Origin of the sequence: Synechococcus sp. R65.1 (genome assembly GCF_047461755.1) — a bacterium.
Lineage (GTDB): Bacteria > Cyanobacteriota > Cyanobacteriia > Thermostichales > Thermostichaceae > Thermostichus.
On record NZ_JANSHU010000004.1, the window covers coordinates 53,185 to 108,973 of the forward strand.

Here is a 55,789-nt window from a genome sequence, read left to right on the forward strand (position 1 = left end):
TCAGCTCAGCCATTGGCTGCCGAGGAGCCGGCTAGCTCGTTCATGCGTTGTGCCAAGGCAAAGTCCAGCTCCGTAATGCCCCCGGCGTCGTGGGTGGTGAGATCCACCCGCACACGGTTGTACACATTGGTCCATTCGGGATGGTGGCCCATGCTCTCAGCCACCAAGGCCACACTGCTCATCCAGCCAAAGGCTTCGACAAAGGAGCGAAACTGAAATTGGCGGTGCAGCTTTCCCTCCCGCAAGGACCAGCCCGGCAGGCTTTCCAGCTTGGCTTGGATCTCTGCTTCGCTCAGCTTGACAGGTCTGGACATGGGCGTTCCCCCCAATCGTTGCCACCGCTTTCATCAAAAAGAGAGCTGAGAACAAGGCCTGGCTTACTTACAAAACTTCATAACCTTCTGGATCAGCTGTGCTGGCGCCGCCGAGGGGCTTATACAGCCAGTAGCCTTGCACGCTAAAGTGGGCCTGCTTGTAAAAGTTGAGGGCAGCCTGGTTGTGGCGATAAACCTGCAGGGTGATGGCTGCCAACTGCTGCTGGGATCCCCAGCGTTCCACCTGTTGCATCAAGGCCCTGCCCAGCCCTCGCCGGCGGTGAGCAGGATCCACCCAGAGCAAGAAGACGTAGGCTACCCGCCGATAGGTGGCTTGATCGGTAGAGATGCCGGCCCAAACACCGCCCACTGGCTCCCCTGTCTCTTCTTTCAAGATCCACCAGCAGGGGGTACGCGGGGGGTCAAAGAGGCGATCTAGCGTCTTCTCCAGGTGATCCCAGTGCTTCTGCTCGGGGAAAGATTCCTGCAAAGTGGCCTGCAGTCCCCGCCGCACCCAGGGTCGATCCCAGGCAGAGCCAATGCGCCAACGGTAGCCGGCAGGCAAAGGGATCCCAGTTTCAGACATAGGCAGGCGTCCAGCAACCAGAAAGAGCTACAGGAGGGGCTTCCTCTATCGGTGCAGGCTGGGCCATATCTTGGGGTAGAAACGAGCGGATGCTCACCACCACCAGAGTAAACAGGAATACCAGTAGGATCAGGGCGGGAAGGACGTACTGCCGCAAGAGATCCATAGGCTGAGGGTGCTAGACTACAGACTATTTTGCAGCGCCTGGCCCCTGTCTTTCAGGACCCGATCCCCCCAGCCTACTTTGCAAGACTGGCGCGCCTGCAGAAGAAGCGATCCCCTATCCTCGCACCTGCAACAGCTCGCGGCGATGGCTGGGTAGTCGCCAGCACATCTCCAGCCAGCTCTTCAGCTCCTCCGGTTGGCTGGCAAGGCTCATTTCCACCAACAAAATGGCAGCTCGATCGCTAGCTCCTCTGGCTCCCAGCTGAATAAGGGCGGACAGGCTGTCTTCCCGCCAGTAGACGGATACCCCCTGCCGGATTAGAGCCTGGGCTGCCAGCGCGATACGGGAGGTTGGCACCTGGATCTCTCGCCGCTCGTAATCGAGAGGAGGCAGCATGAACGGCAACCCAAATCTTTATCATGTTTTAATCTTCTTCTCTTTTCGCCGGCTTATCCTGAGTCTTTGCAAACTGTGAAGTGAACTTTTGCGAACTTTTCGAGATTCAGGGACGTCAGCGCTCCTGCTTTCTCGTCCTTCTGCAACTTGCCCGAGGCTAGGAAAGCCGGGCAGAAAGCTTAAAAGATGGCGAAGGCTCCTGCCTCCCTCTGAAGGCGGGGGCAACAATACTGGCAAGGGCAGGAGGGAGGCAGCTGCTAATGGAAAGGTGGCCAAGGCAGGTAAGCCGCTGGCTGCCCCAGCTTACTCTGGCGGGAGTGGCGTTGATCCTGGTGGCAGCGGGGAGGCCGCTGCGCTTGGTGGGCAACGGCGAGAACATGGTGCTGTTTACCTGGGGAGGGGGGGTGAGCCCGACGCCCCTACAGCCAGGCCTGCACTGGGTACCGCCCTTTGTCTCGCGCACGGTTACCTTCGATGTGAAAACCCAAGCTCTGACCTGGAAGGACGAGGATCCCGACGCCTACGCGCCGCGGCTGCTGGCCCTTTCTCAGGATGGACAGCTGATTGCCGCTGAGGCAACACTGCAATTTCGCATTGTGGACGCCCCCAAGGTCTATACGCAACTGGGGGAGAACTACCTGGATCGCATCGCTCCCATTGTCCGCTCGGTCATCCTCAACGAGACCAGCGGCTTTTCCGCCCAGGCTCTGTATTCCACCGAGCGCCCAGGGCTCCAGGGGCAAATCCGGGAACGGGTGGCCCTTTTGCTCAAGGAATATGGCATCGAGGTTTTGGACTTTCTGCTGCGAGACATAAACTTCGACCCCGATTTTGTAGCGGCTATCGAAGCAAAGACCATCGCCGAAAACGAACTGGTGAAAAAACAATTTGAGATCGAGCAGGCGCGTCAGGAGGCCCGCGCCATCATTTCTCAAGCCGAGGCAGAAGCCGGTCAACTGCAAGCCAAAGCCGAGGCCCTCACCCGAAATCCCCAGTACCTGGAGGTAGTGAAGGCTGCCGTGCTGGGATCCCGCCTAGAGACGCTGGTTACCAAGTAGCCGTGCCGTCAGCCCCAATCTGGGAACAGGAGCAACTGCCGTGTATCCGACAGAGGAAGTGCCCCCGCGCCAGAGGCGTTGGTTAGCTGGAGCAGCAGTCGCTCTCCTAGCGGCCCTGGGAATGGTTCGCGCCTGCCTGTACGTCACCCCGCCTGGCCACGCCACCGTGGTGTTCAATACCTTTTCCGGGCTGCAAAAGGGGCGGGTAGAATTGCCGGGGGTCATCTTCCGGATCCCAGGGATCGAGACGCCGATCACCTACACCGTACTCACCCGCGTTTGGGAGTTTACCAACGACCCCAACTCCCCCAACGCCATCAGCAACGCCATTGCGGTTAACACTGCCGATGGGCAAGCCTTTACCGTCGACGTGGCTATTGCCCTCCGGCCCAACATCGCCACCCTGGACGAGTTGCACGCCACCATCGGCGAGAACTATCTTTCAACAGTGGTGGTGCCGTTGGTGCGCTCCAAAATCCGCGATATCTCCGCCTCTTTCGAGTCCAAGGATTTTTACCGCAAAAGCCAGCGCATGGCCATCGAGCAGCAGGCCCTGGACTTGATCCGCCAAGAGATGCCCACCGTCAACCGCAACGGCCAGACCTTGCCCTTGATAGAGGTAGAAGGCCTCTTCCTGGGGCATGCCGATTTCCCCCAGGCCCTGCGGGACTCCATTGAGCGCAAACAGGTGGCCTCGATTACTGCGCAGACGGCAGCGGTGCGGGCGCAGATCCAAGAAAAAGAAACGGAGCGGTTGTTGATCTTGGCGGCGGCAAACCAGCGGGCCATTGAGCTGAAAGGGAAGGCGGCAGCGAAAAACGCCCAACTGGCGGATCTGCTGTTTTACGAGAAGCTGCAAGAGCGCATCCAAAACCCGACCGACTCCCTTCCCCCCTTGCGCATCATCCGCGTTGAGGGAGATGCCACCGTGTTTCTCAATGTGGATCCTCACCAGGCAGCTCTGCAACAGGCGCAGTAGTCAAGCCTGGCCCTCCCATCAGAGCTGCCAGGGCAGGTTGAGGCAAACGGCAGCTTGCTGTGCCTTGGCCACCACGATCACCCCCGCCACAGGGATCCCGGCAGCAGCCAAAGCCTGGTGCGCTGCCTCTACCGTAGAGCCGGTGGTGTAGATGTCATCCAGCAGCAACACCGGCGTAGCCGGAGGGCACTTGAGGGCAAAGGCTCCAGCTAGATTTTGCCGACGCTGCTGGGGGTTAAGCTCGTGTTGGGGCGCCGTGGCCCGCACCCGCACCAGGGCAGTGGGCAGGTGGCGAAGACCCGTGCGCTCGCAGAAAGCCTGGCTGATCAAGGCTGCCTGATTGTAGCCCCGCTGTTGCAGCCGCTCCGCATGGAGCGGAATGGGCACCACTGTATAGTCCTGACGAAGCAGGTCAGAACGCCGCTGCCGGCTCTCCAGCCAGCGGGATCCCAGCCATTCCCCCAAGACCGCGCCAATCCGCCGCTGTCCCTGGTATTTCAGGGAATAGAGGGCTCTCCGCAGCGCTCCCCGGTGGATCCCCCAAGCATAAAGCGGCCAGGGCGAGGTGGTGACCGGCCAGGAGTCGAGCCGCTCCGCCTGCAATTGCCTCTGGCAGTCTTGACAAAACACTCCCCTAGCTGGCCGCTGGCAGAGCGGGCAAGGAAGTGCAATCCACCAATCCAGCCAGCCCATGGCTGCTGCAAGGTGCTCCTGTCGGTTTCAGTCTAGAAGAGGAGCTGGAGACCCGACGGTTGACGGCGGGATCCCTGCTTGCTAGGATTAGGTACTGCCAAATAAAGACTAGCCGTCCTGGCCAACCCATGCCCACCATTCAACAGCTAATTCGCAAAGAGCGAAGCATTGCTGTCCGCAAGAGCAAGTCACCCGCTCTGAAAGGGTGTCCGCAGCGGCGGGGAGTTTGCACGCGAGTGTACACAACAACGCCCAAAAAGCCCAACTCAGCCCTGCGGAAGGTGGCACGGGTTCGGCTGACCTCTGGCTTTGAGATTACAGCTTACATTCCCGGCATTGGCCATAATCTGCAAGAGCACTCAGTGGTTCTAGTGCGCGGCGGACGGGTAAAAGACTTACCTGGCGTGCGCTACCACATCATTCGCGGCACCCTTGACGCTGCAGGAGTCAAAGACCGCAAGCAAGGCCGCTCCAAGTATGGCGCAAAACGACCCAAGCCTGGTCAAGCGCCAGCCGCTACAGGCAAGAAGAAATAGTCTTCTTCCGAGACCAGTTTCCTATCCTGCATTACCCCTCTCTAGACAGTCCCACTATGTCTCGCCGTAGCCGTGCCCCTCGTCGTGAAGTGCCCCCCGATCCCAAATACGGGAGCCGTTTGGTGACCATGCTCATGCGCAAGATAATGATGAGGGGCAAGGCGTCTCTAGCTGCCAGGATTCTCTACGAGGCTCTTGACCTTGTAAGGGAGCGCACTGGCCAGGAGCCGCTGGCCGTTCTGGAAAATGCCGTGCGCAACGTCACCCCTCTGGTGGAGGTCAAAGCGCGGCGTGTGGGTGGGGCCACCTATCAAGTACCCGTGGAGGTGAGGCCAGAGCGAGGTACCTCGCTGGCGCTGCGTTGGCTAGTCACCTTTGCCCGCACTCGCTCAGGCCGTACTATGTCAGCCAAGTTGGCCAACGAGATCATCGATGCAGCTAACGAAACCGGCGGTGCCATCCGTCGGCGAGAGGAAGTCCATCGTATGGCTGAGGCCAACAAAGCATTTGCTCACTACCGCTACTGAGCTTGTCTGGCCAAGTAAGGAGGCAGTGGTTGCTATCCCTCTCCATAGCCTAGGAGAGGCGTAGGATCTGGAGAAAAGTCGGCAAAAGAGATTAAAATTGTAAAGGTTTTTTAGTTTGCCTAGGTCGCAGGGCGACGAGGATTGGGAGGTTAACGTGGCGCGCACAGTTCCCCTAGAGCGAGTCCGCAATATCGGCATCGCAGCTCACATCGATGCCGGCAAGACCACGACGACGGAGCGGATTCTTTTTTATTCGGGCCTGGTGCATAAGATGGGCGAGGTTCACGAGGGAACCACGGTAACCGACTGGATGGAACAGGAACGGGAACGGGGTATCACCATCACGGCTGCAGCCATCACCACCCGCTGGACAAAGCGGGATCCGGAAAACCCCTCCCAGCCTCTTGCCGGTGCGCCAGAGTACACCATCAACATCATCGATACACCCGGCCACGTGGACTTCACCATTGAGGTGGAGCGCTCCATGCGGGTGCTGGACGGCGTGATTGCTGTCTTTGACTCCGTAGCAGGCGTGCAGCCGCAGTCAGAGACGGTCTGGCGCCAAGCTAATCGCTACAACGTGCCCCGCATTGCTTTTGTTAACAAAATGGATCGCATGGGGGCCAATTTCCTCAAGGTTTGCAACCAGATCCGGGAGCGCCTTAAAGCCAATGCCGTTCCCATTCAATTGCCTGTTGGGGCAGAGGAGGAATTCCGCGGCATCGTTGATCTGGTGCGCAGGCGGGCCTACATCTACATGGATGAGCTTGGCAAGGACATTCGCTCCGAGCCGATCCCAGAGGAAATGAAGGATCTGGCAGCAGAGTACCGGGCCAAGCTGGTGGAAGCGGTGGCTGAAGTCGATGAAACCCTGATGGAAAAGTATTTTGCCGAGGAGGACTTGAGCGAAGCAGATTTAATACTAGGTCTGCGCAAGGGCACCATCAGCGGTCAAATTGTGCCGATGCTCTGTGGCTCTGCCTTTAAGAACAAGGGCATCCAGATGCTTCTGGATGCAGTGGTGGATTACCTCCCCTCTCCCATCGACATTCCAGCCATCAAGGGCATACTGCCGGATGGCACAGAGGTGTCACGCAAGGCCAGTGACGAGGAGCCTTTCTCCGCCCTTGCCTTTAAGCTGATGAGCGACAAGTATGGAGATCTCACCTTTATTCGCGTCTACTCCGGCGTTCTGACCAAGGGCACTTACGTGCTCAACTCTACCAAAAACAAGAAAGAGCGCATCTCGCGACTGGTGGTGCTCAAGGCAGATGAGCGTCTGGATGTAGATGAGCTGCGGGCAGGGGATCTGGGAGCGGTGCTGGGCCTGAAGGACACCACCACCGGCGACACCCTCTGCGACGAAAATGCTCCGGTGATCCTAGAATCCCTCTACATCCCCGAGCCGGTCATCTCCGTGGCCATTGAGCCCAAAACCAAGGCGGATGTTGACAAGCTCTCGAGGGCGCTGCAGGCCCTGGCCAAGGAAGATCCCACCTTCCGCGTCTCGGTGGATCCAGAAACCAACCAAACCATTATCTCCGGCATGGGCGAGCTCCACCTGGAGATTCTGGTAGACCGAATGCTGCGGGAGTTCAACGTGGAGGCCAACGTCGGCAACCCGCAGGTGGCCTACCGCGAAACCATCCGCAAGGCCGTCAGCCGTGTGGAAGGGAAGTTTATCCGCCAAACCGGTGGCCGCGGCCAGTACGGCCACGTGGTGATTGATTTGGAGCCGGCAGAGCCAGGTACAGGCTTCGAGTTTATCTCAAAAATTGTGGGTGGGGTCATTCCTAAGGAATACATTCCACCGGCTGAGCAAGGGATCCGCGAAGCCTGCGAGTCTGGCGTACTGGCTGGCTATCCGCTGATCGATATCCGCGTCACCCTGGTGGACGGCTCCTTCCACGAGGTGGACTCTAGCGAGATGGCCTTTAAGATTGCCGGTTCACTGGCTCTCAAGGAAGCCGCTCGCAGAGCCAACCCCGTACTCTTGGAGCCCGTGATGAAGGTGGAGGTGGAAGTGCCCGAAGCCTTTGTCGGGGATGTCATTGGGGATATCAACGCCCGCCGCGGCCAGCTGGAGGGGATGACTACCGAAGGTGGCACTTCCAAGGTCACCGCCAAGGTTCCCTTGGCAGAGATGTTTGGCTATGCCACCGACATCCGCTCCAGGACGCAAGGGCGGGGTATCTTTACGATGGAGTTTAGCCACTACGAGGAAGTTCCTCGCAATATCGCGGAAGCCATCATTGCCAAAAGCAAAGGAAACGTAGCTAACTGAAAAAGGAAGTGAGGATTCATGGCACGCCCTAAGTTCGAACGCACCAAACCCCACGTTAATGTTGGCACCATTGGCCACGTGGACCATGGTAAGACGACGTTGACCGCCGCCATTACCATGGCCTTGGCTGCCCTCGGCCAAGCGACGCCCAAGCGCTACGACGAGATTGACGCAGCGCCCGAGGAGAGAGCCCGCGGTATCACCATCAACACGGCCCACGTGGAGTACCAGACAGAGAAGCGTCACTACGCCCACGTGGACTGCCCTGGCCACGCTGACTACGTAAAAAACATGATCACAGGGGCAGCCCAGATGGACGGGGCCATCCTGGTGGTGTCGGCGGCAGATGGACCCATGCCGCAGACGCGGGAGCACATCCTGCTGGCCCGCCAGGTAGGAGTGCCCAACATCGTCGTCTTCCTCAACAAGGTAGATATGGTGGACGACGAGGAGCTGCTGGAGCTGGTAGAGCTGGAGGTGCGGGAGCTCCTGTCCAAGTACGATTTCCCCGGCGACGAAATCCCAATTGTCAGGGGATCGGCTCTTAAGGCTTTGGAGAAGATGCAAGCCAACCCCAAAACCCAGCGGGGTGAGGATCCGTGGGTGGACAAGATCCATGAGTTGATGGATGCGGTCGACTCCTACATCCCGACGCCAGTGCGGGAGGTGGACAAGCCCTTCCTGATGGCGGTAGAGGATGTCTTCTCGATTACAGGTCGTGGCACGGTAGCAACCGGCCGAATTGAGCGCGGCCGCATCAAGGTGGGGGATACGGTAGAGATCGTGGGGCTGCGCGAGACCCGCTCCACCACGGTGACGGGTCTGGAGATGTTCCAGAAGACGCTGGACGAGGGGATTGCAGGCGACAACGTCGGCGTTTTGCTGCGGGGTATTCAGAAAAACGAAGTGGAGCGGGGCATGGTCCTAGCCCAGCCCAAAACCATCACCCCCCACACCCAGTTCGAGTCGGAGGTTTATGTCCTCACCAAAGAAGAGGGGGGCCGCCACACACCCTTCTTTGCGGGCTATCGTCCCCAGTTCTACGTGCGTACCACTGACGTCACGGGCACCATTTCCTCCTTTACGGCTGACGATGGCTCGAAGCCGGAGATGGTGATGCCGGGCGACCGCGTTAGGATGACGGTGGAGCTCATCCGACCCATTGCCATTGAGCAGGGGATGCGCTTTGCCATCCGCGAAGGCGGTCGGACGGTTGGAGCTGGGGTAGTCTCCAAGATCCTGAAGTAAGCTACTGGCTCGCAGCAGGGATTGGGCGCTGGTTACTCCAGAGGACTCGATCCCTGTTGCCTTTTAAGTACACCCTACTCTCTCTTCAAGTATGGCTACTTTAACCCAACAAAAAATTCGCATCCGCTTGCAGGCCTACGACCATCGGCTGCTGGATACTTCCTGCGCCAAAATTGTGGATACAGCCCGCCGAACAGAGGCAGTGCCAGTGGGGCCAATTCCGCTGCCGACGCGGCGGCGCCTCTACTGTGTGCTGCGTTCTCCTCACATAGACAAGGACTCCCGGGAACATTTTGAAATCCGCACCCACCGGCGCATTATCGATATCTATTCCCCCTCCTCCAAGACTATCGATGCTTTGATGAAGCTAGATCTGCCGGCAGGGGTAGACATTGAGGTGAAGTTGTGATGGCCTGGGCGGGGATCTCTAGCGCTTCAAGGTAAGGGGGCAGGCGGTGGCGACGGCAGTCGAGCAAGAAGGACAAAATTCTGAGCCCATCCCCGTCTTAGTGGTAGGAGCCCTGGGCAGGATGGGGAGGGAGGTGGTGCGAGCAGTGGCCCAAACCCCCGACATGAGGTTGGTGGGAGCAGTGGCTCGTTCGCACCTAGGCGCAGATATTGGCGAGGTGTTAGGGCTAGGAGCGTTGGGAGTGGCCATTAGCGACGACCTGGCAGGGCAGCTGCTGCGGCTGTCGCAGCAAAGTACCCGAGGCGTCATGGTGGACTTCACCCATCCTAGCTCTGTGTACGAAAACGTCCGCTCGGCAATTGCCTTTGGGGTGCGGCCAGTGGTGGGGACAACCGGCCTAACGCCGGAGCAACTGGAGCGGCTGCGGGATCTGGCGGACAAGGCTGGCGTGGGCTGCCTCATTGCGCCTAACTTTGCCATCGGCATGATCCTGCTGCAGCAGATGGCGCTGCAGGCGGCTCAATATTTCGATCACGTGGAGATCGTCGAGCTGCACCACAACCGCAAGGCCGATGCCCCCAGTGGCACAGCTCTGCAGACGGCCCAGCGGCTGGGACAACTGGGCAAGGCGTTCAACCCCCCCGAGGTGGAAGAAAGGGAGCTGATCCCCGGCTCGCGGGGTGGGATCCCTGGCCCCAACATCCCCATCCACAGCGTTCGCCTGCCGGGGTTGGTCGCCCACCAGGAAGTGATCTTCGGCGGCATGGGGCAGACGCTCACCCTAAGACACGACATCACCGACCGCGTGGCCTTTATGCCGGGGGTGATCCTGGGCATTCGCAAGGTGTTGCAGCTCAAGGGATTGGTCTACGGGCTGGAGCAGGTGTTGAGCTAGTTGCTAAGAGGTGGGATCCCGGCCTCGTCAAGGATGCGGGGGATGAGATGTTCGGTCTTGACGGCCATCAGGTGCACGCCGTTGCAGATCTGGCGGGCCTGGCGCACTTGTTCGGCGGCAATGCGAATCCCTTCTTCCAGGGGGTCGGGAGCCTTGGCCAGCCGCTGGATGATGGCCTCCGGAATCTGCACCCCCGGCAAGTTGCGGTTGATGAACAGGGCGTTTTTGGCAGACTTGAGCAGAAAGATACCGGCCAGGATGGGCTTGCCGGCAGGGCGCCCCAGCTTGTCCATGAAGCGCTCCAGTTGGTCGAAGTCGGTCACCATCTGGCTCTGGAAAAACTGGGCCCCGTGCTCCAGCTTGCGGTAGAAGCGCCGCTCCAGGCCCGAAAAGCTAGGGGATTGTGGCTCTACCGCTGCCCCCGGAAACAGGCAGGTGCCGCCGTCAGGAAGGGGTTTGCCGTTGCAGTCAAGGCCGCTGTTGAGGCGCTGGATAAGCTGCAGCAAGCGCACCGACTCCAGGTCAAAGACGGCTCGAGCATCGGGGCAATCCCCGACGTGGATGGGATCCCCCGTCAGGGCTAGAACATTGCGCAGGCCAAGAGCCGAAGCTCCTAGCAGATCCCCCTGGAGAGCCACGCGGTTGCGATCCCGGCAGGCCAGTTGCAGGATGGGCTCAATGCCCGCTTGATGCAGCAGCAGCGAGGCGGCCAAGGGGCTCATGCGGGCAACAGCCCGGTTGGAGTCAGTTATGTTGATGGCGTGCACCCGCTGTTTGAGCTGCTGGGCCAAAGCCAGCATGGCAGTGGTGTCGGATCCCTTGGGTGGGGTGATCTCGGCGGTGAGCAGAAACTCTCCCCGCTGAATGGCTTGAGCAAAGCGCGATGGCGGTGAGCAAGTCAAGGCCACAGTTTTAAGAAGAGAAAGCAGTGCGCTGGCCTATTATCGATCGTTTGAGAGAGTTTTTCTAGCTAAGGCATTGCTTTTTCTCAGAGCAGGGGTAAAAGCTGGGGGCTGTAAGGACTCCGTCCCGCTGGCGCGAACATAGCCCTGCAGTTGGCAAGCCACCCGCGAGCCTCTAGCGGGCTGGTTTACAGCAGCCCCCAAAAGCGCAGTCTCATTTCTTCCCAGCCACAATGCCCGCACCCTAACCTCTTCCTGCGCTGCTGGATAGGCAGATCCTTGGAGCAGGCTTGACTAGTGTATCTGGGATTCACCAGCACTACGCCAACCTCTTCTTGGGATGGCTCAGGCGTGATTTGAACACGCGACCCAGGGCTTATGAGTCCCCTGCTCTACCGCTGAGCTACTGAGCCGGGAAGATGCTTAACTAGGATAGCATCTTTGTGCAGGAAGTTGCTCTCGTCGGCTGGCAATGTCGCCTCCTTTTCTTAAGGGATCCCTGTTTTGGCTGGCCCTGGTGCTGCAGGTGGGCCTGGTTGGGCTGGTGCCAGCTCGGAAGGCGCTTACCCTTGCCACTGGCTCCCCGATCTACTTGCAGATTGCTCCTGTGGATCTCTATGACCCCTTGCGGGGCCGCTACGTAGCTTTGAGCTACACCGTTGCCCAGCTTTCCACCCTAGAGAAACTGCCCGGCTGGTCCCCTGAGCTCGCTAAGCCAGGGATCCTCTACCTGCGCTTGGCCCCTCCCAATGGGGATCCCGCTCAACCCTGGCAGGCCATCGGCATCAGCCGCGACCGACCCAGGGAGCTGCAACCTAAAGAGGTTGTCCTACAAGGGTGGTTTGATGGTGGGCAGCTTAGGTTTGGGATCGAAGAGTTTTTCATTTCGGAAGCGCTGGGAGATGTTCTGGAACTAGAGATCCGCCGCAACCCAGAAACACTGCGAGCAGAGGTGAAGGTGGATCCCTGGGGCCAAGCAGCGCTGGTGGGCCTTTGGGTAGGAGAACAGCGGTACTAAGAGAAGAGTAAAGCTGGTCTTGCTCTGCCGCCCTTCTAGCCCTCTTTCTTTTTCCGAGAGCGAGTTGCGCTTGTTTTCTTGGCCCTGGCAGATGCTGTGGATTTTTTAGACGACTTCTTCTGGCTAGGAGGTGGCGCTGTAGGAGCTAGAAAAAATACTTCTTTCAGGGCCTCCAACTTTTTGCCTCGTGTAATTTTGCACCCCAGCTTGGTTATGGGGGTTAAGTCCTGCCACCAGCTCCTATCTGCCTCCGCAATTCGCGCGGCTGCAATGGTTATATCAACTCCCTTAAGGGGGGTGCCGGGCTGCTCGGCCAGGTATCTCAACGCGGCCAAGATGGTTTCTCTAGAGGCCTCCGTCAGATTTACCTTCGGAACCACTTCTCTGGCGAGAATTTGGGCTTGCTCTACCTGTTCCGGAGCTGGGTCGACAATGATACACCAAAGCCTCTCCAGCCCTGCCTCTCGAGCAACTGCATAGACAAAATGGTTACCAACGGCCTTGTACTGGTAGTCGCCAGCCTCGACCACCAGCAGAGGAACCCAGTTGTGTCCTCCTGTCGCCCTTAGCTGATCTGCGGCTGCGGCAACAAGGAAGGAGGGAGCAGAAAACCCATCAGCGGGCGTAATGCTCTCAAGGGGTAAGTTAACCAACCTACCTAGATCTGAAAACTCACTCATCGATAAAGTACTCACGGGCAAGACTCTGGTAGTATTCTAAAACTTTCCTGTGACTAAAGACGGCAGGCCTTCGATCAAAGCTTGCAGAGGATATCACTGCATAGTCAGGTATCCCAAAAATGCTTTTGTTTTCATTACCTCTCTTAAAATGCGGCCAGAAATATGGAAGTAGGTTCATGCTTCTCTCTTGGCTGACAATTTTTTCTATCTCATCATTTGCTCGTTTAATAGCGTTTTCGCTTCTTTCGCTTCCTGAGGGGACGCCATTGAAAAAGATAGGCAAAGTCCTGGGGCCACCATCCTGTCGTGACCTAGCAGTTTCTGGAACAAATCTGGTGATTACTCTAGCAGCATTATTCAGGGAAGACAGATCGTCGGGGCGGGTAGGTATCAAAATAACGTCGGCAGCAAAAACACCACTCTGGCTAAAGTAAAGCCATTGAGTTGGGCAGTCAATTAGGATGTAGTCATACTCATTGCGAAGAAGGGCAATCAGATCGCGAAGGCGCCGAGTTCCCTTCTGGATATATGCTACCGCCTGGCTATCAGTTAACGTTTCCAGTTCAGGGTCTCTTGGGATGATGTCAAAGATGGAAACTATACTCTGTTTGCCTTGTCTAACTGTCTTGAGTCTGTATGTTTGGACAACGGAATGAACATCTATTTTGGGATCCTTTAAGCACTGCGTCAGTGTAATTTTTCCAGGAGTAACTCCCAAGTTTCTTGTCAGATCTCCTTGGGAATCAAAGTCAACAACTAAGACTTTCTTTCTCTTTGTTGCTAGTGCTGCTGCAAGGTTAATAACTGTTGTTGTTTTGCCTACGCCTCCTTTATTGTTATACACGCAGATAGTCAAAGCCCGCTCGTAGTTTTCTATCTTGTCTCGCAAGTTGCGAACTATGCCCTCAATGTTATTTGAGCTAATATCAAGGTTTGCTGTAGCAGGGTGAACAACTTTTCCGTGCCTCCTCCAGAGCTGGATGTTGTTTGCATTGGTGATAATCCCCCATTTTGCAGATTTGCAGTTCTCGCCGAGCAGGTAGCTTTCTATTTGACAAACTGCATCCCTATAGCAAGATCCTTCTTTGAGGTTGACTACTCTGGATTTTGCCTCCAAAAGCAAGTAGGGATTCTTCGGGGATCTAAAGAAAATATCTTCAGGATCTCCGTTCTTTCTTGCTGCGAGATCGACCTGGCCGCAACCTGTCTCGAATTCATATCTAATTTCCAAGTCGTGAAAGCCAAGCGCATGCAGGAGGGGAACAGCAAAGTGTTGGACAATAACTCGCTCTACACTTTCGGTGGGAGATATCCTCTCAAGCTTCTCTCGGAGATAGCTAGCCTCAGTCATAGGAAAAAATAAGGTGGACAATGCTAACCAAGCTAAAAGCTCGCCCTCAGCATAGCAGTTGCTTGGCTCGTTCTGCTAGTGCCTGAGCTGTCAGGCCGTTGTAGTCCATGAGTTCCGTAGGGGTGGCGGTGGTTTCGCCACGTTTCCAGGCAAAGATGTCGCGCGGGCCAGTGTAGCGCAGCAACAGGGGCTCCAACATCAGGCTGGATCCGCCGGTTACGCCAATGAGGGCCTCGCCGGCAAACCAGGCAGCAAACTCCTGGTCAGACATGAACTCCCCATCAGCTTGGGCACAGGTGGACCAGGCCACGTCGACGGGGCGATAGAGGCGGCGGGGGTTGACCACAGAGACAATTTTGCTGCCGATCCCCTGGGCCTTGAGCTGTTCAGCGGCGGCAAAGACGGGCAGGAGGATCATATCTCCCACCACGGCAAAGACCACGGTGCGGGAGCCAGGCAGTTCCTGCAGCACAGTGCAACCCTGCTCCACTGCTTGGCGGGCTTGTTCTAGGGTGGTGCGGATGGGCAAGGGGGTTTTGCTGGCAAAGATCGGGATCCCTTTGTTGAAGGTCGATAAGGCCCACTCGTAGGCAGCTTGGGCGCAGTTGGCGTCGGGGGGAAAGAGGGGGAAGATGTTGCCGTTGCGCATCATGGCCGCTAGGTAGGCCTCAATTTCCGGCCGCTGGTGGGTCCAGCCGTTGCGTCCCTGTTCCAACGCTCCAGCCGTGAAGAGGGCAACAGCGGAAGGGGTGGGGCGGCGCAGCTCCGCCATTGCCTGGGTTACCGTCTGCCAGATGGGCAAGCCGTTGACGGCAAAGGCTTCGTAGGAGCACCAGAGGGAGCGCCCGCCAAAGAGCGCCAGGCCCCCTGTCAAGCCAGCGCAGGCATCTTCGCTCAGGGGTTCGTAGACCCGCCCTTGGGGCTGTTGGTTGTAGAGAGGATCCACCGTGGGGTGGATGACTTTCAGGCCCTGGTTGACATTGGCAAGACCAGAGGCCTCGTTGCCATCGGCATTGGCCACCAGAAAGTCAGGGTCTTTCTGCCCCACCTGCACCACCAAGGCGCCGATGGCAGTGGTGGAGACTTGCTTATCGCCGAGGGGGAACTCGGTTAAGTTCAGGGATCCCAAAGGCGGCAAGGGCCGGACGGACTCCGTGACAGCTACCTTGGCGGCTGGTCCACCGGCTGCCCGCTCGCAGTTTTGGCGCACCAGAGCCCAAGCGGCTGGGTGCAGGGCCCGTGCCTGCAGAGCGGCCACGATGTCGGGGTGATCCAAGGTGTGGTGGGCATAGAGGTTGTGGGATTTGGATCCCTTGGCGTGTACGCCCGCTCCTTTGAGTTGTTTGAGGATGAAAACCGTCAGATGTCCGCTCAGCGCTGACTGGATGGCCCGCTCCATCTCGGTCAGTACCCTCTGGGCAAAGGCCAGACGGGCTTCCAGAGAAAATTGGGTGCTATCCACATAGGGACCGGGCTGCTGGGCATCGTCGAAGTCTTTGGCGTCGACTAGCACCACTTCCTCAAAGCCATTGCCCCGCCAGTACTCGACCATCTGAGCGTTGGTGAAGGTCGAGATCATGCTGTGGTGCTCTTGGCTATAGCCGTTCCAGACCAGCACCGGCAGGAAGTTGGTGCGCTGCGGGAAGGCGGTGTGAAAGTGGAGCATAGAGCTCATCACGTAGGGCTCCCCCAAGCCCCCATCGCCGATGGTGACGGGGAAGAGCCGATCCGGGTAGAGCAAGGCTGCGGCCATGGCAAAATGCTGCCCCTGCCCGAGGGGCCCTGCTGGCGCTAGCAGGCCGGGGATGTAGCCAGAGAGGTGACCCAGCAGCCCTTCCCGTTCCCGAAAGCGAGCCTGCAAGTCGGAGACAGTGTGGATGCCCATCTCCGCCAGCGATCCATCCAAGAACATGGCGGCATAGAAGCCGGGCGCGTGGTGGCCCACCTCGGTAGGGATGTTCTTTTGGCCCAGGTACACCAAAGCGGCATAGGCTTCCGCTTGGCTGGCAAATCCGCCCGGGTGGCCCGAGGCTTTGCTGGCGGTCATCTGCAGGGTGAGGTAGCGCAGCGCATCGGCATAGAGCAAGGTCTGGTAGGCGGCCATACGGCTGCCGGGATCCCGCAGCTTGCCTGTGGCAGCATCCACTGCAGGTTCCTGGCCCAGGCGGTCGAATTCCGGCCAGGGATCGCCAAAGTAGCGGATCCCTTGGCAGAAGGCGGGAATTGGGGCAGTTGTCATCGGCCAAGCCTCACTCTTGTCAGGTCAATCCTCACTTTAAACCGGATAAGGCTTTTCGGAGGTTTTAAGCCGAACTCTTCTAGCCGCCACTCTCCCTTGCGCCTCTGGCTTGGGCAGGCAAAAGGTTGCGCGGTCTATCTTCCTCATCGACGACAGAGACTGGGGCAGAGATGGGCTGTTCTTGCTGTTGCCTACAACATCTAGTGTCTCAAACTCCTTGGCCGCTTATTTTTCCACAATATGTAGATCAAAGACGGCAGATGCTCAACCAGTTTGCTTGACCTTTATCGTGGAGACATCTTGAAAGCGAAGACCCATGTCCCTTTTGGAAAAGCTGTGATACATTCAAGGGAGGCTAGAGCGGGATCTTTAAGGAGCCTGCAGCCCTTGGCGAACAAAGGGAGAGGTCATCCTGTGGTAGCTTGAGTTTCGCAAAGTCTTTGGATTTTCTTTGCCCTAATTGAGGATTCAACACAACTTCCCGACCCACCTACTTTGTGCCTCAAGACTAGCTGCCCTATGACCGAGAGTCGTCCTTGTGCCCCCTGCATTGTCGACAGCGGAATTTTGGTTAACAAGCGGGATATTTACCGTCTTTTGGCAGATTTGGGGCGGGTTCGCTACTTCGATATCGTCGAAGGTCAGGTGCAAAGGCAGGGGGAGGGCTATGTGATGGAGGTATTTCAGGATGCAACGGCGGCCACCTTGGTGGCCAATCGCAGCCTCTACCTAAACCTAAACAGCTTCGACTACGCCTGCTTGCGGGATCCCTCCCCCGCTGAGGTGGCAGAGGTGGGCACGGAACGGCCTAGCGTGGTGATCGATCTGGTGCAGGAGCACCGCGTCTTGCGTTTGGTTCCCCTGTCGGATCCGCTGTCGGATCCCGCGCAACTGTGGGCAGATACTCGCGCGCTGCGGGCGGCAATGGCGGACGCCTTGGCAGCAAGCTGGAGCCTAGAAGAGGAGGACGGATCTTTCGAGCCCGATTGAAGGGGGGGATCCTCGCGCAGCGTTTCGGCAGGCTGGAGAGAAAAGGGCACCGGAGCCTGCTGGGCTTCAGTCAGGAAGCTGGCGAAGCGGCCCTCAGGAGCTCTGGCGATTGGCGCACCGTCTCGAAGAAGTAGTGGACATTGGCCTCAGGGGTGGCAGGGTGAACCCCATGCCCCAGGTTCATGATGTGCCCCCGCGAGCCCGCCTTCCGAATCACCTCCAGGGTGCGCTGGCGGATCAACTCCCGCGATCCCAGCAAGACCATCGGATCGAGGTTGCCCTGGACAGCCAGGGATCCCAGACGGGCCCTGGCTTCTGCCATGTCACTCATCCAGTCAAGGCTGAACACGTCGATACCAGCTTTACCCACCCGCTCTAGCAAGCCGGCGCTGCCGTTGATGTAGAGGATCAGCGGCACTTGGGGATACCGAGCCTTGACCTGATCCACAATCTGCTTTTGGTAGGGCAAAGCCCAGGTCTCGTAGTCGCTGGGGCTGAGCTGGCCAGCCCACGTATCAAACAACTGCACCGCTTGGGCACCGCTCTCAATTTGGTAGATCACGTAGCGGGCAATGCTATCGGCCAGCTTGCCCAGCAGCTGGTGCAAGAGCTGCGGCTGGGTGAAAGCCAAACTCTTGATGTAGGCATAGTCTTTGGAGCTGCGCCCCTCGACAGCGTAACAGGCCAAGGTCCAAGGTGAGCCAACAAAGCCCAGCAGGGTCGCCTTCCCTTCCACCTCACGGCGCAAGGTCGTAAGAATGGTTTTGATGAAGGGCAAGCTTTCTTCTGGCTCTAACAGTCGGATTTGCTCAATCTGGGCTTGGGAGCGAATTGGCGGGTCGATAATCGGCCCCTGGTTCTCCACCAGCTCAAAGGTAATGCCCATGCCCTCGAGAGGAGTGAGGATGTCGCTGAACAGGATCACGGCGTCGGGGGCAAAGGCGCGAAAGGGTTGCAAGGAGATCTCGATGGCTAGCTCCGGGATCTCGCAGCGCTGCTTGAAGGTGTACTTGCTCTGCAACTCGCGGTAGGCCGCCATGTAGCGGCCCGCCTGGCGCATCATCCAAACTGGGGGGCGATCCACCACTTCCCCGCGGGCTGCCCGTAGCAGGCGGTTGCCATCGCCATCGGGAGGAGGAGAAGCGCTGAGGTAGGCAGGTGAGTGGGACATGAAAAACTCAGCCAGTGAAGACCCTTAGTGCATCCTGACATCGAGATGACAAACGGCGCAAGCTTGCACTCCAAAGATCCCAGTACTTGCAATCCTCGCCATAAGCCAAAGCAAGCCTTGGCAGGAGGGATCCGGAGCTCGGGCGAACATGCGATAATGTCAGCCTGTGGGCCTTGTTGTAGAGCTGCCCGCCAGGGATCCTCTGGGGCTGAGTTGAGAGGAAAACCAGCTTGGTTGCCCAAACTTTCGACCTAGAAACCTACCTAAGCCAGCGGCAGCAACAGGTGGAGGAAGCCCTCTCTGCCGCGGTTAGGCCTGCTTATCCAGAACGCCTCTATGAGGCAATGCGCTATAGCCTCCTGGCAGGGGGGAAGCGCCTCAGGCCCATCCTCTGTCTAGCAGCCTGTGAGTTGGCCGGCGGCTCGGTGGAGCAGGCCATGCCTACGGCCTGTGCGCTGGAGATGATCCACACCATGTCGTTGATCCACGACGATCTGCCGGCCATGGACAACGATGATTTTCGCCGCGGCAAGCCCACCAATCATAAGGTGTTTGGTGAGGATATCGCCATTTTGGCAGGCGATGCCCTGCTGGCCTACGCTTTTGAGCATATCGCCAGCCAAACGCGGGGGGTGCCGCCGCAGCGGATCCTGGAGGTGATTGCCCGCATTGGCCATGCGGCTGCGGCAACTGGCTTGGTGGGAGGCCAGGTGGTGGATCTGGAGTCGGAGGGCAAGGCCATTTCCCTGGAAACCCTGGAGTACATCCACCGCCACAAAACCGGCGCCCTGCTAGAGGCCTCAGTGGTCTCAGGAGCGATCCTGGCCGGGGCCGATGAGGAGCTGCTGGGGCGGTTGAGCCACTATGCCCAGGATATTGGCCTAGCCTTCCAGATTGTCGACGATATTTTGGATGTCACTGCCACTAGCGAACAGTTGGGCAAAACAGCAGGCAAAGATCAAGTGGTTGCCAAAGCCACTTACCCCAGCCTGCTGGGTCTAGAGGCCTCTCGGCAGAAGGCCGAAGAGCTGATCCAATCGGCTAAGCAGGCGCTGCGCCCCTATGGATCCCAGGCTGAGCCCCTGTTGGCCCTGGCAGATTTCATCGCCCGCCGCCAGCATTAACCTGCCCCCCTTGGAGGCCTTGCTCCCCCCTTCCTCTGCCGGAGAGCCCTATGCTGCAACAGTTGATGGCTAACCACGTTCTCTGGGTTGCCCTGCTGGCCAGTGGGTTAGCCCAGGCCATCAAGCTCATCCTGGCCTATGTGCGCTCGGGCAAGCTCAACCTGCGGGTCTTGCTGGAGATGGGGGGGATGCCCAGCTCCCATGCGGCCCTGGTGACTGCTTTGGCCGTGGGCGTGGGGTTAGAGGAAGGTTGGGATAGCCTCCTGTTTGCAGCAACGGTGGTCTTTGCCCTGGTGGTGATGTATGATGCTGCCGGGATCCGCCAGGCTGCTGGCAAGCAGGCGCAGGTGTTGAACCGCCTCCTAGAAGAATGGTTGGAAGAGAAAGGCGCCGATCGCTTCCAGGAGCCCTACCTGCGAGAGCTGCTGGGCCATACGCCCGTCCAGGTGCTCGCCGGGGCAGCCCTAGGGGCGGCCTGTATTACCCTCTCGTTTGCTTTGGGCATTAGCTAAAGCTTGAGGCATCCTGGAGCAGCCGCATCAGGGATAACCATGGCCTCCAATTCCCAACCTCGTCCCCTCCAACGCTGCCCGGCCTGTGGTAAGCCCATCCCAGCCTACCGGTACAAGTCTCCCTACTGTGACTACTGCGGTTGGCGAGCTGGGGCAAAGCCGATCCCTCGAGAAGGCGGATCTGGGGGCAAGAGAGTTGAAGCCCGGGGGAGTATTCAGAGCCTCAACCTACCCCCCCTGCTGCGGCCACTGCTGAACTTCAACTTTTACCTCTATCTGGGCTGGGGGATCAGCCCTCTGTTTCCCCTGGTGGTGGATCGGCCGCTGCTGGCCGAGTCCAACTATCTGCTGCTGATCCCGCTTCTATTGAGCTGGGGGCTGCTCTATCTGGCGGTGCGCGATCGGCCGCTACCCCAGGATCTGCGGCTGCCGCGTCTATTGCTGGATGTGGCATTTATCCTGCTGCCTTTCTTGCAAAGAATTAACGTCTCCAAAGCCCCTAACCGACCCTACTGGAATGCCCTGCTCATCTGGGTCATCGGGATCCTACTGCTTGCTGCGGTGTGGCTGTGGAGCTTTAGCCTGCTTCTGACGGCATTGACACTGCTGTTGACCAGCTTCTGCACGCTGCTGTTCTAGCTACGTCCCGTGGGCATAGCGCTTCATCATCGATTAGCTCACAAGCCCAGAATACAAGAAATACTTGGCATAACCACACGTATTTTAGCCAAAGTCCAGGGCCGTTCGCGCTAACTTTGCCCCGGGAAATTACTAGTGGTACTTTCACAAGGCCTCGCCAAGGCTTTCCTAGGAAGGCTTGTCCAGTTTGCCCTTCCCCTTGCAAAGAGGGGGCAATTAGGATGAAGGGGGATCCCGTTGGGAGGAATCCCAGTCAAATGGCAGGTGAGGTTGCTGCGCCATGAAACCGACTTGGCAAACGGATGGAGAGACTTGGTTTCTTCTGCCTCCCCAACCCCGCGCCGTAATCCACTTTCTAGGCGGAGCGTTTGTGGGATCTGCGCCGCAGTTTTTCTACAGCCGTCTGTTGGAAGAATTGGCCCGCATGGGCATGGCCGTTGTAGCCACTGCCTACGCCACCGACCTCGATCACGCCCAAATAGCTTTCAAGGCAGCCCGATCTCTCCATAGAAGCCTGCAGAGCAAAGGCTTGATGGACTTACCCCTCTTCGGCTTGGGCCACAGCCTTGGCGGTAAGCTGCAGATCCTCTCCTGCCTAGCCCTCCCTTCTTTGGGATCCCAGCGGCGCGGCAATATTTTTTTGGCCTACAGCAATGCCGGGTTGGAGCGGGCGCTGCCGCTGTTGCAGGTGTTGGTGCAAGCGTGGCCTCAACAGCAACTCAGCGATCTGTGGCGGATGTGGATGGGATCCTCGTCACCGCCGGTAAACCTGTGGTTGGAGTTTGAGCCCTCTCCGGCAGAGACCAATCGCCTCATTGAGGAGCGGTATCCGGTGAGAAACAACCTGCTTGTAGAGTTTCAGCAGGATGATATTGACGATATTCCACTGCTCTATCAGCAACTTTCTCGCAAGTACGGGGAGCACACCGAATGGCAGCGTCTAGAGGGGGATCACCTAACTCCTCTGGGCTTTAGCTATCCTTTCCTGGTTGGGCAAGAGTTTAGCCCTGTCGACGCTCTTGCACAGCTTCTCTACCAAAACTTGCTTGCCCCCAACTACCTCCTGATCCAGCGCATCAAAGCCTGGTTGTCAGCCCAACTGGCCTAGTCGAGCCAGCTGAGATCCGAGAGGAGATCTTGGGCATAGGAGGAAGAAGAGTGGGCTTGCAGGTAAAGCAACAGGCGTAGGATGTCGCTCATCAGGAAGTAACAGGTCAAGAGGCCACCAGCAGCCGTAGCCACTAAGGTTCCCGCTAGCATGCGCGAGAACTCCTGCCGCTGGAAAGCCTGCTCCATCAGGCGCAGCGCCCAAAATCCCAGCAAGACAACAATAGCAAGGATGATCGACATATCGTAATCTATGCTGTAACTTAGTGTAACATCGCTGCTGCTTACCTACCATGGGCAGGAGGCCAAGGGGTCCCAAGCCTCAGGAAGAAGCTAACCCTGCCTCAGCGGCCAGAGGGAAGGGAGCCAGCTTCCCGCTAATTAGCCAGTTGTCTCCCAAGGTCTGCAGTTGCGGCTCCAGCAGTTGCCAGCTCTGGTTGACCTCAGGGATCCCTTCCCCTTCTACGGGAGTTGGTGCGTTGGCCCCTCCCAGGATCTTGGGAGCGATGAAGGCGGCCACCTTCTGAATGGCCCCATCCTTGAGGGCTGCCCAGGCCAGGGTGCCGCCGCATTCCCAGAGGGCGCTCAGACAGCCTCGCTCAAAGAGAACCTGCGCTGCTCGAGCCGGAGTTACTCGATCCAGGTGCAGCAGCTCCACCCCTTGCTTGGCCAGGGCTCCCCAGAGGGGATGGGCCTCAGTGGCTTCGGTAATCACCAAAGTTGGCGCCTCCTCCACTTGCCACAGGTGGGCCACTGGGGGGAGGTTAAGGGAGCGGCTGAGAACCACCCGCAGAGGCTGGGATCCCTGAAAATCCGGCAGGCGGCAGGTGAGGCGGGGGTTGTCGTGCCAAACGGTTTGGGAGCCAACGATCACGGCGTCGTGCCAGGCCCGCTGGCGGTAAACCCACTCTCGTGCCAAGGGGTTGCTAATCCACTGGCTGTGGCCAGTGGTGGCCGCGCTCTTGCCGTCTAGGGTCATGGCGTATTTGAGCAAGCCAAAACATTGCTTTCGCACAATGGCAAAGGCAAAGCCCTCGTTGAGCTCTTGGCAGTCCTGCTCCAGCACCCCCACTGTCACCTCGACTCCTGCCTCTTGCAGGCGACGGATCCCTTTGCCGGCTACCAGCGGATTGGGGTCCTGCATCCCCACCACCACCCGCCGGATCCCAGCCGCCAGAATGGCCTCAGTGCAGGGGGGGGTGCGCCCATAGTGGTTGCAGGGCTCGAGGTTGACGTAGAGGGTGGCGCCCTTGGCCAGGGATCCCGCCTGCTGCAGAGCCAAGACCTCGGCGTGGGGCTGGCCGGCTCCCAGATGAACACCTTCCCCCACCACCTGATCCCCCCGGACAATGACGCAAGCTACCCGCGGGTTAGGGGAGGGGCGCTGCGGTGTCGAGCGGGCCAAGGAGAGGCAGCGTTCCATCCACTGCCGGTCGGCGTCCAGGTTCATGGGAGGCGCTTTCGGGGAGCACTTTAGCAGGCGGTGTTTTGGATCCTAGCTGCTTCTTGGCAGGGAGCCGGCTGCGGCGCAGCTTTGGTAAGCTGGTTACGGCTTTGGCGGCAGGGATCCCATGGACAGCCTTCAACTTTGGCAGCGCTACTGCGATTGGCTCTACTACCATCCCGAGCTGGAAATTTTTGTGGATATCAGCCGCATCCGTTTTACCCCTGCCCAAGTGGAGGCCCTGCGGCCTCTCTTTGCCCGGGCTTTTGCTGAAATGCAGGCCTTAGAAGCCGGGGCCATTGCCAACCCGGACGAAGGTCGCCAGGTGGGCCACTATTGGCTGCGGGCGCCGGAGCTGGCTCCCACTGCCGAAATCCGGCAGGCAATTCAAGACTGCGTTGAACAGGTGGAGAGCTTTGCCAAGAAGATCCACGGCGGCGTGATCCCGGCAAGTGGAGGAGGGCGTTTCACCGAGCTGCTCTGGATTGGCATTGGCGGCTCGGCCCTGGGGCCGCAATTTGTGGCGGAGGCCTTGGCTCCGCTGCAGCCGCCCTTGAACATCCACTTCATCGACAATACGGATCCCGACGGGTTTGATCGGGTGCTGGGACGGCTAGCGGGCAAACTGGGACAGACCCTGGTGGTTGTCGCCTCCAAATCTGGTAACACGCCCGAGTCGCGCAACGGCTTGGTGGAGGTGGCGCTGGCTTACCAAAAGGCCGGGATCCCCTTTGCCAGCCAGGCAGTAGCCGTTACCGGTCCCGGCAGCCAATTGGAGCAGCAGGCGCAGCGGGAAGGGTGGCTGGCGGTCTTCCCCATCTTCGACTGGGTGGGGGGGCGCACGTCAGAAACTTCGGCAGTAGGCCTGTTGCCGGCAGCGTTGCAGGGGATCGACATCCGGGCTTTGCTGGCCGGGGCCGCCACCATGGACGAGGCCACCCGCGTACCCCAGCTGGAGCGCAACCCCGCTGCCCTCTTGGCCATGGCTTGGTACATCGTCGGCGAGGGGCGGGGGCGCAAGGATATGGTGGTTTTACCCTACAAAGACCGCCTGGCCCTGTTTAGCCGCTACCTGCAGCAGTTGGTGATGGAGTCCCTAGGCAAGTCCCACGACCTGCAGGGCAACCTGGTGGAGCAGGGCCTCACCGTCTACGGCCACAAGGGCACCACCGATCAGCACGCCTACGTGCAGCAGTTGCGGGAGGGCTTGAACAACTTCTTCGTCACCTTCATCGAGGTGCTCCAGGATCGCGAGCCCGGGATCCCTTCCCCCTTCGTAGAGCCACTGGTAACCAGCGGCGACTACCTGGATGGCCTACTGCAGGGCACCCGCCAGGCCCTCTACGAAAACGGGCGCGACTCCATCACGGTGACGCTGCCGCGGGTGGATGCCCGCTCCGTGGGGGCCCTGATTGCCCTCTACGAACGGGCAGTGGGCCTCTACGCCTCCTTGATCCAGGTCAACGCCTATCACCAGCCGGGGGTGGAAGCCGGCAAGAAAGCGGCTAGCGCCGTCCTGCAGCTCCAGCGTCAGGTGCTGGAGGTGATGCAAGAGCAAAAAGGATCCCTGACCCTAACCCAGTTGGCGGAGAAGCTGGGCTGCCCGGAGCGCATCGAAACGCTGTACTGGATTGTGCGGCATCTACACGCCAATGGCCGCGGTTTGGTGCTTGTGGGGGATCCTGGCCGACCCTTGGAGCTGAGCATCCAGCCGCGTCTGGCCTGAGGGTTTACCTGAAGATCTGTACCTTACCTTAAACCCCTCCTGCGCAGCCGGCCTGTCTGCCTAGAATCAAGCAAAAGCCCACTGCAGGAGGAGACGATGGACCAACCTGCTGCCGTCCTGCCTTTGCAAGCCCCAAAAGACGTCTCCCTGGAGGAAATCGAGCAGGAGCTAAACAAAATCTGGTCCTCCAAGGAAGAGAGCGTTGCCGCCCGGGCTGCCACCTTTACCCTGGTGGTGTATGAGTCGCTAGACGATGCCCTGCTGCTGCCTTCCCCCACCGTCGAGGCCATTGCTAGCCAAAACCCCTGCCGCGTCATTGACCTGCGGGCCAAACGGGAGGGAGCCACAGACGACACCCTCGAGGCCCAGGTAGCTGCCTACTGTCCGGTGACGCGCGAACAGCGCAGCTCGCTGGTGTGTTGCGAATACATCACCCTGAAAGCACCGGAATCGGCTCTTGTGCGGGCTTGCAGCACCGTTGCCTCGCTGTTGATCCCCAACTTGCCCACCTTCCTGTGGTGGCAAGGCAACCTGGACTTGAACAGCTTGCTGTTTCAGAAGTTGGTGGCTCTAAGCAGCCGCGTCATCGTCGACTCCCGGGGCTTTGTCAATCCCGAGGAAGACTTGCAGGAGATGAATCTTCTCGTCAGCGAGGGACACCACTGCGGGGATCTCAACTGGCGCCGGCTGCTGCCCTGGCAGGAACTCACCGCCCAAGCCTTCGACCCGCCAGAGCGGCGGGAGTCTTTGTACTGGATAGATCAGGTAACCATTGACTACAAGGCCGGCAACCCCTGCCAGGCCCTCCTTTTCCTAAGCTGGCTGGCCAGCCGTCTGGGGTGGACGCCCACCGAGCGAGCGCAGACCCGGGAACAGGACTATGAGATTGACTTCATCCGCTTCCAAACTCAAGCTGGAGGTGAGGTGAAGGCAGAGTTGGCCGCCGTACCCCTGGTCTCGGAGACTAGCCAGCCGGGGGACCTCATTGGGCTGCGCCTCACCTCGAGCAACCAGGAAGCCAACGCCTGCACCGTGCTCTGTTCGGAAACCACCGGCTGCATGCGCATGGAAGCCAGGGGAGGTGCCCAAAGATGCGTGGTTCGGCAGGTGGCACCCCTGGAGCAGGATTCCTTGGAAACGCTGCTGGCTGCCGAGTTGCAGCGGCCTGGCCCTGACTATCTTTACGAAGAAACCCTAGGCGTGGCGGCCCAGATCCTCAAGTTGAGCAAAAGCGCAGCAACGGGGTAGAGTCTTGAGCCTGCTGGAAGAAAATCGGTCTTGGGGAGACGGATCCCGTTTTATGTTCAAGCTCTACCCAACCCACCGCTTGGCCAACGAAAGCCTTGGCTGCTCAGGACGTCCCAGGAGACCTGCTCAAGAAATCCGGGCCGGCTGTTAGCGCAGGCCTAGGACAGAGGCCAGCACACTGTGGCCTACTAGTGCTTCCACTGCGATGCTAATGGCAAACCCCAGCATGGCCAGCCGCCCGTTCCAGCGCTCAGCTTGCTCCGTCCAGCCAATTTCCCATGCCGGTGGAGCTTCGCCCTCTTGCCCATACTGCGGCACGTAGGGTGGACGAACAGCACCCTCCCAGCCTGCAGGGCGCTTGGAGTTAAAGAACGCTATCGAACCCAGGGCAACGGCAGCCACTAGGCCTGTTACCATCACAGCAATGTAGGGGAGGAAGGGGTTGTCAAGCATTGCTGTCTAGTGTCGAAGTGCTAAGCCAACAAGCTGGCTGGAGAAGAACTGGGATCCTAGCAGCCCGCCGCCGCTTTTTCTAGCTTGCCTTGCCAGAGCTACCGCAGTCCCAGCCACTGGGCAAGGGTGCTGGCGAAAACACTGTGGCCCACTAGCGCCTCGGTGGCGATGCTGATGACAAAACCCACCATAGCCAGGCGGCCATTCCAGCGCTCCGCCTGCTCCGTCCAGCCCGGGATCCAGTCGTTGGTGGTGTCGTAGTACTTAGCTACGGAAGCAGAATCCAGGCGAGAAGGGATCCGGGGAGAGGGTTGCATGGTTAATACCTCATAACCTTTCTCAAAGAAAATTAACATCAAATTACAGTTTGTGACAACTCTCTTCTGCCGGCAAGGGAGAGTTTTCGGGGTGGATCCTAGAGCGATGCCATACTGAGGGAGGTAGGCTTCTGCGCAGACTATGGCGGTATCCCCTCTTTCTTCCCCCAAGCTGGGCCAGGCTTTTGACGCCGCTGCCGACCTAGCTGCCCAGGTGCGGCCGGATTTTCCAATCCTGCAGCGCCAAATCAACGGCCAGCCGCTCATCTACTTCGACAATGCGGCCACTTCCCAGAAGCCGCTGGCGGTTTTGCAGGCCATGGATCTCTACTATCGGCACAGCAACGCCAACGTGCACCGGGGGGTGCATACCCTGGGCAACGAAGCCACTGAGGCCTATGAGGGGGCGCGGGAGAAGATTGCCCGCTTGGTCAATGCGCCCTCCCCGCAGGAGATCATCTACACCCGCAACGCCAGCGAGGCCATTAACCTAGTGGCCTACAGTTGGGGCATGAGCACCCTAGAGCGGGGAGACGAGATCATCCTGTCGGTGATGGAGCACCACAGCAATTTGATCCCGTGGCAATTCGTGGCTCAGAAGACGGGGGCCTGCCTTAGGTTTATCCAGATCACGCCCGAAGGCGAGCTGGATCTGGAGCACTACCGCTCTCTGCTGGGCAATCGCACCCGCCTAGTGGCGGTAGCTCACGTCTCCAACATGCTGGGATCCATCAACCCGGTTCGGGAGGTGATTGAGTTAGCCCATCGCTACGGGGCTAGGGTGTTGCTGGATGCCTGTCAGAGTGTGCCCCACATGCCCGTGGACGTGCAGGCCCTGGATTGCGATTGGCTGGCCTTTTCTGGGCACAAGATGTGCGGCCCCACTGGGATTGGGGTGCTCTACGGCAAGCGGGAGCTGCTGCGGGCCATGCCGCCCTTTTTGGGTGGGGGCGAGATGATTGCTGAGGTGTACTGGGATCACGCCACCTACGCCGATATCCCCCACAAGTTTGAGGCGGGCACGCCGGCCATTGCCCAAGCGGTGGGTTTGGGGGCAGCCGTAGACTACTTGAGCCAGATTGGGCTAGAGCGCGTGCATGCCCATGAGCAAAAGTTAACCGCTCGCCTCCTGGAGGGGCTCCAGCGCATTCCAGGCCTGAAGATCTATGGCCCCAAGGATCCGGCGCGCCGGGCAGGACTGGTCAGCTTTTCGGCGGAGGGCATCCACCCCCACGACCTGTCTACGCTGCTGGATGAGCAGGGGATCGCCATCCGGGCTGGCCACCACTGCACCCAGCCGCTGCACCGCCACTTGCAGGTGCAATCGACAGCGCGGGCCAGCGTTTACCTCTACAACACCCTGGCCGAGGTGGATCGCTTCCTCGAGGTGCTGGCGGAGGCAGTGGCGTTTTTCAGGGAGGCCTTGGGCTAGATGCTCTACCGCCGCTTTGGGCGCACCCAGCAGCTCATGTCGGCTTTTTCCCTGGGCAGCATGCGGCTGGTCAACGTGCCGCCGGAGCAGGCCCAGGCCACGGTGGCAGCGGCGCTGGAGGCAGGGATCAACCACCTGGAAACGGCCCAGGCCTACGGCCATGCGGAGGTGCTCTTGGGGGAGATCCTGCAGAAGCTGGCAGTGCCGCGGCAGCGCCTGATCCTGACCACCAAGCTTACGCCCGGCGAGAGGCTGCGGGAACGACTAGAGGGATCCCTGCGGCGGCTGCAGGTGGAGTATCTGGATCAGTTTGCCTTCCATGGCATCAACCTGCCCGAACACCTGGAGTGGGTACTGCGGGAAGGGTTGCCGCTGCTCAGGCAGGCGCAGCAGGAGGGGCTGGTGCGCTACATCGGCTTTTCCACCCATGGATCCCTGAAGCTCATCCTAGAGGCCATCCAGACCGGCCAGTTTGACTTTGTTAATTTGCACTACCACTTTTTCCAGCAGCGCAATGCACCGGCCCTAGAGGCGGCGGCCCAGCAGGATATGGGGGTGTTCATCATCTCCCCCGCCGACAAGGGGGGAATGCTCTACCGCCCACCCCAGCGCCTGCAGGAGAGCTGTGCGCCCTTTAGCCCCTTGGAGTTTGCCTACCGCTTTTTGCTGGCGGATCCCCGCATCCACACCCTCAGCCTAGGCATCACCCATCCTGACGAGTTACAAACAGCCCTGGTGGCCCTGCAGGATCCGGAGCGCTGGTGGACGGAGGGCCTAGCGGTGCAGGAGCGGCTGCGCCAAGCAGAAGAGGAGCGCCTGGGGTCCAGCCGCTGTGCCCAGTGCTATGCCTGCCTACCCTGTCCAGAAGGGATCCACATCCCAGAGGTGCTGCGGCTGCGCAACTTGGCCATTGCCCACGAGATGACGGAGTTTGCCCAGTATCGCTACAACATGTTTGGCCAGGCGGGGCACTGGTTCCCGGGAGTACCTGCTGACCGCTGCACCGAGTGCGGCGACTGTCTGCCTCGCTGTCCGGAGCACCTGCTGATCCCGGACTTGTTGGCTGAAACCCACCGCCTTTTGCATCGCTCTCCCATTCGGCGGCTGTGGGAGTGAAGAAAATGGGCCACCTGCTGTCTGACCCCGGAAACTTGCCCCAGAGCCTCTCTGCCTCATTCTAAGATGGGGTCTGGTTCTTTCGAGGATCCCGGGGCATGTTGTTGGAGCTTACCCCAGAAGAGTGCGAGTCGGTGATCCCGCTAGTGCCTACGCGGCTCCAGTACGCCGCTTACTGGAGCGATGCCCTCAACAGCGTAGGCCGGATCATTACGGCGATTTTGGTGGGCGTAGCGCTGCTGGTGCTGTCTCGCGCTTTTGGCGAGGGATCCTTCCTGGGGGCAGTCTCCTTTCTGGCAGGGTTTCTCTCGTTGCTCTACCCCTTCCTGTGGGGGCCCCTCTACACCATCTCCCGCCGGCAGATGGCTTTTCGCGAGATCCCTTACGGAGGGCTCTTCTTTGGCCAGGTCTTGAGTACCCGCCGCTACGAGGTGGTGGTGGAAGAGCGGAAAAAGCTGGATGAGGACGGGGAGCTCTACATCGAGGAGGTGCGAGAGCGCCAGTTTGAGATGGAAATTGGCGATGAGACAGGGGTTACTTACCGCGTGCGGGCTAGGGACGATCCCCGCTACCGGCGAATTGTTAAGAAACAATCGGTGTTGGCGTTGGTGAAAGCCTATTCGCGCGATCTGCGGCGCCGGCCGACCTTGAGCGAAGTCTACGTGGTCAAGCTAGGGGAATGGGTAGGGGATGTTTCCTATTTGGATCGGGAGGCGTTTCTGCAGTTGGCCGATGAGCTGTTGGCGCTCGAGCTAGGCCCGGAGGCAAAAGCCTAAGCGATGTCGGAAGCTGGAATCACCCGCGCGGCTTGGATCGTGGCGGCCTTGGTGGTGTCGGCGGCTCTGGGGCCGTGGCTAGCTCTGCCTTTGGCTGGGATGGTGGCCTTGGGGATTGTCGAACAGGTGGCCTTTGGGGGGCGGCTATCGGGGTTGCTAAGCGCGCTCCTGGATTGGGCTTCTCCAGCCTATCGGCAGCGGGTCATCCGCCACGAGGCGGGACACATTTTGGTGGCTCACCTGCTGGGGATCCCCTTGCGCGGCTACGTGCTCAGCCCTTGGCAAGCCTTTCGACGAGGGATCCCGGGCTACGGCGGAGTGGAGCTGGATCCGGCCCCCATGCACACCTGGGAAGCCCAGGGGGGCCTCTCCTGGGCAGATCTGGAGCGCTACGGCCTGTTTTGGATGGCAGGGGCTGCCGCAGAGTCTCTGCACTATGGCCAAGTGGTGGGAGATGAGGAGGATAGGCAACAGTTGGCCAAGCTACTGTCAGGGATCCGGGCTGCCCCGCCTTTGGCCTCTGCTGCTCAAGTGAGGGTTCAAATGAACCGCTTCTTACGCCAGAGCCGGGCATTGTTGCAAGCCCACCCTGAAGCCTATGCCGTTGCCGTCCAGCACCTGGAGCGGGGCTCCCCTTTGCAAGACTGCCTAGCTGCTATAGCAGCCAGCTTGGAAGAGCGCCGCCAGCAAGCTCCTCCGCCCTCTTTTGGAACCGCTTGCTGATACACTCGAAATCGGGATTCCCCGTTGGGATCGTTGTGTCGCTTAGGGAGGATCTAGCTTGCGTCCCATCCTCATCGCGGGCAACTGGAAAATGCACAAAACCCAAGTGGAGGCCCGCCAGTTTCTCCGCGAGTTTGGCCCAGCCCTGCAAGCGTCGTCTTCAGGGGTGATGCCGCAGCGGCAGATCATCCTGTGCGTGCCCTTTACAGACCTGGCCGTGGTGGCAGAAGAAACGCGGGGATCCGGCATAGCTGTGGGAGCGCAAAACCTGCATTGGGAGGATCAAGGGGCGTTTACGGGAGAGATCTCCGGCCCCATGCTGGTAGAGCTGGGGGTGCGCTACGTTATCGTTGGCCACAGCGAGCGACGGCAGTACTTTGGCGAAACGGATGAAACCGTCAACCGGCGCTTGGCGGCGGCCCAGCGGCATGGGCTCACCCCTATCCTCTGTGTGGGGGAAAGCTTGCAGCAGCGGGAACAGGGGCTAACCGAGTCTTGGATTGTGGGACAGTTGGATCGCGCCTTGACAGGGATCAATCTGCAAAACCTTGTGATTGCCTACGAGCCCATCTGGGCCATTGGCACGGGAAAAACCTGTGCAGCCGCTGAGGCCAACCGCGTCATTGGCCTTATTCGCCAGCATCTGGGCGCTGACCATCTACCCATCCTCTACGGTGGCTCGGTCAAAGCCAGCAATATCGACGAGCTGATGGCCCAGCCGCAGATTGATGGCGTACTGGTGGGGGGTGCTAGCCTCGATCCCCAAGAGTTTGCCCGCATTGTCAACTTCCAGGCCCTGACTCCTGCGGCAGCGGCTCCCTAGGCTCCTCAGCGAGATTGCCCCCATAGCAGAGCCACGGGGAAAGACTTGAGGACGGCCCCCACGGGCAAGCTGTCGCCACCAGGGATCTCTTCCTGGGTTAAGCCATTCACCCAGTCCAGCCGCTTCCAGCGCGGCAGTTGAATTTCCGTATCTTTCCAAACCGATTCCCCCAGGGGATCTTGAGTTTCATCAATTAAGGAAGTTAAAAAACGGGGCGCCACCACCAGCACGACTTGTTTATCGTGCTGACGGGCAAAGGCTATGACGTGGTTGGCATAGGAGCCGCTCACCTGTAGAGGAATATAACTGCCTTCCAGAAACAGCTGCGGCTGTTCCTGACGGGCCTTGAGCACCAGGTGGATGAGAAACAGCTTAATGCGGCCATCGTGGCGGTGGAGCAGAAGATCTTGGATAAGTTGCAGGGGATCCTGCTTGATTCGCCGCTGGATTTCTTCGAGGTAAGCTAGGCGACGGGAAAAGTCCACAGGTCGACGATTGTCGGGATCCACCATGCTGAGATCCCACAGCTCCGTGCCCTGATAGATATCCGGGATCCCAGGGCTGGTGAGCTTCAGCAGAGTTTGAGAGAGAGAGTTAAAGATGCCAAAGTGGGCAATTTTGCGCTGAAAGGGCAGGAAAGACTCCAAGAAGGGGCTTGAGGGCTGCAGGATTTGATCGATGAAAGCAAGGGTAGCTTCTTCGTATTCGGTATCGGGGCGAAGCCAGGCAGTATGGACTTTAGCTTCCCGAACTGCTTTGATGGCGTAGTCTTTAACTCGCTGGACAAAGGTCGGAACTTCCTCTGGTTGAAAAGGATAGGAGCCGATCAAAGTCTGATAGAGAAAATACTCGTCGTTGCGATCTGGCAGCTCCGAACGCTTGGCTTGCTTGCGGTAAACTTTATAGCCAACATTGAGCTCGTGCCAAAGGTTAATATGTCTCTCCCACTCGGCGGGTATTTCGGAGAGTACGTTCAGGCGGGCCCGCACATCCTCGCCGCGCTTGGTGTCGTGGGTGGAAGAGGCATTTAGGGTCAAAGGCCACTGGGCTGCTCGTTCTTGGTTAAAGCGATGGAACTCCTGGATAGAAATGCCAAAACGACACAGATCGCTGCCTACCTCGTTTAGGGATAGCAGCCTATTGTAAACGTAGAAGGCCGTGTCCTCTACCCCTTTGGCCATGAGAGGGCCGGCCAACTGTTGCAGCCTCATGGCAAAGTAGATTTGCTCGTTTTTCTCTTCCTCCGAGATGTTTTCGGGGAACTCGAGGCAGAGAAAGCGCTGTAGGAAATTCAGCTCGTTGACTAAGATGGGCAGGTTCTCCTTAGCTTTCTCTACAGCTTGACGGATAGCCTGCTGACCTTCTGGGCTGAGAACCCCTTCATGGATGTAGACTCGGTAAACTGGGAAACACACCAAAACCTCTGCCAGAGCTCGGCGCAAGCTGTAGAGAGTAAAGTCGTTGGCATAGCGGTGATGGCTGGTAATTCGCTTAAGCAAAAAGGCAAGGTTGTCCATGTCTCCCGCTAGGTTACGCTCAATGATTAGGCGTTTTTTGTCTTCAATTACCTGTTCGGGAGACTGCCTTAGATCGGTAAAGTTTTGGTATAGCCTTTCAAACGCTTCCTCGTTCTCAGAGCAGCAAAAGAGGCCGTTCAGCTTAGCCAGGAAGTCATAACCTGTTGTGCCCTGTACCGGCCACTGAGGAGGCAGCTTCTCGTCAGGCCCCAGTATTTTTTCTACAACGATGTAGAGATCTGGACAGCGCTCACGGAGGCGATGGAGATATTCCTCCGGGTTAAATAGGCCATCAATATGGTCAATGCGCAAGCCCGTAAAGCGCCCTTGCTCTGCAAGCTTAAAGATGAGCTGGTGCGTTTTGCGAAAGACCTCCCAGTCTTCTACCCGCAGCGAGATCAAGTCATTGATGGTAAAGAAGCGACGGTAGTTGATCTCTTCAGCACCTACCTTCCAGAAGGAAAGGCGGAAGTTTTGCCGGGCCAAGAGACTGTCCAGCAAGTCAAAGCTTGAGGGATCTCCTGGCTTGCCATTAAAGATGGCAATGTTCTCATCAAAAAAGCTTTGAATATGCGGGCTGGAGGTATAAAGCTCCCACAGAGAGTGCTTAGCAAAATTGATTTGGTCAGTGCGCTCTAGGAGGTCTTCTTTGCTAGGAATGAACTTGAGGCTGAAGAGAATTCCCAGTAGCTTGACGTAGTCAGGGTGGCTGCGTCCTAGTTTTCGCCGCAGCTTGCCTAAGTTGTAAGTAAAAACATCGGCATAGGTGTCGATATTGAGAGGAAACCTCAAGTTGAAGTAGTTAATGCTAAGGCCACCGGCATCGTAACGAAGCTGGATTTGTCCGGACTCTAAGCATTTGTTATAGAAATCCCCTAGAAAGGGTGCTAAAATTCTGCCCTTGATGCCAAGATAGGAGTGATCCCAGTCAACATCAAAGTAATCGATAAAGTCTGAGTTGGGGCCGCTTTCCAGCACATCCATTAACATTCGATTTTGGCCATCATAGGCCATGTGATTGGGAACAATGTCTTGGATCCAGCCAATTCCCTGCTGGTGGAGAGTTTCCCATAGAACTTCAAATTTTTCGATCCCTCCTAGTTCGCAGTTGATCTGCGTGGGATCCACCACGTCGTAGCCGTGGGTACTGCCTTTGCGAGCCTGAAAGATGGGAGAGGCGTACAGATCGCTAACACCCAGCAACTTTAGGTAGGGGACGATTTGCCGTGCTGCCTCGAAGTCAAAACCGGCGTGAAACTGGATGCGATAGGTGCAAGTCGGGATCCGCATGGTGACCTCTAACTAGAAAGGGTTTTTCCAGGTTGACATACTCCCTGCAGCTGCAGCTGGCTTCTAGGCAGCAGCTAGCAGAGCCTTGGAGCTGCCAATGAGTCCCGAGCTTGTCTCTAAGCCGTCATGGCCTTCTGACGGTAGCATGCTGTCCCATTTTCAGGCTCTACCCGACACAACCTCAGCCAGCGCCGTTTGCAGCTGCAAGGCCAATTGGGAGGGGAGGCTATCTTGCCTCCAAAACAGAGCTGCTGCTGAGCGGCAATGGGGATTTCCTGCCAGCCCTCAAGTAGAGGTGGCCGCCTACCAGCCAAATCACTCCGAGCTCCTTCGCCTAGCAGTACACTTGGCAGGGGGCTGGGATCTGAACCTCTGAGGTTCCGACCAGGTGCTAACGATCCCCGCCCCATCTCCTCAACTTACCAACCCCGACTGGAGAGAGACCGATGTCCACCCACTTGACGCCGCGGTTTGCCGAGGCCATGCGCTACGCCTACCGATGGCACGCTGCTCAAACCCGCAAGGGAACCAGGATCCCTTACCTCAGCCACCTGTTGGCCGTAGCCTCCATTGCCCTAGAGTACGGTGCCGATGAGGATGAGGCCATTGCTGCTTTGCTCCACGACAGCCTGGAAGATGGCCCCCGCTACAGCGGCGAGCCACGGGCCCAGATTGAACAGCAACTGCGGGAGCGCTTTGGAGAACGAGTGCTGCAGATCATCTTAGGGTGTACGGATACTGAAAGCGATAGCTCCCGGGGCGAGCCCAAAGAAAACTGGAAGGAGCGGAAAACGGCCTACCTGAAGCATTTGGAAACCGCAGACGCTTCGGTTCTGCTGGTGGCTGCCGCTGACAAGCTGCACAACGCCCGCTGCCTCCTACGGGACTTTCGCCAGCTAGGGGATCAGCTTTGGGAGCGCTTCTCCGGCGGTAAGGAGGGATCCCTATGGTACTACTGCTCGCTGGCGGAGATCCTGGGACGACGGCTACCTTCGGGGTTAGCTGCGGAGCTCCAGGAAGTGGTGGCCGAGTTGCAACGGACAGCCGAGCCGAATCCGGCGCTTGACAGGGAGGAGGGGGGCTGAAGAAAATGCTGAGGGCAGTCCTATAGGTCACCCGTCTATGGTTCTTGCGGTCGGTACCCCTGCTCCTGGCTTTAACACCGTCGACGCCCACGGCAACCCGGTTTCCCTAGCCGATTTTGCTGGGAAAACGGTGATTCTTTACTTTTACCCCAAAGATGACACCCCTGGCTGCACCAAAGAGGCCTGCGGCTTCCGTGACGCCTACGCGGACTATCAGAGCAAAGACTTGGTGGTGCTGGGGGTAAGCATGGACGACCAAGCTTCCCACAAGAAGTTTGCCGAAAAGTACAACTTGCCCTTCCCTCTCTTGGTGGATAGCGACGGCGCAATTGCCCGCGCCTACGATGTGGACGGAGGCGGCTATGCCAAGCGAGTAACCTACGTCATTGATGGCGAGGGCAAAATTGCTAAGGTCTACCAAAACATTAATACGGAAACTCACGCCCGCGATATCTTGGCGGACTTGGGCCGGTGAGGAGGCTGAACCTGAGGGCTTGCCTCCCAGCCTTTGGGTATGAACGACGACATTCCAGTTGCGCGTCGCTACCCTCCCCCTCCAGCAAAAGCGCAAGGCTCCTCAGGTCCCTGGAGGCTAGGCTTAAGGCTAGGTCTAGCCTTGCTTACGCTGCTGCTCTCAACGGTGTGGGCAGTGGGCGGGTTGCCAGGATCAAAGGAAAGAAGAGAACCCCTGGCGCAAGATCTCTCTGTTTCTCAGCAAGGAGAGGGCAGGCCCTCTCTGCTGGGCCACTATGCCTATGCTGAAGCTCCGCCAGAGACCCTCCAGGTAGTGGGCTATTACCACGGGCGCGAGGTGCGCCTGCGCCACGCCGCTGCCGAGAGCTACCGGCGAATGAGCGCAGCGGCTCTAGCCGACGGGATCCGCCTTGTCCCCATCTCTGGGTTTCGCTCGATAGCGGAGCAGGAGGCTTTGTTTTTTCAAGTAGCCCAAGCGCGGGCTCTGCGGCCAGGAGAACGGGCTGCAGTCAGCGCTCCCCCGGGATATAGCGAGCATCACACCGGCTACGCTATCGACATTGGGGATGCCCAGTTTCCGCAGTGGGATCTCCAGGAGGCTTTTGAAAAGACTCCTGCCTTCCGCTGGCTGGAGAAGAACGCTGCTCGTTTTGGCTTTGAGCTGTCCTTCCCCCGCGGCAACCCCCAAGGGGTAAGCTACGAGCCCTGGCACTGGCGCTTTGTGGGCGACCGCCACAGCCTAGAGACCTTCTACAAGCGATAGGCAATCCCCCCTTCCCTTGGAAGAGAAGCCAAGGGAGTGCCAAGAAAGCGGATGACGCGATTCGAACGCGCGACCTTCTCGTTGGCAACGAGAAGCTCTACCACTGAGCTACATCCGCACTAGCTAGTAGTGTATCGTGACAAACTTTGCCGCTGTCTGTCAAGGGGGGAAGTGGGCGGCATTTTGTTCCAGAATGGGAGCAGTTCATCTTTCTTTGCAGTTGCGTCAGCCCCTAGCGGGGCCTAGGAAATCGCGATGCGGGTAGCCATTATTGGAGCAGGGTTGGCCGGCTTGGCAACGGGGGTTTACTTGGCTGAGGCGGGCCATGAAGTGCAGATCTACGAGGCGCGGCCCTTTGCCGGCGGCAAGGTGGGATCCTGGCAGGATGCCGAGGGCAACCACATTGAGATGGGATTGCACGTTTTTTTCTGCAACTACAGCAACCTGTTTGCCCTGATGAAAAAGGTGGGGGCCTACGAGAATCTGCTGCCCAAGCAGCACGTCCACACTTTTGTCAACCGCGGCGGGCGGATGGCCAGCCTCGATTTTCGCTTTCCCCTAGGAGCGCCCTTCAATGGCCTCAAAGCTTTTTTTACCACCAACCAGCTCTCCTGGGCCGATAAACTGCGCAACGCATTGGCGCTAGGCACTAGCCCCTTGATTCGCGGCCTGCTGGACTACGAAGGGGCAATGCAACAGATTCGCGCTTTGGATCGGGTAAGCTTTGCCGAGTGGTTCCGCCAGCACGGCGGGTCTGAGGGTAGCCTGAAGCGGATGTGGAACCCCATTGCCTATGCCCTGGGCTTCATCGACACGGAGCAGATTTCTGCTCGCTGCATGCTGACCATCTTTCAGATGTTTGCCAGCAAAACGGACGCCTCTAAGCTCAATTTCCTCAAGGGATCCCCGGACAATTACCTTACCCAACCCATCGTCCGCTACCTGCAAGCCCGCGGCGGTCAGGTTCATACCCGGCGGGGGGTTAGCCGCATTGAAGTCAGCGACTCCCCCCCCTACGCGGTAACCGGCCTGGTTTTGGCCAACGGCGAGCGCGTGGAGGCGGATGTGTATGTATGTGCAACGGCGGTAGAAGGGGTGAAACGCTTGATCCCCCAGGTGTGGCGGCAATGGCCCCAGTTCGACAACCTCTACAAGCTGGACTCGGTGCCGGTTGCCACGGTGCAGTTGCGCTTCGACGGCTGGGTGACGGAGCTAAATCCCCAGGGCCAAGCCAAACGCGCCGTCGACTACCCCCAGCCGCTTGGCATCGACAACCTCCTCTACACTGCCGATGCCGATTTCTCCTGCTTTGCCGATCTCGCCCTCACCAGCCCTGCTGACTACTACAAACCCGGCCAGGGATCCCTGCTGCAATGCGTGCTTACGCCCGGGGATCCCTTTATCTCCATGTCCAACGAGGCCATTGCCCAGCACGTGCTGCACCAAGTGCATGAGCTCTTTCCCTCCTCGCGGCAACTGAACCTGACCTGGTACAGCGTGGTCAAGCTGGCCCACTCTCTCTACCGCGAGGCGCCAGGCATGGAGCCCTATCGGCCGCCGCAGAAAACTCCCGTGCCCAACTTCTTCCTTGCCGGCAGCTACACCGCCCAGGACTACATCGACAGCATGGAAGGAGCCACCCTCTCTGGCCAGTTGGCTGCCCAGGCCATCCTGGCCGCCTGCCGGGATCCCCAGCCGTCGCCGCCAGCCTAGCGGGCCTTCGCTGCCCAGCAGAACGGCGGCAAAGGGAGGCTCTCCCTGCCTCTGGCTCAGCCAGTTGGCTGTGGCAGGCTGGATCCTTTTCCCCTACCATCTAGGCTGGGAAAATGGGTTGGGGACAGCTATGCAGGCGGTAATTCTGGCAGGGGGGCAGGGAACTCGCTTACGGCCTTTGACCCTATGGCAGCCAAAGCCGTTGCTGCCCTTGTTGGAGGTACCTTTTTTACACTGGCTCATTGGCCGCTGCCGTCGAGCTGGCTTGACGGACATCCTGTTGAGTGTTGGGTACTTGGGCAGGCAGATCGAGGCTGCCCTAGGAGATGGCGCTGCCTGGGGGGTAAAGCTTCGCTACATCGTCGAGGAAACACCGCTGGATACGGCGGGATCTTTGGTGTTGGCCCAGCCCTATTTCAGCGGGGATCCCTTGGTGGTCTTCAACGCCGATATCCTCACCGATCTGGATCTGGCGGCATTGGTGCGCTGTCATCTGCAGAGCGGGGCTGTTGCCACCCTTACCCTTGCCCGCGTTGAGGACATCACCGCCTACGGCCTGGTGGAAGTGGGGGAAGGCGGCCGGATCCAATCCTTTCGGGAAAAGCCCACCCCTGCCGAAGCCCTCACCCTGACCACCAACACCATCAACGCCGGCACCTATGTCCTCGATCCAGCCATTTTCAAGGACTACCCCAGCGGGGATCCCCTCAGCTTTGAGCGGCGCGTCTTCCCCGACCTGCTCCAGCAAGGGCAGCGGCTGCAAGCCTACCTGCACACGGGCTACTGGCGAGATCTGGGCACGCCGGCCAGCTACTACCAGGGTCAACTGGATATTCTCCTAGGCCGGATGAGGGATTTTCCGCTCGAGGATGTGGAAGAACGGGCGCCCGGGATCTGGGTTCACAAGACGGCTGAGGTCCACCCTGCTGCCCAACTGCACGCCCCTTGCTACATCGGCGCCTATACCCGCCTAGGGCCCCAAGCCCAGATCCCTGCTGGCACTATCCTGGGCAGCTACAGTTGGGTCAATGGCCCCCTGCAGCCAGGGGCTTACGGGCCAGGCCTCCTCGTGGTTTAATGTAGCGGATAGCAAGCAAAGTAGCGCCCTTGTTCTCTCGTTTTGGGGAGCACATAGGCATCCAGCTATGGCGGAATACAGGCCTGGGCTAGAGGGCGTTCCGGCCACGCGATCCAACATTAGCTTTGTCGACGGCCAGGCAGGGATCCTGGAATACCGCGGCATCCCCATTGAGGAGCTAGCGGCCCACAGTACCTTTCTGGAGACAGCTTATTTGCTGATTTTTGGCAAGCTGCCCACCCAGTCGGAGCTGGACAACTTTGATCAGGCTGTCCGCAGCCATCGGCGGGTCAAGTACCGTATCCGCGACATGATTAAGTCGTTTCCCGACTCTGGCCACCCGATGGATGCCCTACAGACCTGTGTCGCCAGCCTGGGCATGTTCTACCCGGTGCAGGAGGCAGATCCCGACTACGTTTTTGTCACGGTTACCCGCCTGCTGGCCAAGCTGCCGACGATGGTGGCCATGTTTCACCAGATGCGCCAGGGCAACGATCCCATTCCCCCTGACGACAGCCTGGATCATGCCGCCAATTTCCTCTACATGCTCTCAGGCAAAAAGCCAGATCCCTGGCTAGCTCGCGTTTTCGATACCTGTCTCATCCTGCACGCCGAGCACACGGTTAACGCTTCAACCTTTGCCCTTTTGGTGAGCGCCTCGACCCTGGCTAGCCCCTACAGCAGCCTGGCCACAGCGGTGGGCACCCTTTCGGGGTTGCTGCACGGCGGGGCCAACCAAGAGGTAATGAAGCTGTTGCGGCAGATTGGCTCAGTGGAGAACGTCCGCCCGTTTATTGAAGAAAAGCTGGCTAGAAAAGAGCGGATTATGGGCATGGGGCACCGCGTCTACAAGGTGAAGGATCCGCGGGCCATCATCCTGCAAAAGCTTGCCGAGGAGCTGTTCGAGCGCCACGGCCACGATAAGTACTACGACATTGCCCTGGAGGTAGAGCGGGTGTGTGCAGAGCTGCTGGGACCTAAGGGCATCTACCCCAACGTGGACTTCTACTCAGGCTTGGTCTACGCCAAGCTGGGGATCCCAGAGGATTTGTTTACACCGGTGTTTGCCATTGCCCGGGTAGCCGGTTGGCTGGCCCATTGGCGGGAGCAGTTGGCGGATAATCGCCTCTTTCGCCCCACCCAGGTCTACACCGGCAAGCGCCAGCAGCGCTACATCCCCATTTCGGAGCGGAGCTAAGGTTAACCCCGTTGGACAGGGTGCGAAGATCCCCTGGCTTGCGGCGGGCTGGCTTTGGCCAAGGTCCCTTGCCCCTGCGGGATCCCGAGGTCCTCCAGATCCACCTTGAGGATCCAAGGGCATAGGTGCCAAGCCCGACAAGGGTGCTGGGGTTGCGATCCCCAAAAGTTGGGGGTGTAGACTACGCAACCAATTGGCCAGCGGTGGTTCCTAGAAACTGGCAAAGCTAGAGGGCCGCCAACTGGGGCACACCCACCAGTTTCTCGCTCAGCTCCCAGAGCAACTTGGCTTTGGCCTCATCCTTTGCTTCGTCAGAAACCTCCTGGTTAAAGGGCCTGGCATTCTTCCGTTGCCGGTTGCCCCAGCTCCAGTAGAATCCCGACTGGCGAAATTCGGGATCGGCCACCACCTGCGCCACCCGCTCGCCGGCCAGCTCCTGGGAGACATAGCCACCGGTGATGTATTTTTGAAACCAGGGGAAAAGCTTTTGGAACAAGGGATAGTGATGGCGGAAGAGGCCGCTTTCCGCCACACAGCCGGGGTAAAGGGAGAGAAAGGTGATGCCGGTGCTCTCGTGGAAGCGGCGGTGCAGCTCCCGCATGGTGATGATGTTGCAAACTTTGCTGTCTTTGTAGGCCTTGACGGGATCGAACTTGCCGCCGTCGGCCATGCTGATGGGTTCCTTAAAGCCCTGGGCAAAGCCCCGCAGATCCCCCAGGTGAGGTTGGGGTGGGATCTTGCCTCCCAGCTCTTTGGGGTTGTGGGTAACCGTTCCTAAGATTACCAGCCGCCGATCCGGGTAAGGGGAGCGCTTGAGATCCTCCAGCATCAGGTGGCAGAGGAGGAAATGTCCTAGGTGGTTGGTGGCCATGGTTAGCTCATAGCCCTCGGGGCTGCGCAGGGGCTGCTTGAGCAGGGGCATGTAGATGGCGGCGTTGCACACCAGGGCATCCAGAGAACGGCCCGACTGACGGAACTGCTCGACAAACTGCCGAACACTGGCCAGGCTGGCCAGATCAATTGGCATCAGGCTGTAGCTCCCCTCTGGGATCCCCACCTGCTGGGCCATCCGCCGGCCCTTGTCCAGATCCCGACAGGCCATGACCACGTGCCAGCCCCGCTTGGCCAAAGCCAAGGAGGCATACAGGCCAACGCCTGAGGAAGCACCAGTAATCACGACGGTGGGTTGCATTTGTCCTTCCATATCCAACTCCTAGACTGTTTCCTGAGGGGGGATCCCTCAGATCCCTGCAGGATCCATCTTGGAGTGGAAAGGGGCCTAGACAAGGAATTGATAAGGTTTGCGACGCTTTTCCGGGCCATTTCCTTCATTTTTAGATACAAGCTTGGCCTTGCCAGCTCAGGTAGATCCAGGTGGGCAAAGCCGCACCGCTGTTGCGAACGAGGACTAAAGAAGGCCGCTAGGGCTTCCCAGCACAATGGGCAACCTCGCCAACGCACCTTCTACCTTGACGTGGGTTAGCTAAGCTCGTAGGCGAGCAGGTACGTTTCTTCGGGTAGGCATTTTGCCTAGGCTAAAGTTGGCTCCGCCTTTGGCCTGTGTGATCGCTCAAGAGCAAGGAGCAACTACCGTCAGCTCGACGGGAAGTGACGCCTGTGGAGATCCCTCTAGTGGGGTAGTGGAGTGAACTCTGCTGCTAGCTATGGGTCGTGGAAGCAGAAAGAAAGCCTCAACCTGGAGCACAAGTCCGCTTTTGTCCGGGGTTGTAGAAGTCTTTCAGAGCGGATCAAAGGCAAAGGTAATCTGCACAGCCCCCGTGGAATCCACCTCAACCTTGCGCAGGACTTCCCGCAGGTAGGCGCGGCGCTCGCTTTCGCTGAGATCCTGCCAGAAGGGCAGGAGGGAGAGGGTTTGGACGGTCTGGGTGAGGTTGGCAGGGGGGAGCTGCTCTAGCTTTTGGGCCAAGCGGGCTGTCTCTGCTCGCAACTGGTAGCAGCGCTGGGCTAGCGAGGGCTCGTCCAGCAGGCCGGCTTGTCGCAGCTCTTCCAGTTGCCGCAGCCGCTCGGCGTTGGCCTGGAGTTGGGCCTGGAGCTGTTGGCGAGTTTGGGCTAGAGCCTGCCGATCCAGCGTCTGGAGCCGTTGGGGCAACTGCTCACAGACCTGTCGAATTACCTCCTGCTGGACTTCAGCGTAGCGGAGGCTATAGCGGCAGGTTTGGCAGCGCAGGTAGAGGTAAGAAGAGCCGTTCCTTTTGCCCTTGCTGGGGGTTGTTTGCACAATGCGTAGCAGGCTGCCACAGGCCCGGCAGTGGACGAGTCCGGCCAAGGCGCGGGAGGCGCTGGCGCTGCGGCGCGGGATCCCTTGGTTGCGTTTCAGCCAGCGATCGATCTGGGCGGCTTCGGTGCGGCTGAGGAGAGCTGGGTGAGTATCGCGCAGAACAGTACCGTCGGCGTAGGCCAGATCCCCCCGGTAGACCGGGTTGAGCAGCCAGTTGCGCCCGGTGGCTACTGAGATGCGCTTGTGGTGCTTCTCCGCAATGAAGCGCACCGCCTGCCGCAGAGATCCGTAGAGGAGAAAGTGCCGGAAAAAATCCTGAACAATGGGGGCCTGGCGGCAATCCGGGATATAGCGACCCCCTTCGCGGCGGTAGCCAAAGGGAGGCGGCCCGGGGGGAGGCTTGCCTGCCAGACGGCTTTGAGCCTGGCTTTGACGGCGACGGCGGCTTTGCAGGTGATGGGGAACCTCAGCTAGCAGCGGGATCCACTCGCCAGCAGTGCTAGGGGTTTGTAGGCCATCTGCCCTGACCAGGCTAAGGCGGACCCCAGCCTGTTGGATTTGCAGCAGCCGCCCGTGCACCTCATCCAGCTGATCCCCCAAATCCGACAGGCGCACCAGCAGCACCTGCTGCACCGAGCCACTGGCCACGCCCTGCAGCAGCTCCTCCAGGTAGGTACGGGATCCCCAGTCGTGCCAGAGAGGATCAGCCCCGTGGGCTTTTAGCCAAGCCAGCTCCTCTTCTGGCCAAGGAGCATAGGCCGGCGTGTAGAGGTAGCCGCAGACGCCCATGGACAAATCTCCTGCCACCGCCGCTGCCCTCCTGCTCGGCTGCCCCCCCGCGATCCCAGGTGAAGGCCGCGACGGCCAGGCCAGCGCGCCTCAGGCCGCCTGCCCTATTCCGCTGCTGTTGCCGCATATTCCAGCTCTTCTTCTGCCACCCTCAAGGGTGCCTCCTCGACCTGTTCCGCCTGTCCTTGCTTGGCAGCCCGCAGTTGCTCGCGGTACTTGGCTGCCATTTCCTCGGCTTTCTCGTAAACCAGCTTGGGATCCCGCAGCATATCGCCGGGATTGGGCTCCAGCTGCTTAGTTGATAGCGAGATCCGGCCCCGCTCCGCGTCTAGGTCGATGATCATCACCTTCACTTCGTCGTTGACGTTAAAGACGCTGTGGGGTGTGTCGACGTGCTCGTGGGAGATCTCGGAAATGTGCAGCAAGCCGGAAACGCCGCCAATGTCAATGAAAGCACCGTAGGGCTTGATGCCGCGCACCGTGCCAACCACCACCTCGCCCACCTCTAGCTTGTTCATCTTCCGCTCCACTAAAGCCCGGCGATGGCTTAACACCAAGCGGTTGCGGTCTTCGTCCACCTCGAGAAACTTCAAGGGCAGCTCCTCGCCCACTAGCTCTTCCTTGGGCTTGCGGGTGCTGATGTGGGAGCCGGGGATAAAACCGCGCAGCCCCTCGATGCGCACCAGGGCGCCCCCGCGGTTGGTGGCAAAAATGGTGGCCCGCACCGTGGCATCCTCTTTTTGGAGCTGGCGCACCCGTTCCCACGCCCGCATGTACTCAATGCGGCGGATGGAGAGGGTCAGCTGCCCCTCCTCGTTCTCTTCAGTGAGGATGAAGAACTCGCGCGTCTCTCCGGGCTGGAGTACCTCGTGGGGATCTTCCACCCGGCTGATAGACATCTCCTGCAGCGGCAAGAAGGCAGCGGTTTTGGCCCCAATGTCGATTAACGCGCCACCCGGTTCCACCGAAAATACTGTGCCGGTTACAATTTCGCCGGGGCTGAAGCGATAGTCGTACTTGTCCAGGAGAGCGGCAAAGTCCTCGGTGGTAAAACCCACGTCGGCAGCAGCGGTAACTCGAGTCATAGGGGCTTACTAGCAGAGCAGTTGCGCAAGTTCAAACCACAGCCAGACCTAGACTAGGAGAAGGCATGGGCATGCCTCCACCTTCACACCCAAAAGGGTAGGTCCTGGAAACACTATCCTAGCTCAAGGAAGAAGCTTTTGTAGCAAATTTCCTCGCCCTCCTGCCAAGCTAGTAAGAAAGTGGCCCAGGGAGCGTTAGGAGAAAGGCAGTTGCATTTCATTGACCAGGTGGAGATTGAGGTGCAGGGGGGAAATGGGGGGGATGGCATTGTGGCCTTCCGCCGCGAGAAGTACGTGCCTGCCGGCGGACCCTCGGGCGGCAATGGGGGGCGGGGCGGCTCGGTGATCCTAGTGGCAGATCCGGGGCTGCAGACTTTGCTGGACTTTCGCTTCCAGCCAGTCATCAAAGCCGAAAACGGCTCAAAAGGAGGACCCAACCAGCGCACGGGGGCCAGCGGGGCGGATCGGCTGGTGCGGGTGCCCTGTGGCACGATGGTGTTCAACGCAGAAACGGGCGAGCTCCTTGGAGATCTGGTGCAGCCAGGGGATCAGCTGCTGGTGGCCCGGGGCGGCAAAGGGGGCTTGGGCAACGCCCACTTCTTGAGCAACCACGATCGCGCCCCCCGCCGTTTTACTAGGGGCCAACCGGGGGAGCGGGTGCGGCTGCGCCTGGAGCTGAAGCTCATTGCTGAAGTGGGGATCGTCGGCCTGCCTAACGCCGGCAAGTCAACCTTGATTTCCGTGATCTCCTCCGCCCGGCCTAAGATTGCGGATTACCCCTTCACCACGCTACAGCCCAATTTGGGGGTGGTGCCCCATCCCTCGGGCGATGGGGTGGTGTTTGCCGATATTCCCGGCCTCATTGAGGGAGCCCACCGAGGGGTGGGACTGGGGCATGACTTTTTGCGCCATGTGGAGCGCACGCGGCTGCTGATTCATTTGGTGGACGGCGCGGCGGCCGATCCTGTCAGGGCTTACCAAGTTGTGCAGCAGGAGTTGCGCGCCTACGGCCACGGGCTCATCGACAAGCCGCAGATTGTGGTTTTAAACAAAATCGACGCCCTCGAGCCGCAGGAGGTTGTCGAGCGCACCCAGCGGCTTGCAACCGCCGTCGGCGCTCCAGTCTTGGCCATCTCGGCAGTGGCCAGGCAGGGTTTGGATGCTCTCCTGCAGCGAGTGTGGCAGAGTCTGGGCCGGGATCCAGAGCCCCCTCGACCTGGGGGCAAGATCCAGCTAGCGGCGCCTCAAGAGAAGCCTAGAATAGGAGTGCCCCCGCTTCCCCCAAGCCCAGAGATGAGTGGCTATGTACGTCTCCGAGGAGGATCTGCCACCCGACTTGCGCCAGATTAAGCGGGCCGTTGAGCAGGCGACGCAGGCAAGGGCAGGATCCTGTCTGGAGCTGGCAATGCTGCTGCGCCTGTTGGAGGATCTGCACCGCACCATTTTGGAGGGAGCCTTCCAAGAAGCTTTGCCCAACACCCGGCAAGAGCTCTATCAAGTACTTCAAGAACTAGAGGAGGCAGGTGACTGGCCCTACCTGCCGCGTTTGCACATCCAGGCGCTGATGCAGCAGCTCAAAGACTGGCCGCAGAGCTCCCTGTCGGTGCCGCCCACCCCTCGTCCTGTGGTGGAGGTCTCGGAAAGCCGTTCTGAGTCTTGATGTTTTCTGATGGCCGAATACTTCAAGCTCCATCCCCAACACCCCCAGCCCCGCTCCATCCAGCGCATTGCAGCCGCGCTCCGCGAGGGGGCGGTCATGCTTTATCCCACCGACACGGTCTATGCCATCGGCTGCGATGTCACTCACAAGCAGGCAGTGGAGCGGGTGCGGCACATCAAGCGGCTTTCTAACGACAAGCCTCTTACCTTTCTGTGCCCTTCGCTTTCCCAGATTGCTCAGTATGCCCAGGTGAGCGATCCCGCCTATCGGCTGATGCGGCGGCTGATCCCTGGCCCGTTTACGTTTTTGTTGCCAGCCACCAAGCTGGTGCCTCGGTTGGTGATGGATCCCAAGCGAAAGACCACTGGCATCCGCGTGCCCGATTCGGCCATCTGTCAGGCGCTGTTGGCCGAGTTGGGTAACCCCATCGTCTCCACCTCGGCCAAGCTGGGCAGGGATCCCATCGGCTCGTTGGAGGTGGGCTTTGATCCGGCAGCGGATTGGGAGGAAGGGGGAATCTTTACCGCCGAGGAAATGCGCCAGTTGGAGAAGCAAGTGGACCTGATAGTGGATGACGAGGCTCCCTATCGGGCCCAGGTCTCGACCGTCATCGATCTCACAGGGCCGGAGCCGCTGCTGGTGCGGGCCGGGCTGGGCTACAAGCAGGTGGCGGATCTGCAGTGGGCAAAAGAGCCGGGCAATTGAGGCACAGACCCTGGGTTTTCCGCCTAGCTGCTTGCTCCTAGAATAGGGTCGTCCTGCCGGTATGGTCCCATGCCTGAAACCTTAGCTGAAAAAAAGTCGGCGCTGTTGCAGCTTTTGGAGACGACCGACCGGGGCCGCAGGGTTTCCCCTAGCCAAAAAAACCAGATTCTGGCTCACATTGCCGCCCTAGAAGTCCTCAACCCTACCCCTAACCCCCTAGCAGCTCCTGAACGGTTGGAGGGGACTTGGCTGAACCTGTTCACCACTAGCGCCGCTTTGTTGCGGCTGGCCCCTTTGCCCCTTTTGACCACCGGCGAGATCTATCAGTGCATTCGAGCCCAAAAGAGCCAAGTCTTTAACGTGGCCGAAATCCAGGGATCCGGCTGGCTGCCGCGGGGTATCTTGGCGGTGGCAGCCCGCTTCTATCCGGCATCGGAACGGCGGGTCAAGGTGCTGTTCGAGCGGCTGCTTGTGGGACTCCAGGCGTTGATGAGCTACGAGATCGAGAGTTTTCTCTATCTGCTCGAACGGGATCCCGACCGGATCCCGGCTATCAAGATTGACCTGGGTTGTCGCAAGCCAACGGGCTGGCTGGATATCACCTATTTGGACGAGGATCTGCGGATTGGCCGTGGCAGCCAAGGGAGTCTCTTCGTGCTCAGGCGGGTAGGCGAAGGCAGTAGCTAGCTGGAGACGTACTACCCCACGGCTAAAGCCGGGGGTCTTCACCTCGCGTTTTCTCGATGAGAGCGAAGCTGATCTCACAGAGGGTCTCCAGGGCCCGGTAGGACGCTTGCAACGCCTGCAACTTCTCTTGGGACTGTTCCAGTTGCCGGGCCCATTCCTCTTGTTGAGAGTGCAGCTTTTGGTTTTCCCATTTGGTGCATTGCAGAAGGCGCTCGAGTTGCTGCTGCCGCTGCTGGAGCTGGGCTTGCTCTGCTTTTGCCTGCTGTAGTTGGATCCCTTGGCGTTCCAATTCTGCCTCCAGGGCAGCAACTTGGGATTGCAGCTGGCGCAGCGCTTGCTCTGGGCTAGGCTTGGGTCGTAGTCGCGGCTGGCCGCCGTGATCGGCAGGATCAAACGGAGATAGAGCTTCTAGCAGCGCTTCTCGGAAGCTGCCCCAAGAGGTCGACTGCAACGCCAGCCGGGCCAGCCACCAAACCCCATAGGCAGCCCCCAGCCCAGCCACTAGGCCAGGGATCCCAGCCAAGGAGAGGGAAATCTTGGGCAGAGTCGGCAGGATCTGATCCAGCAGAGCCACCACCCCGGCGAAGACGAGGAGCCCGCTCCCTGCAGCAGCAGCACCGGAGATCCAAAAGGAGCGGACCAGCTTCGTCATCGGGTAGGCAAGACACTAGCCCTGAGGGACTCATACAACGCCTGCCACCCCCCAGTTTATCTCGTCGCTCTTGCTAGGGCACCTGCCAAGCTCGTTGGTGATAGCTCTCCAAGGAGGCCCAGGGATCCGCTGCCCCTGCGGGGGCATGGTGGTGTTCAGAGTGATGGTGGTGAGGACCGTGCCCATGGGAGTGATGGTCATGGTCGTGGGGATGAGGATGGGAATGTCCTGCTCCCAGCTCTGCGCTCACCGCCAGGCGAAACTTGCAGAGGTGGCAGTTCCCTGGAGTTTGGCCCTGGAGAGCCTCCTGCTCCAGTTGCTGCAGGGTGTGCAGCACCGTATCCACTATGCCCAATTCTGGCAGCATCAGCCAGTCAATCTCGGGGTGGCAGCGCCGCTGCTCCTGCACTGCTGCCTCGATTCTTTTCACCAGTACCCCTGTAAAGAGAAAATAGGGCAACACGAGAACCCGGCGCGGCTGCCAAGAGAGGGCTCGCTGCAACCCCACGGGCAGGCGCGGATGGGTAATGCCGATAAAGCAAGTCTCCACGGCCGCAAACCCCGACCCTTCCCAGAGCAGCCGAGCCAGCTTGCAGGCTTCGGCGTTGGCTTCGGGATCGCTGGAGCCGCGGCCGACAAAGAGCAGCACCGTCTCCGCTTCCGGGATCCGCTGCGGCTGGGCGGCCAGCAAAGTGGCCATTCGCTCCCGCAGCATTTGCAAGATCTCAACGCGGATCCCCAGCGGCGCGCCGTAGTGGACGCGCAACTGCGGGTGGAGGGCCTGGAGGCGATCCAGCTCCGTGGTCACGTCGAACTTGTTGTGGCGCGCCCCAAACAGCAATAGCGGCAGAGCCACGATCTCCTGCCACCCCTGGGCCAAGCAGTGTTCCACCCCTTGGGCAATGGTCGGCTGGGCCAGCTCCAGAAAGCAAGGGATCACCGGCCGATGGGGCGTGAGAGCTTGGTAGGTCTGGGCCAGCTCCAGGAAGGCTTGCTGTCCCTCCGGGTCACGGGATCCGTGGCCGATGAGCAACAAGGGCAAGGACGCAGAAGGGGACTGCCCAACGGTAGGGGAAGGAGAAAAACTGAGGGTACTCAACACGAAAACTCCGTTCCTTGGGAATTGCAAAGGTCCAGGAAAAAGCAGGTGGGTGTTTTCGCTGAGGGAGCGGATTGGCGCCCCACTTTCCCCAGCCTGCCTGGGCCTTTTAGGCTAGCCTGCCGCTAGTTGTTCACCAAGGCCCCCCAGGGGGATTGCCGCCTCCGGGGAGATAATTCCAAACCCTTGTCCTGATCCCTAACTTCCTTCTCTCCGAGCAAGAGGGACTGGGGGTGAGGGCCGAAAATGCCGCAGGCGCAGGGCATTGGCCACCACCGAGACAGAGCTGAAGGCCATGGCTGCCCCCGCCAACATGGGGTTGAGCAGCCAGCCGGTGAAGGGATAGAGCGCCCCGGCAGCAATGGGGATCCCCAGGACGTTGTAGATAAAGGCAAAGAAGAGGTTCTGGCGAATGTTGGCAAGGGTAGCCCGGCTGAGTTGGATGGCGGCGGCCACACCCCGCAAATCGCCCGATACCAGGGTAATGTCGCCGGTGGCCATGGCCACGTCCGTGCCCGTCCCCATGGCGATCCCCACATCGGCCTCAGCCAGGGCCGGCGCATCGTTAAGGCCGTCTCCCACCATCACCACCCGCCCCTGAGGCCGCCTAAGCTGGCGAATCAAGGCTGCCTTCTGCTCAGGACGGACTTGGGCAATGACTCGCCGGATCCCGACCTGCCGGGCAATGGCTTGGGCAGTGGTGGGGTTGTCGCCAGTCAGCATAACCACCTCCAGCCCCATCTGGTGCAGCTGCTGCACAGCTTCAGCGGAAGTGGGCTTTAGCGGATCGGCAATGGCCAGCAGTCCCAGAAAACTCTCCCCTTGAGCCACGCCAATGACCGTTTTGCCCTCGTTCTCCCAAGCTTGAGCCCGCTCCTTGCTGGCGGGATGGCAAGGGATCCCCATCGCCTGCAGCCAGCTCAGCCGACCAACACGCACCGGCTGTCCCTCTACCCAGGCTTCTATCCCCTCGCCTACTCTTGCCTGGAAGTTCTGGGCTGGCGGGAGCGCGATCCCTTCTGCTTCGGCTTTTTGCACCACTGCCCGGGCCAGCGGATGTTCTGAGTACTGTTCTGCCGCAGCCGCTAGACGCAACAGCCCTAGGGGAGAGGAGGCTGGAGTCCAGATATCGGTAACAGCGGGACGGCCAGCGGTGAGAGTGCCGGTTTTGTCCAAGACCACGGTGGCGAGGCGATGGGCCAAAACCTCCAAGCTCTCAGGCCGCTTCACCAGGATCCCCAGCTCTGCTCCTCGCCCTATGGCCACCTGGATCGAGGTGGGGGTGGCCAAACCCAAGGCACAAGGGCAGGCAATGACCAGCACCCCAACGGCATTGACCAAAGCCAACGTTGGCTTGCCCGCCAGCCCCCACCAGAGCCCAAACGTTACCGCCGCCACTCCAATGACCGCCGGCACAAACCACGAGGTCACTCGATCTGCCACCTGCTGAATGGGAGCTTTGGATCCCTGAGCTTCCTGCACCAGGCGCATGATCTGGGCCAAAAGCGTATCTTTGCCTACCCGCTGGGCCTTCATGACAAAGCTGCCGGTCTGGTTGAGAGTGGCCGCGATAACCTCATCCCCCACCGATTTGACGACAGGCAGGCTTTCCCCGGTTACCATCGACTCATCTATCGCCGAGGAGCCTTCCAGGATTACACCGTCCACCGGCACCTTCTCGCCGGGGCGCACGCGGATGCAATCTCCTACTTGCACCTCCCCAATTGGGATCTCCTGTTCCACCCCCTGGCGAATTACCCTTGCGGTTTTGGGCTGCAGCCCCATCAGCTTGTGGATGGCCTCGGAGGTTTGGGCTTTGGCCCGCTGCTCCATCCACTTGCCCACCAGCACCAGCGTGACGACCACGGCCGCTACTTCGTAGTACACCTCGGGGCGCAGCCCTTGCCGGTGGAAGAAGTCGGGAAAGAGGGTGGCAAAAAGGGAATGGAAGAAGGCGGCACTGGTTCCCAAGGCCACCAGGGTGTTCATATCGGCCGTTCGCCGCCGCCAAGCCGCCCAGGCCCCGCGATAAAACGGCTGGCCCACCCAAAACTGCACCGGTATTGTCAGCAGCAACTGCAGCCACGGATCCTGCAGGGGCAAGCCGGGGATCTCCCTCCCCAGCATCATCGGCAACGATCCCACTAGCAGCGCCGTGCTGATGCCTGCTCCTATTGCCGCCTTCAGCTTCCACTCCCGTTCTGCCGCCCGTTGGGCAATCCGCTCGAGATCCGTCGGCTCCAGCAGTTGCCAATCGTCTTGGAGGAGGTGGGCCCGATACCCCGCCTGCTCCACTGCCCGGATTAGGGCTTGGGGGCTCACCAGCCGGGGATCCCCTTGAACAATCGCCTGTTCGCTGGCAAAGTTCACCGTTTGCGCCGTCACCCCTGGCACCTGGCCCAGCGCCCGTTCAATGCTGACAGCGCAGGAGGCACAGCTCATACCCTGGATGGCCAAGCGCCAAGTGCCGGCAGCAGATGGGGCAGAGGGGTTGGGGATACCAGAATCAGACATGGCTGCCCTCCGAGTAAAAGCAACGCCAAAGCCTCCTTCCTCCCAACAATGAGGAAAACCCCAGCCGGGAGCTCTGTCCTGCCGACGTCGCTACGCCGGCGGATAGCCCACTTGGGCAAGCACCTGCCGCCAGTCCGTGCCTGTCTGCGCGGAGAGAATCCGCACCTGCTTAGTCTTGGGATCCGCTTCCACTTGGGCCTGGGGATCCCGTTGCCGCACCGCCTGGGCAATGGTCTCCACACAAGCCGAGCAGGCCAGCTTGGGCACCGTCAAAACAACCTGCATCCTGCCTCTCCACCTCCATAGCTCGATGCTAAACCTTGCAGGAGGCTAGAAGGTCAAGGGGAAGGAGGGGGATCGTCCAGGTTCCAGCGGTAGTCCACTTGGTAGCCCCGCTGGCGCCACTCTTCTTCCAGTTGCAACTGTTGGGTGAGGGCCTTGCGCAAAGAAGTGATCAGCTCCTGCGTGCGGCCGCGGTTGCCAAAATCCTGTTCCTCGACTGCCGGAAACGTCTGCCGCTCCAAAACCCGCAGCAGAAACTCATAGTGGATGTGGGCTGGCACCGGAATCCGTTTCATCGATCTAGAAGGGGATCCATCTTGGTGGCTGGCGAAAAGTTTACGGGGACAACAGGGAGCGCACCCCTTGGCCAGGATCTGGCTGCGTGACCAGCGCTTCCCCCACCAGCACGGCGCGCACCCCCCAGGCCTGCAACTGCTGCAGATCGGCGAAGGTGTGGATGCCAGACTCGCTGACCACCGGCAGATCTCCCAGGCGATCCCGGTAGGCGGCTAGGAGGTTGCGTGTCGTCCTTAAGTCGACTGTAAAGGTTCTCAAGTCGCGATTGTTGATGCCAATCAACACCCGCCCCTTGGCCTGTTGCAGTTGCGGCAAGGCTAAGACTCGCTCCAGCTCCTGAGCGGTATGCACCTCCAGCAAAGCCGCCATGCCCAACCGCTGAACGAGCTTGAGGAAGTAGCCCAAGTCGGCATCCGAGAGAATGGCGGCAATCAGCAGCACCGCATCCGCTCCTAGGCTGCGGGCCCAGAGGATTTGGTAGGGGTAGAGGATGAACTCCTTGCAGAGGATGGGGATCCCTACTGCCTGGCGGATCTGGCGCAGGTACTCGCCGCTGCCCTGAAAAAACCGCTCATCTGTAAGCACCGATAGGCAACTGGCCCCCCCTGCTTCATAGCTGCGGGCAATGGCCACTGGGTCAAAGGGATCCCGGAGGATGCCGCGGCTAGGAGAGGCCCTTTTCACCTCAGCGATGAGAGAGACGGGGTGGGGGGATTGGGTGAGAGCGGCCACGAAATCCCGCACGGGGGGAGCCTGCTCCAGTTGCCGTTGCAATTCCTTGAGGGGAAGCTGCTCCCGCTGGCGCTCCACCTCCTGCTCTTTGTGCCAGACAATGGCTTCCAAAATGTGGCGCGGCTCAGCCTCGGGCGCTGCTATCTGGTAGACCTGCGAGGCGACCACCACCGCTGGCGCAGGGGAACGCCGACGAATAGCAAGCGGTTCACTCTGCAGCTCCATATCGCCCCTGACCAGAACCTTTCACCTCACCCTAGATCACTCTAGGGCTAAGCGGCCAGTTTGAATAGCTACTCCAGGTTTCCCCAAGCAGCCTCTGGCAAAGGCGTTTTTTTTACCCTATCGTTGAGGTTGGGATCAGCAACCGAGATGGCGGGTTAACCTGCAAGTCGAGCGGCGGCCCTAAAGCAGGATTGAGGTTATTGCGGTCCACGTTTGAGGGGGTTAGGCGTGCTGTACCTAGCAGAGCTCTCCAAGCCACTTGGATTTGCCAAGTCGTCTCTGCAACTACTAGCTAAGCAACAGCAGGACAACACCTGGGTGGCCGTCAACGAAGAATCCATCACCCTGGATGGCCGCATTGCTCAAGAAGCCGGGCGCTTCAAGGATGGGGCGCTGGTGCTAGCAGAGGTCTCTGGCAACCGCCAGGTAACTCGCATCAGCGAAGCTGCTCGCCAAGTGGTAACCTACCTGCAAAGTTTCAGCCAACTTCAGCAAAAAGTCCGCAGCCAAGAGGAAGAGATCGAGAATTGGCGCAAGTCCCTCACCTTTCAGGCCCAAGAGCTCACCCGCCGCGAGATGGAGCTGGCTGCCCAAGAAGAGGAGGTGCAGCGGCTGTACGAGCAATACAAAGCGGTCGAGGAGGAGCGCAAACTTCTGGAGAGTCTCAAAGAGGAGCTGACCAACCAGCAAGCCTATCTGGCTGAGCAACAGCGCCTGATTGGAGAGCAGCGAGAAGCTCTCAACCGACAGCGGCAGGAACTGGAAGCTCGCTCCAGCCGCCTTAGAGAAGCCGAAGCAGCCCAGCTCCGGGCTTTGTTGCAAGAGGTTCAGGAACATTTAAGTTTCCCTACGGCGCCCCTGGATCTTCTGCAAAGCTTGAAAAGCCAGGTTCAGCAGCAGCAGGAGCACTTCCACCACCAGATGGCCCAACTGGAGCAGGAGCGACAGCAAGCCCAAATTGGCCAGGAGGGGCTGGAGCGGGACTACCAAGCCTGGCGAGAGCGCCGCGCTGCCTGGTGGGGATCCCGCCATGCCCTCGAGCAAAGCCAGGCTAGCTGGCAGGTTCAGCGGCGATCCCTGCAGCTTTACCAAGAGCAACTGCAGAGGATCCTCCAGCAGTTGCACTCTCAGGAGAGCCTCCAGCAAAAAGCCTACCGCTTGGTTCAGGAGTACGACTTCATCGTTGACGGCAGCCGCAACGGAGGGGAGGAGGTGGCGGTCTCAGTGGAGGAGCTGGCGGCTTTGGTTAGCCAAATGCGCCGGGACTACGAGCAGCGGGCGGCCCAGGTTAGCCAGCAGCGGGCTGAGCTGGAGCAGAACCGGCAAACCTTACAGGGGTTACAAGCGCGGCTGGCCACCGCCTCTCCCGAGGAACGGTTTGACCTCGAAATGGAGATCGACTACGCCCAGGCTGCCTGTAGCGCCCTAGAAGAAGCTCTGCTGCCCCAAGAGAAAAACCTGCAGCGGGAGTACGAGGAACTAGCCCGCCACGAGGCTCGCCTCAAGCAGCTACAGAATCAGGCTGCCGCTCCGGTTCGAGTGGATATTGGCCCCCTCCTGGGACAGATGGCCGAGCAAAAGCAGGAGCTGCTCCAGGAAAAAGACCGCCTGCAAACGCTTGTCCACCAACTGGAAGCTTCTCTCTCAGCTCAACAGGAGCAACTGGCCCGCCAACAGCAGGACCTGGAGCAGGCGTGGCAACACCTGGAGCAAGAGGAGGAGGCCCTGCGGGCCCGGGCCCGGGCAATGGCCGAAACCTGGGGGCGCCTCAACCAACTGCAAGCTGCGCTTGCTGCTGAGCAGGAGCGCTGGGCAGAGTGGGC

55 protein-coding genes and 2 tRNA genes (1 of these 57 cut by a window edge) are annotated in these 55,789 nt (G+C 59.5%); 32 read left to right on the forward strand and 25 right to left on the reverse strand.

The window, feature by feature from the left end; genetic code table 11:
* Positions 1-5: 5 nt before the first annotated feature.
* The 3 genes from NW814_RS03185 to NW814_RS03195 all read right to left on the reverse strand — a co-directional run bounded on the left by NW814_RS03185 (position 6) and on the right by NW814_RS03195 (position 1,462).
* Positions 6-314: a 4a-hydroxytetrahydrobiopterin dehydratase gene (locus NW814_RS03185; protein ID WP_414396012.1), complete on the reverse strand. Its 309-nt coding sequence runs from the start codon at positions 312-314 to the stop codon at positions 6-8.
* Positions 315-381: 67 nt separating this feature from the next.
* On the reverse strand, positions 382-900 hold the full coding sequence (locus NW814_RS03190) for a GNAT family N-acetyltransferase (protein WP_414396013.1): 519 nt from the start codon (positions 898-900) through the stop codon (positions 382-384).
* Between the two features lie 280 nt (positions 901-1,180).
* Positions 1,181-1,462, reverse strand: coding sequence for a hypothetical protein (locus NW814_RS03195; RefSeq protein ID WP_414405178.1), 282 nt, complete (start codon positions 1,460-1,462; stop codon positions 1,181-1,183).
* Positions 1,463-1,722: 260 nt separating this feature from the next.
* Between NW814_RS03195 and NW814_RS03200 the strand changes: the two genes are divergently transcribed.
* Positions 1,723-2,520 carry a prohibitin family protein gene (locus NW814_RS03200; RefSeq protein WP_414405179.1) on the forward strand — a complete coding sequence of 266 codons (798 nt, stop codon included), beginning with the start codon at positions 1,723-1,725 and terminating at the stop codon, positions 2,518-2,520.
* A 40-nt stretch (positions 2,521-2,560) separates the two neighbouring features.
* A complete protein-coding gene (locus NW814_RS03205; RefSeq protein ID WP_414405180.1) occupies positions 2,561-3,499 on the forward strand; it encodes a prohibitin family protein in 939 nt (312 codons plus the stop codon).
* 18 nt (positions 3,500-3,517) lie between these two features.
* Here NW814_RS03205 and NW814_RS03210 read toward each other — a convergent pair whose 3' ends face one another.
* Complete coding sequence (locus NW814_RS03210; protein ID WP_414405181.1) at positions 3,518-4,129, reverse strand: ComF family protein; 612 nt, start codon at positions 4,127-4,129, stop codon at positions 3,518-3,520.
* Positions 4,130-4,320: 191 nt separating this feature from the next.
* Between NW814_RS03210 and rpsL the strand changes: the two genes are divergently transcribed.
* The 6 genes from rpsL (at position 4,321) to dapB (ending at position 10,091) form a co-directional block, all read left to right on the forward strand.
* Positions 4,321-4,728 carry a 30S ribosomal protein S12 gene (gene rpsL, locus NW814_RS03215; protein ID WP_414396020.1) on the forward strand — a complete coding sequence of 136 codons (408 nt, stop codon included), beginning with the start codon at positions 4,321-4,323 and terminating at the stop codon, positions 4,726-4,728.
* A 56-nt stretch (positions 4,729-4,784) separates the two neighbouring features.
* Complete coding sequence (gene rpsG / locus NW814_RS03220; RefSeq protein ID WP_414396021.1) at positions 4,785-5,255, forward strand: 30S ribosomal protein S7; 471 nt, start codon at positions 4,785-4,787, stop codon at positions 5,253-5,255.
* A gap of 154 nt (positions 5,256-5,409) precedes the next feature.
* A complete protein-coding gene (gene fusA, locus NW814_RS03225; RefSeq protein ID WP_414405222.1) occupies positions 5,410-7,539 on the forward strand; it encodes an elongation factor G in 2,130 nt (709 codons plus the stop codon).
* 18 nt (positions 7,540-7,557) lie between these two features.
* The gene (tuf, locus tag NW814_RS03230; RefSeq protein ID WP_414405182.1) at positions 7,558-8,787 is read left to right on the forward strand and encodes an elongation factor Tu; all 1,230 of its coding nucleotides are present in this window, start codon (positions 7,558-7,560) and stop codon (positions 8,785-8,787) included.
* 91 nt (positions 8,788-8,878) lie between these two features.
* A complete protein-coding gene (rpsJ, locus tag NW814_RS03235) occupies positions 8,879-9,196 on the forward strand; it encodes a 30S ribosomal protein S10 (protein ID WP_414396025.1) in 318 nt (105 codons plus the stop codon).
* 121 nt (positions 9,197-9,317) lie between these two features.
* Complete coding sequence (gene dapB / locus NW814_RS03240) at positions 9,318-10,091, forward strand: 4-hydroxy-tetrahydrodipicolinate reductase (protein ID WP_414405223.1); 774 nt, start codon at positions 9,318-9,320, stop codon at positions 10,089-10,091.
* Here dapB and NW814_RS03245 read toward each other — a convergent pair.
* Together NW814_RS03245 and NW814_RS03250 are read right to left on the reverse strand one after the other, a co-directional pair.
* Positions 10,088-10,999, reverse strand: a complete 912-nt coding sequence (locus tag NW814_RS03245; RefSeq protein WP_414405183.1) for a methylenetetrahydrofolate reductase — start codon at positions 10,997-10,999, stop codon at positions 10,088-10,090. The genes dapB and NW814_RS03245 overlap by 4 nt on opposite strands.
* A gap of 335 nt (positions 11,000-11,334) precedes the next feature.
* Positions 11,335-11,406: transfer RNA gene (locus NW814_RS03250), tRNA-Met, on the reverse strand.
* A 59-nt stretch (positions 11,407-11,465) separates the two neighbouring features.
* Here NW814_RS03250 and NW814_RS03255 point away from each other — a divergent pair.
* Positions 11,466-12,011 (forward strand): GDYXXLXY domain-containing protein, encoded by a 546-nt coding sequence (locus NW814_RS03255; RefSeq protein ID WP_414405184.1) that lies wholly within the window; start codon positions 11,466-11,468, stop codon positions 12,009-12,011.
* Positions 12,012-12,046: 35 nt separating this feature from the next.
* On the opposite strand, the gene NW814_RS03260 is transcribed toward NW814_RS03255, so the two are convergent.
* From NW814_RS03260 to NW814_RS03270, 3 genes are read right to left on the reverse strand one after another with little or no spacing between them, the layout of a single operon-like run.
* Positions 12,047-12,691, reverse strand: coding sequence for a Rho termination factor (locus NW814_RS03260; protein WP_414405185.1), 645 nt, complete (start codon positions 12,689-12,691; stop codon positions 12,047-12,049).
* The gene (locus tag NW814_RS03265; RefSeq protein WP_414405186.1) at positions 12,684-14,042 is read right to left on the reverse strand and encodes an AAA family ATPase; all 1,359 of its coding nucleotides are present in this window, start codon (positions 14,040-14,042) and stop codon (positions 12,684-12,686) included. The genes NW814_RS03260 and NW814_RS03265 overlap by 8 nt, the downstream gene beginning before the upstream one ends.
* Positions 14,043-14,088: 46 nt before the next feature.
* Positions 14,089-16,281 carry a phosphoketolase gene (locus tag NW814_RS03270; RefSeq protein ID WP_414405187.1) on the reverse strand — a complete coding sequence of 731 codons (2,193 nt, stop codon included), beginning with the start codon at positions 16,279-16,281 and terminating at the stop codon, positions 14,089-14,091.
* 519 nt (positions 16,282-16,800) lie between these two features.
* On the opposite strand from NW814_RS03270, the gene NW814_RS03275 reads away from it, so the two are divergent.
* Positions 16,801-17,271 carry a hypothetical protein gene (locus tag NW814_RS03275; RefSeq protein ID WP_414405188.1) on the forward strand — a complete coding sequence of 157 codons (471 nt, stop codon included), beginning with the start codon at positions 16,801-16,803 and terminating at the stop codon, positions 17,269-17,271.
* Between the two features lie 70 nt (positions 17,272-17,341).
* On the opposite strand, the gene hemE is transcribed toward NW814_RS03275, so the two are convergent.
* Positions 17,342-18,442 (reverse strand): uroporphyrinogen decarboxylase, encoded by a 1,101-nt coding sequence (hemE, locus tag NW814_RS03280; RefSeq protein WP_414405189.1) that lies wholly within the window; start codon positions 18,440-18,442, stop codon positions 17,342-17,344.
* A gap of 230 nt (positions 18,443-18,672) precedes the next feature.
* Here hemE and crtE point away from each other — a divergent pair, with 230 nt between their 5' ends.
* From crtE to NW814_RS03300, 4 genes are all read left to right on the forward strand, one after another.
* Positions 18,673-19,566 (forward strand): geranylgeranyl diphosphate synthase CrtE, encoded by an 894-nt coding sequence (gene crtE, locus NW814_RS03285; RefSeq protein ID WP_414405190.1) that lies wholly within the window; start codon positions 18,673-18,675, stop codon positions 19,564-19,566.
* Positions 19,567-19,631: 65 nt separating this feature from the next.
* On the forward strand, positions 19,632-20,078 hold the full coding sequence (locus NW814_RS03290; RefSeq protein ID WP_414405191.1) for a divergent PAP2 family protein: 447 nt from the start codon (positions 19,632-19,634) through the stop codon (positions 20,076-20,078).
* A 39-nt stretch (positions 20,079-20,117) separates the two neighbouring features.
* Complete coding sequence (locus NW814_RS03295) at positions 20,118-20,717, forward strand: hypothetical protein (RefSeq protein WP_414405192.1); 600 nt, start codon at positions 20,118-20,120, stop codon at positions 20,715-20,717.
* Between the two features lie 280 nt (positions 20,718-20,997).
* Positions 20,998-21,825: a DUF1350 family protein gene (locus NW814_RS03300; RefSeq protein WP_414396045.1), complete on the forward strand. Its 828-nt coding sequence runs from the start codon at positions 20,998-21,000 to the stop codon at positions 21,823-21,825.
* On the opposite strand, the gene NW814_RS03305 is transcribed toward NW814_RS03300, so the two are convergent.
* Both NW814_RS03305 and ribD read right to left on the reverse strand, forming a co-directional pair.
* A complete protein-coding gene (locus tag NW814_RS03305; protein WP_414396047.1) occupies positions 21,822-22,067 on the reverse strand; it encodes a hypothetical protein in 246 nt (81 codons plus the stop codon). The genes NW814_RS03300 and NW814_RS03305 overlap by 4 nt on opposite strands.
* Positions 22,068-22,146: 79 nt before the next feature.
* Positions 22,147-23,268 carry a bifunctional diaminohydroxyphosphoribosylaminopyrimidine deaminase/5-amino-6-(5-phosphoribosylamino)uracil reductase RibD gene (ribD, locus tag NW814_RS03310; protein WP_414396116.1) on the reverse strand — a complete coding sequence of 374 codons (1,122 nt, stop codon included), beginning with the start codon at positions 23,266-23,268 and terminating at the stop codon, positions 22,147-22,149.
* A 127-nt stretch (positions 23,269-23,395) separates the two neighbouring features.
* Between ribD and NW814_RS03315 the strand changes: the two genes are divergently transcribed.
* The gene (locus NW814_RS03315; protein WP_414405193.1) at positions 23,396-24,994 is read left to right on the forward strand and encodes a glucose-6-phosphate isomerase; all 1,599 of its coding nucleotides are present in this window, start codon (positions 23,396-23,398) and stop codon (positions 24,992-24,994) included.
* A 96-nt stretch (positions 24,995-25,090) separates the two neighbouring features.
* Positions 25,091-26,242 (forward strand): glucose-6-phosphate dehydrogenase assembly protein OpcA, encoded by a 1,152-nt coding sequence (locus tag NW814_RS03320; protein WP_414405194.1) that lies wholly within the window; start codon positions 25,091-25,093, stop codon positions 26,240-26,242.
* A 147-nt stretch (positions 26,243-26,389) separates the two neighbouring features.
* Here the strand turns inward: NW814_RS03320 and psb35 are convergent, their stop codons facing one another.
* Together psb35 and NW814_RS03330 are read right to left on the reverse strand one after the other, a co-directional pair.
* On the reverse strand, positions 26,390-26,695 hold the full coding sequence (gene psb35, locus NW814_RS03325) for a photosystem II assembly protein Psb35 (RefSeq protein ID WP_414405195.1): 306 nt from the start codon (positions 26,693-26,695) through the stop codon (positions 26,390-26,392).
* 98 nt (positions 26,696-26,793) lie between these two features.
* The gene (locus NW814_RS03330) at positions 26,794-27,012 is read right to left on the reverse strand and encodes a chlorophyll a/b-binding protein (RefSeq protein WP_414396054.1); all 219 of its coding nucleotides are present in this window, start codon (positions 27,010-27,012) and stop codon (positions 26,794-26,796) included.
* Positions 27,013-27,154: 142 nt separating this feature from the next.
* On the opposite strand from NW814_RS03330, the gene NW814_RS03335 reads away from it, so the two are divergent.
* The 5 genes from NW814_RS03335 (at position 27,155) to tpiA (ending at position 31,882) form a co-directional block, all read left to right on the forward strand.
* Complete coding sequence (locus NW814_RS03335; RefSeq protein WP_414405196.1) at positions 27,155-28,444, forward strand: cysteine desulfurase; 1,290 nt, start codon at positions 27,155-27,157, stop codon at positions 28,442-28,444.
* A complete protein-coding gene (locus tag NW814_RS03340) occupies positions 28,445-29,560 on the forward strand; it encodes an aldo/keto reductase (RefSeq protein ID WP_414405197.1) in 1,116 nt (371 codons plus the stop codon). It abuts the gene before it with no gap.
* Between the two features lie 98 nt (positions 29,561-29,658).
* Positions 29,659-30,336 (forward strand): hypothetical protein, encoded by a 678-nt coding sequence (locus tag NW814_RS03345; RefSeq protein WP_414396060.1) that lies wholly within the window; start codon positions 29,659-29,661, stop codon positions 30,334-30,336.
* A gap of 3 nt (positions 30,337-30,339) precedes the next feature.
* Positions 30,340-31,059, forward strand: coding sequence for a hypothetical protein (locus NW814_RS03350; RefSeq protein ID WP_414405198.1), 720 nt, complete (start codon positions 30,340-30,342; stop codon positions 31,057-31,059).
* A 58-nt stretch (positions 31,060-31,117) separates the two neighbouring features.
* Positions 31,118-31,882, forward strand: coding sequence for a triose-phosphate isomerase (tpiA, locus tag NW814_RS03355; protein ID WP_414405199.1), 765 nt, complete (start codon positions 31,118-31,120; stop codon positions 31,880-31,882).
* Positions 31,883-31,887: 5 nt separating this feature from the next.
* On the opposite strand, the gene treY is transcribed toward tpiA, so the two are convergent.
* A complete protein-coding gene (treY, locus tag NW814_RS03360; protein WP_414405200.1) occupies positions 31,888-34,689 on the reverse strand; it encodes a malto-oligosyltrehalose synthase in 2,802 nt (933 codons plus the stop codon).
* 446 nt (positions 34,690-35,135) lie between these two features.
* Here treY and NW814_RS03365 point away from each other — a divergent pair, with 446 nt between their 5' ends.
* The 3 genes from NW814_RS03365 (at position 35,136) to NW814_RS03375 (ending at position 37,011) form a co-directional block, all read left to right on the forward strand.
* Positions 35,136-35,774, forward strand: coding sequence for an HD domain-containing protein (locus NW814_RS03365; protein ID WP_414405201.1), 639 nt, complete (start codon positions 35,136-35,138; stop codon positions 35,772-35,774).
* 37 nt (positions 35,775-35,811) lie between these two features.
* Positions 35,812-36,249, forward strand: coding sequence for a peroxiredoxin (locus NW814_RS03370; RefSeq protein ID WP_414405202.1), 438 nt, complete (start codon positions 35,812-35,814; stop codon positions 36,247-36,249).
* A 174-nt stretch (positions 36,250-36,423) separates the two neighbouring features.
* Positions 36,424-37,011, forward strand: coding sequence for a D-alanyl-D-alanine carboxypeptidase family protein (locus tag NW814_RS03375; protein ID WP_414405224.1), 588 nt, complete (start codon positions 36,424-36,426; stop codon positions 37,009-37,011).
* Positions 37,012-37,057: 46 nt separating this feature from the next.
* On the opposite strand, the gene NW814_RS03380 is transcribed toward NW814_RS03375, so the two are convergent.
* Positions 37,058-37,129, reverse strand: a tRNA-Gly gene (locus NW814_RS03380).
* Between the two features lie 137 nt (positions 37,130-37,266).
* Between NW814_RS03380 and zds the strand changes: the two genes are divergently transcribed.
* The 3 genes from zds (at position 37,267) to NW814_RS03395 (ending at position 41,000) form a co-directional block, all read left to right on the forward strand.
* Positions 37,267-38,724, forward strand: a complete 1,458-nt coding sequence (zds, locus tag NW814_RS03385; RefSeq protein WP_414405203.1) for a 9,9'-di-cis-zeta-carotene desaturase — start codon at positions 37,267-37,269, stop codon at positions 38,722-38,724.
* 130 nt (positions 38,725-38,854) lie between these two features.
* Positions 38,855-39,802, forward strand: a complete 948-nt coding sequence (locus NW814_RS03390) for a sugar phosphate nucleotidyltransferase (protein WP_414405204.1) — start codon at positions 38,855-38,857, stop codon at positions 39,800-39,802.
* Between the two features lie 67 nt (positions 39,803-39,869).
* A complete protein-coding gene (locus NW814_RS03395) occupies positions 39,870-41,000 on the forward strand; it encodes a citrate synthase (RefSeq protein WP_414396075.1) in 1,131 nt (376 codons plus the stop codon).
* Positions 41,001-41,226: 226 nt separating this feature from the next.
* Here the strand turns inward: NW814_RS03395 and NW814_RS03400 are convergent, their stop codons facing one another.
* From NW814_RS03400 to NW814_RS03410, 3 genes are all read right to left on the reverse strand, one after another.
* A complete protein-coding gene (locus tag NW814_RS03400; protein WP_414405205.1) occupies positions 41,227-42,204 on the reverse strand; it encodes a protochlorophyllide reductase in 978 nt (325 codons plus the stop codon).
* Positions 42,205-42,738: 534 nt separating this feature from the next.
* Positions 42,739-44,046: a recombinase family protein gene (locus NW814_RS03405; protein WP_414405206.1), complete on the reverse strand. Its 1,308-nt coding sequence runs from the start codon at positions 44,044-44,046 to the stop codon at positions 42,739-42,741.
* An 86-nt stretch (positions 44,047-44,132) separates the two neighbouring features.
* Positions 44,133-45,113, reverse strand: coding sequence for a 30S ribosomal protein S1 (locus tag NW814_RS03410; protein WP_414396080.1), 981 nt, complete (start codon positions 45,111-45,113; stop codon positions 44,133-44,135).
* 210 nt (positions 45,114-45,323) lie between these two features.
* Between NW814_RS03410 and obgE the strand changes: the two genes are divergently transcribed.
* The 4 genes from obgE (at position 45,324) to NW814_RS03430 (ending at position 48,165) form a co-directional block, all read left to right on the forward strand.
* Positions 45,324-46,463, forward strand: a complete 1,140-nt coding sequence (gene obgE, locus NW814_RS03415) for a GTPase ObgE (RefSeq protein ID WP_414405207.1) — start codon at positions 45,324-45,326, stop codon at positions 46,461-46,463.
* Complete coding sequence (locus NW814_RS03420; protein ID WP_414396082.1) at positions 46,417-46,773, forward strand: hypothetical protein; 357 nt, start codon at positions 46,417-46,419, stop codon at positions 46,771-46,773. Before obgE ends, NW814_RS03420 begins: the two co-directional genes overlap by 47 nt.
* Before the next feature lie 9 nt (positions 46,774-46,782).
* Positions 46,783-47,478: an L-threonylcarbamoyladenylate synthase gene (locus tag NW814_RS03425; protein WP_414396083.1), complete on the forward strand. Its 696-nt coding sequence runs from the start codon at positions 46,783-46,785 to the stop codon at positions 47,476-47,478.
* Positions 47,479-47,547: 69 nt separating this feature from the next.
* A complete protein-coding gene (locus NW814_RS03430; RefSeq protein WP_414405208.1) occupies positions 47,548-48,165 on the forward strand; it encodes a PAP/fibrillin family protein in 618 nt (205 codons plus the stop codon).
* A gap of 22 nt (positions 48,166-48,187) precedes the next feature.
* Here the strand turns inward: NW814_RS03430 and NW814_RS03435 are convergent, their stop codons facing one another.
* From NW814_RS03435 to trpC, 6 genes are all read right to left on the reverse strand, one after another.
* Positions 48,188-48,817 carry a hypothetical protein gene (locus NW814_RS03435; RefSeq protein ID WP_414405209.1) on the reverse strand — a complete coding sequence of 210 codons (630 nt, stop codon included), beginning with the start codon at positions 48,815-48,817 and terminating at the stop codon, positions 48,188-48,190.
* A 73-nt stretch (positions 48,818-48,890) separates the two neighbouring features.
* On the reverse strand, positions 48,891-49,919 hold the full coding sequence (locus NW814_RS03440; RefSeq protein ID WP_414405210.1) for a sirohydrochlorin chelatase: 1,029 nt from the start codon (positions 49,917-49,919) through the stop codon (positions 48,891-48,893).
* Between the two features lie 195 nt (positions 49,920-50,114).
* On the reverse strand, positions 50,115-52,430 hold the full coding sequence (locus tag NW814_RS03445) for a heavy metal translocating P-type ATPase (RefSeq protein WP_414405211.1): 2,316 nt from the start codon (positions 52,428-52,430) through the stop codon (positions 50,115-50,117).
* 90 nt (positions 52,431-52,520) lie between these two features.
* Positions 52,521-52,715 (reverse strand): copper chaperone, encoded by a 195-nt coding sequence (locus NW814_RS03450; RefSeq protein ID WP_414405212.1) that lies wholly within the window; start codon positions 52,713-52,715, stop codon positions 52,521-52,523.
* Between the two features lie 53 nt (positions 52,716-52,768).
* Complete coding sequence (locus NW814_RS03455; protein ID WP_414396092.1) at positions 52,769-53,008, reverse strand: DUF5340 domain-containing protein; 240 nt, start codon at positions 53,006-53,008, stop codon at positions 52,769-52,771.
* A 40-nt stretch (positions 53,009-53,048) separates the two neighbouring features.
* Positions 53,049-53,966 (reverse strand): indole-3-glycerol phosphate synthase TrpC, encoded by a 918-nt coding sequence (gene trpC, locus NW814_RS03460; protein ID WP_414396094.1) that lies wholly within the window; start codon positions 53,964-53,966, stop codon positions 53,049-53,051.
* 228 nt (positions 53,967-54,194) lie between these two features.
* Between trpC and hmpF the strand changes: the two genes are divergently transcribed.
* Positions 54,195-55,789 carry the 5' portion of a pilus motility taxis protein HmpF gene (gene hmpF, locus NW814_RS03465; protein WP_414405213.1) on the forward strand. 115 nt of this gene lie beyond the right edge of the window, so only the first 1,595 of its 1,710 coding nucleotides appear in the window; the start codon lies at positions 54,195-54,197; its stop codon lies beyond the right edge, outside the window.

Bases quoted from the DNA above. Each gene is read 5' to 3' on its own strand.
- NW814_RS03185 (WP_414396012.1), bottom strand. From the start codon at position 314: ATGTCCAGACCTGTCAAGCTGAGCGAAGCAGAGATCCAAGCCAAGCTG.
- NW814_RS03190 (WP_414396013.1), bottom strand. From the start codon at position 900: ATGTCTGAAACTGGGATCCCTTTGCCTGCCGGCTACCGTTGGCGCATT.
- NW814_RS03195 (WP_414405178.1), bottom strand. From the start codon at position 1,462: ATGCTGCCTCCTCTCGATTACGAGCGGCGAGAGATCCAGGTGCCAACC.
- NW814_RS03200 (WP_414405179.1), top strand. From the start codon at position 1,723: ATGGAAAGGTGGCCAAGGCAGGTAAGCCGCTGGCTGCCCCAGCTTACT.
- rpsL (WP_414396020.1), top strand. From the start codon at position 4,321: ATGCCCACCATTCAACAGCTAATTCGCAAAGAGCGAAGCATTGCTGTC.
- rpsG (WP_414396021.1), top strand. From the start codon at position 4,785: ATGTCTCGCCGTAGCCGTGCCCCTCGTCGTGAAGTGCCCCCCGATCCC.
- tuf (WP_414405182.1), top strand. From the start codon at position 7,558: ATGGCACGCCCTAAGTTCGAACGCACCAAACCCCACGTTAATGTTGGC.
- rpsJ (WP_414396025.1), top strand. From the start codon at position 8,879: ATGGCTACTTTAACCCAACAAAAAATTCGCATCCGCTTGCAGGCCTAC.
- dapB (WP_414405223.1), top strand. From the start codon at position 9,318: ATGGGGAGGGAGGTGGTGCGAGCAGTGGCCCAAACCCCCGACATGAGG.
- NW814_RS03255 (WP_414405184.1), top strand. From the start codon at position 11,466: ATGTCGCCTCCTTTTCTTAAGGGATCCCTGTTTTGGCTGGCCCTGGTG.
- NW814_RS03260 (WP_414405185.1), bottom strand. From the start codon at position 12,691: ATGAGTGAGTTTTCAGATCTAGGTAGGTTGGTTAACTTACCCCTTGAG.
- NW814_RS03265 (WP_414405186.1), bottom strand. From the start codon at position 14,042: ATGACTGAGGCTAGCTATCTCCGAGAGAAGCTTGAGAGGATATCTCCC.
- NW814_RS03270 (WP_414405187.1), bottom strand. From the start codon at position 16,281: ATGACAACTGCCCCAATTCCCGCCTTCTGCCAAGGGATCCGCTACTTT.
- NW814_RS03275 (WP_414405188.1), top strand. From the start codon at position 16,801: ATGACCGAGAGTCGTCCTTGTGCCCCCTGCATTGTCGACAGCGGAATT.
- hemE (WP_414405189.1), bottom strand. From the start codon at position 18,442: ATGTCCCACTCACCTGCCTACCTCAGCGCTTCTCCTCCTCCCGATGGC.
- NW814_RS03290 (WP_414405191.1), top strand. From the start codon at position 19,632: ATGGCTAACCACGTTCTCTGGGTTGCCCTGCTGGCCAGTGGGTTAGCC.
- NW814_RS03295 (WP_414405192.1), top strand. From the start codon at position 20,118: ATGGCCTCCAATTCCCAACCTCGTCCCCTCCAACGCTGCCCGGCCTGT.
- NW814_RS03300 (WP_414396045.1), top strand. From the start codon at position 20,998: ATGAAACCGACTTGGCAAACGGATGGAGAGACTTGGTTTCTTCTGCCT.
- NW814_RS03305 (WP_414396047.1), bottom strand. From the start codon at position 22,067: ATGTCGATCATCCTTGCTATTGTTGTCTTGCTGGGATTTTGGGCGCTG.
- NW814_RS03315 (WP_414405193.1), top strand. From the start codon at position 23,396: ATGGACAGCCTTCAACTTTGGCAGCGCTACTGCGATTGGCTCTACTAC.
- NW814_RS03320 (WP_414405194.1), top strand. From the start codon at position 25,091: ATGGACCAACCTGCTGCCGTCCTGCCTTTGCAAGCCCCAAAAGACGTC.
- psb35 (WP_414405195.1), bottom strand. From the start codon at position 26,695: ATGCTTGACAACCCCTTCCTCCCCTACATTGCTGTGATGGTAACAGGC.
- NW814_RS03330 (WP_414396054.1), bottom strand. From the start codon at position 27,012: ATGCAACCCTCTCCCCGGATCCCTTCTCGCCTGGATTCTGCTTCCGTA.
- NW814_RS03335 (WP_414405196.1), top strand. From the start codon at position 27,155: ATGGCGGTATCCCCTCTTTCTTCCCCCAAGCTGGGCCAGGCTTTTGAC.
- NW814_RS03340 (WP_414405197.1), top strand. From the start codon at position 28,445: ATGCTCTACCGCCGCTTTGGGCGCACCCAGCAGCTCATGTCGGCTTTT.
- NW814_RS03345 (WP_414396060.1), top strand. From the start codon at position 29,659: ATGTTGTTGGAGCTTACCCCAGAAGAGTGCGAGTCGGTGATCCCGCTA.
- NW814_RS03350 (WP_414405198.1), top strand. From the start codon at position 30,340: ATGTCGGAAGCTGGAATCACCCGCGCGGCTTGGATCGTGGCGGCCTTG.
- treY (WP_414405200.1), bottom strand. From the start codon at position 34,689: ATGCGGATCCCGACTTGCACCTATCGCATCCAGTTTCACGCCGGTTTT.
- NW814_RS03365 (WP_414405201.1), top strand. From the start codon at position 35,136: ATGTCCACCCACTTGACGCCGCGGTTTGCCGAGGCCATGCGCTACGCC.
- NW814_RS03370 (WP_414405202.1), top strand. From the start codon at position 35,812: ATGGTTCTTGCGGTCGGTACCCCTGCTCCTGGCTTTAACACCGTCGAC.
- zds (WP_414405203.1), top strand. From the start codon at position 37,267: ATGCGGGTAGCCATTATTGGAGCAGGGTTGGCCGGCTTGGCAACGGGG.
- NW814_RS03390 (WP_414405204.1), top strand. From the start codon at position 38,855: ATGCAGGCGGTAATTCTGGCAGGGGGGCAGGGAACTCGCTTACGGCCT.
- NW814_RS03395 (WP_414396075.1), top strand. From the start codon at position 39,870: ATGGCGGAATACAGGCCTGGGCTAGAGGGCGTTCCGGCCACGCGATCC.
- NW814_RS03400 (WP_414405205.1), bottom strand. From the start codon at position 42,204: ATGGAAGGACAAATGCAACCCACCGTCGTGATTACTGGTGCTTCCTCA.
- NW814_RS03410 (WP_414396080.1), bottom strand. From the start codon at position 45,113: ATGACTCGAGTTACCGCTGCTGCCGACGTGGGTTTTACCACCGAGGAC.
- NW814_RS03420 (WP_414396082.1), top strand. From the start codon at position 46,417: ATGTACGTCTCCGAGGAGGATCTGCCACCCGACTTGCGCCAGATTAAG.
- NW814_RS03425 (WP_414396083.1), top strand. From the start codon at position 46,783: ATGGCCGAATACTTCAAGCTCCATCCCCAACACCCCCAGCCCCGCTCC.
- NW814_RS03430 (WP_414405208.1), top strand. From the start codon at position 47,548: ATGCCTGAAACCTTAGCTGAAAAAAAGTCGGCGCTGTTGCAGCTTTTG.
- NW814_RS03435 (WP_414405209.1), bottom strand. From the start codon at position 48,817: ATGACGAAGCTGGTCCGCTCCTTTTGGATCTCCGGTGCTGCTGCTGCA.
- NW814_RS03445 (WP_414405211.1), bottom strand. From the start codon at position 52,430: ATGTCTGATTCTGGTATCCCCAACCCCTCTGCCCCATCTGCTGCCGGC.
- NW814_RS03450 (WP_414405212.1), bottom strand. From the start codon at position 52,715: ATGCAGGTTGTTTTGACGGTGCCCAAGCTGGCCTGCTCGGCTTGTGTG.
- NW814_RS03455 (WP_414396092.1), bottom strand. From the start codon at position 53,008: ATGAAACGGATTCCGGTGCCAGCCCACATCCACTATGAGTTTCTGCTG.
- trpC (WP_414396094.1), bottom strand. From the start codon at position 53,966: ATGGAGCTGCAGAGTGAACCGCTTGCTATTCGTCGGCGTTCCCCTGCG.